General features: G+C 58.1%; 47 protein-coding genes and 2 tRNA genes (1 of these 49 only partly in view). 26 read left to right on the top strand and 23 right to left on the bottom strand.

Annotation, left to right across the window (positions count from 1 at the left end; translation table 11 throughout):
* Nucleotides 1–1,582 carry the 3' portion of a putative DNA binding domain-containing protein gene (locus U9R25_19710; GenBank protein MEA3338121.1) on the top strand. 191 nt of this gene lie to the left of the window's left edge, so only the last 1,582 of its 1,773 coding nucleotides appear in the window; its start codon lies off the left edge, out of view; its stop codon occupies nt 1,580–1,582.
* A gap of 127 nt (nt 1,583–1,709) precedes the next feature.
* On the opposite strand, the gene U9R25_19705 is transcribed toward U9R25_19710, so the two are convergent.
* Complete coding sequence (locus U9R25_19705) at nt 1,710–2,651, bottom strand: decaprenyl-phosphate phosphoribosyltransferase (GenBank protein ID MEA3338120.1); 942 nt, start codon at nt 2,649–2,651, stop codon at nt 1,710–1,712.
* 97 nt (nt 2,652–2,748) lie between these two features.
* Here U9R25_19705 and U9R25_19700 point away from each other — a divergent pair, with 97 nt between their 5' ends.
* Nucleotides 2,749–3,570 (top strand): TlyA family RNA methyltransferase, encoded by an 822-nt coding sequence (locus U9R25_19700; GenBank protein ID MEA3338119.1) that lies wholly within the window; start codon nt 2,749–2,751, stop codon nt 3,568–3,570.
* Nucleotides 3,571–3,622: 52 nt separating this feature from the next.
* On the opposite strand, the gene U9R25_19695 is transcribed toward U9R25_19700, so the two are convergent.
* A complete protein-coding gene (locus U9R25_19695) occupies nt 3,623–3,889 on the bottom strand; it encodes a hypothetical protein (GenBank protein ID MEA3338118.1) in 267 nt (88 codons plus the stop codon).
* 166 nt (nt 3,890–4,055) lie between these two features.
* Nucleotides 4,056–5,591 (bottom strand): hypothetical protein, encoded by a 1,536-nt coding sequence (locus U9R25_19690; protein MEA3338117.1) that lies wholly within the window; start codon nt 5,589–5,591, stop codon nt 4,056–4,058.
* A gap of 394 nt (nt 5,592–5,985) precedes the next feature.
* Between U9R25_19690 and U9R25_19685 the strand changes: the two genes are divergently transcribed.
* From U9R25_19685 to U9R25_19665, 5 genes are all read left to right on the top strand, one after another.
* Complete coding sequence (locus U9R25_19685; protein MEA3338116.1) at nt 5,986–6,558, top strand: hypothetical protein; 573 nt, start codon at nt 5,986–5,988, stop codon at nt 6,556–6,558.
* Nucleotides 6,559–6,591: 33 nt separating this feature from the next.
* A complete protein-coding gene (ligA, locus tag U9R25_19680; GenBank protein MEA3338115.1) occupies nt 6,592–8,655 on the top strand; it encodes an NAD-dependent DNA ligase LigA in 2,064 nt (687 codons plus the stop codon).
* Nucleotides 8,656–9,110: 455 nt separating this feature from the next.
* Nucleotides 9,111–9,851: a hypothetical protein gene (locus tag U9R25_19675; GenBank protein MEA3338114.1), complete on the top strand. Its 741-nt coding sequence runs from the start codon at nt 9,111–9,113 to the stop codon at nt 9,849–9,851.
* A 73-nt stretch (nt 9,852–9,924) separates the two neighbouring features.
* Complete coding sequence (locus tag U9R25_19670; protein MEA3338113.1) at nt 9,925–10,584, top strand: hypothetical protein; 660 nt, start codon at nt 9,925–9,927, stop codon at nt 10,582–10,584.
* A 131-nt stretch (nt 10,585–10,715) separates the two neighbouring features.
* Nucleotides 10,716–11,381, top strand: a complete 666-nt coding sequence (locus tag U9R25_19665) for a cohesin domain-containing protein (GenBank protein ID MEA3338112.1) — start codon at nt 10,716–10,718, stop codon at nt 11,379–11,381.
* 58 nt (nt 11,382–11,439) lie between these two features.
* Here the strand turns inward: U9R25_19665 and U9R25_19660 are convergent, their stop codons facing one another.
* Entirely contained in the window at nt 11,440–12,258 is an 819-nt protein-coding gene (locus U9R25_19660) for a polyphosphate kinase 2 family protein (GenBank protein ID MEA3338111.1), read from the bottom strand.
* A gap of 174 nt (nt 12,259–12,432) precedes the next feature.
* On the opposite strand from U9R25_19660, the gene coaBC reads away from it, so the two are divergent.
* Nucleotides 12,433–13,683: a bifunctional phosphopantothenoylcysteine decarboxylase/phosphopantothenate--cysteine ligase CoaBC gene (gene coaBC, locus U9R25_19655; protein MEA3338110.1), complete on the top strand. Its 1,251-nt coding sequence runs from the start codon at nt 12,433–12,435 to the stop codon at nt 13,681–13,683.
* Nucleotides 13,684–13,770: 87 nt separating this feature from the next.
* On the opposite strand, the gene U9R25_19650 is transcribed toward coaBC, so the two are convergent.
* Nucleotides 13,771–15,084, bottom strand: a complete 1,314-nt coding sequence (locus tag U9R25_19650) for a thymidine phosphorylase (GenBank protein MEA3338109.1) — start codon at nt 15,082–15,084, stop codon at nt 13,771–13,773.
* A gap of 227 nt (nt 15,085–15,311) precedes the next feature.
* Here U9R25_19650 and U9R25_19645 point away from each other — a divergent pair, with 227 nt between their 5' ends.
* The 4 genes from U9R25_19645 (at nt 15,312) to U9R25_19630 (ending at nt 19,351) form a co-directional block, all read left to right on the top strand.
* Entirely contained in the window at nt 15,312–16,439 is a 1,128-nt protein-coding gene (locus U9R25_19645; GenBank protein ID MEA3338108.1) for a glycosyltransferase family 1 protein, read from the top strand.
* Complete coding sequence (locus tag U9R25_19640; GenBank protein MEA3338107.1) at nt 16,436–17,566, top strand: glycosyltransferase family 9 protein; 1,131 nt, start codon at nt 16,436–16,438, stop codon at nt 17,564–17,566. Before U9R25_19645 ends, U9R25_19640 begins: the two co-directional genes overlap by 4 nt.
* Nucleotides 17,567–17,570: 4 nt before the next feature.
* Nucleotides 17,571–18,305: a WecB/TagA/CpsF family glycosyltransferase gene (locus tag U9R25_19635; GenBank protein ID MEA3338106.1), complete on the top strand. Its 735-nt coding sequence runs from the start codon at nt 17,571–17,573 to the stop codon at nt 18,303–18,305.
* Between the two features lie 551 nt (nt 18,306–18,856).
* Nucleotides 18,857–19,351, top strand: coding sequence for an adenylyltransferase/cytidyltransferase family protein (locus U9R25_19630; protein ID MEA3338105.1), 495 nt, complete (start codon nt 18,857–18,859; stop codon nt 19,349–19,351).
* Nucleotides 19,352–19,559: 208 nt separating this feature from the next.
* Here U9R25_19630 and U9R25_19625 read toward each other — a convergent pair whose 3' ends face one another.
* The gene (locus U9R25_19625) at nt 19,560–20,429 is read right to left on the bottom strand and encodes a DNRLRE domain-containing protein (protein MEA3338104.1); all 870 of its coding nucleotides are present in this window, start codon (nt 20,427–20,429) and stop codon (nt 19,560–19,562) included.
* Complete coding sequence (locus U9R25_19620) at nt 20,323–20,934, bottom strand: hypothetical protein (GenBank protein ID MEA3338103.1); 612 nt, start codon at nt 20,932–20,934, stop codon at nt 20,323–20,325. The genes U9R25_19625 and U9R25_19620 overlap by 107 nt, the downstream gene beginning before the upstream one ends.
* Nucleotides 20,935–21,547: 613 nt before the next feature.
* Between U9R25_19620 and murJ the strand changes: the two genes are divergently transcribed.
* On the top strand, nt 21,548–23,176 hold the full coding sequence (gene murJ / locus U9R25_19615) for a murein biosynthesis integral membrane protein MurJ (GenBank protein ID MEA3338102.1): 1,629 nt from the start codon (nt 21,548–21,550) through the stop codon (nt 23,174–23,176).
* Between the two features lie 63 nt (nt 23,177–23,239).
* Nucleotides 23,240–23,491, top strand: coding sequence for a hypothetical protein (locus U9R25_19610; protein MEA3338101.1), 252 nt, complete (start codon nt 23,240–23,242; stop codon nt 23,489–23,491).
* 165 nt (nt 23,492–23,656) lie between these two features.
* Here the strand turns inward: U9R25_19610 and U9R25_19605 are convergent, their stop codons facing one another.
* Together U9R25_19605 and U9R25_19600 are read right to left on the bottom strand one after the other, a co-directional pair.
* Nucleotides 23,657–24,457: a hypothetical protein gene (locus tag U9R25_19605; GenBank protein MEA3338100.1), complete on the bottom strand. Its 801-nt coding sequence runs from the start codon at nt 24,455–24,457 to the stop codon at nt 23,657–23,659.
* 83 nt (nt 24,458–24,540) lie between these two features.
* A tRNA-Val gene (locus U9R25_19600) sits at nt 24,541–24,617 on the bottom strand.
* 50 nt (nt 24,618–24,667) lie between these two features.
* Between U9R25_19600 and U9R25_19595 the strand changes: the two genes are divergently transcribed.
* On the top strand, nt 24,668–25,405 hold the full coding sequence (locus tag U9R25_19595) for a hypothetical protein (GenBank protein ID MEA3338099.1): 738 nt from the start codon (nt 24,668–24,670) through the stop codon (nt 25,403–25,405).
* A 44-nt stretch (nt 25,406–25,449) separates the two neighbouring features.
* Here the strand turns inward: U9R25_19595 and U9R25_19590 are convergent, their stop codons facing one another.
* From U9R25_19590 to U9R25_19580, 3 genes are all read right to left on the bottom strand, one after another.
* On the bottom strand, nt 25,450–26,844 hold the full coding sequence (locus U9R25_19590; protein ID MEA3338098.1) for a beta-galactosidase: 1,395 nt from the start codon (nt 26,842–26,844) through the stop codon (nt 25,450–25,452).
* Nucleotides 26,845–26,875: 31 nt separating this feature from the next.
* Nucleotides 26,876–30,046 (bottom strand): SH3 domain-containing protein, encoded by a 3,171-nt coding sequence (locus tag U9R25_19585; GenBank protein MEA3338097.1) that lies wholly within the window; start codon nt 30,044–30,046, stop codon nt 26,876–26,878.
* Between the two features lie 393 nt (nt 30,047–30,439).
* Nucleotides 30,440–30,700 carry a hypothetical protein gene (locus U9R25_19580; protein MEA3338096.1) on the bottom strand — a complete coding sequence of 87 codons (261 nt, stop codon included), beginning with the start codon at nt 30,698–30,700 and terminating at the stop codon, nt 30,440–30,442.
* A gap of 584 nt (nt 30,701–31,284) precedes the next feature.
* Between U9R25_19580 and U9R25_19575 the strand changes: the two genes are divergently transcribed.
* Entirely contained in the window at nt 31,285–32,628 is a 1,344-nt protein-coding gene (locus U9R25_19575) for a hypothetical protein (GenBank protein MEA3338095.1), read from the top strand.
* Nucleotides 32,629–32,642: 14 nt separating this feature from the next.
* On the opposite strand, the gene U9R25_19570 is transcribed toward U9R25_19575, so the two are convergent.
* On the bottom strand, nt 32,643–33,053 hold the full coding sequence (locus U9R25_19570; GenBank protein ID MEA3338094.1) for a RusA family crossover junction endodeoxyribonuclease: 411 nt from the start codon (nt 33,051–33,053) through the stop codon (nt 32,643–32,645).
* A gap of 45 nt (nt 33,054–33,098) precedes the next feature.
* Between U9R25_19570 and rsmI the strand changes: the two genes are divergently transcribed.
* The 5 genes from rsmI to acpS all read left to right on the top strand — a co-directional run bounded on the left by rsmI (nt 33,099) and on the right by acpS (nt 37,533).
* On the top strand, nt 33,099–33,941 hold the full coding sequence (gene rsmI / locus U9R25_19565) for a 16S rRNA (cytidine(1402)-2'-O)-methyltransferase (protein MEA3338093.1): 843 nt from the start codon (nt 33,099–33,101) through the stop codon (nt 33,939–33,941).
* Between the two features lie 250 nt (nt 33,942–34,191).
* The gene (locus U9R25_19560; protein MEA3338092.1) at nt 34,192–34,461 is read left to right on the top strand and encodes a hypothetical protein; all 270 of its coding nucleotides are present in this window, start codon (nt 34,192–34,194) and stop codon (nt 34,459–34,461) included.
* Nucleotides 34,462–34,693: 232 nt separating this feature from the next.
* Nucleotides 34,694–35,716, top strand: a complete 1,023-nt coding sequence (locus U9R25_19555) for a lysylphosphatidylglycerol synthase transmembrane domain-containing protein (protein ID MEA3338091.1) — start codon at nt 34,694–34,696, stop codon at nt 35,714–35,716.
* Between the two features lie 31 nt (nt 35,717–35,747).
* Nucleotides 35,748–37,106, top strand: a complete 1,359-nt coding sequence (locus U9R25_19550; protein ID MEA3338090.1) for a UDP-glucose/GDP-mannose dehydrogenase family protein — start codon at nt 35,748–35,750, stop codon at nt 37,104–37,106.
* 19 nt (nt 37,107–37,125) lie between these two features.
* Nucleotides 37,126–37,533 carry a holo-ACP synthase gene (acpS, locus tag U9R25_19545; protein ID MEA3338089.1) on the top strand — a complete coding sequence of 136 codons (408 nt, stop codon included), beginning with the start codon at nt 37,126–37,128 and terminating at the stop codon, nt 37,531–37,533.
* On the opposite strand, the gene U9R25_19540 is transcribed toward acpS, so the two are convergent.
* The 8 genes from U9R25_19540 to U9R25_19505 all read right to left on the bottom strand — a co-directional run bounded on the left by U9R25_19540 (nt 37,520) and on the right by U9R25_19505 (nt 51,879).
* Nucleotides 37,520–43,636 (bottom strand): Ig-like domain-containing protein, encoded by a 6,117-nt coding sequence (locus U9R25_19540; GenBank protein MEA3338088.1) that lies wholly within the window; start codon nt 43,634–43,636, stop codon nt 37,520–37,522. The two genes, acpS and U9R25_19540, sit on opposite strands and share 14 nt — an antisense overlap.
* Before the next feature lie 8 nt (nt 43,637–43,644).
* Complete coding sequence (locus U9R25_19535; GenBank protein ID MEA3338087.1) at nt 43,645–46,173, bottom strand: transglycosylase domain-containing protein; 2,529 nt, start codon at nt 46,171–46,173, stop codon at nt 43,645–43,647.
* Nucleotides 46,174–46,410: 237 nt separating this feature from the next.
* Complete coding sequence (locus tag U9R25_19530) at nt 46,411–47,937, bottom strand: peptidase S10 (GenBank protein ID MEA3338086.1); 1,527 nt, start codon at nt 47,935–47,937, stop codon at nt 46,411–46,413.
* Nucleotides 47,934–48,341 (bottom strand): hypothetical protein, encoded by a 408-nt coding sequence (locus tag U9R25_19525; GenBank protein MEA3338085.1) that lies wholly within the window; start codon nt 48,339–48,341, stop codon nt 47,934–47,936. Before U9R25_19525 ends, U9R25_19530 begins: the two co-directional genes overlap by 4 nt.
* Entirely contained in the window at nt 48,341–49,543 is a 1,203-nt protein-coding gene (locus U9R25_19520; protein MEA3338084.1) for a CaiB/BaiF CoA-transferase family protein, read from the bottom strand. The genes U9R25_19525 and U9R25_19520 overlap by 1 nt, the downstream gene beginning before the upstream one ends.
* A gap of 4 nt (nt 49,544–49,547) precedes the next feature.
* Nucleotides 49,548–50,330: an XdhC/CoxI family protein gene (locus U9R25_19515; GenBank protein MEA3338083.1), complete on the bottom strand. Its 783-nt coding sequence runs from the start codon at nt 50,328–50,330 to the stop codon at nt 49,548–49,550.
* Between the two features lie 50 nt (nt 50,331–50,380).
* A complete protein-coding gene (locus tag U9R25_19510; GenBank protein ID MEA3338082.1) occupies nt 50,381–50,701 on the bottom strand; it encodes an XdhC family protein in 321 nt (106 codons plus the stop codon).
* A gap of 8 nt (nt 50,702–50,709) precedes the next feature.
* Complete coding sequence (locus U9R25_19505) at nt 50,710–51,879, bottom strand: GNAT family N-acetyltransferase (protein ID MEA3338081.1); 1,170 nt, start codon at nt 51,877–51,879, stop codon at nt 50,710–50,712.
* 129 nt (nt 51,880–52,008) lie between these two features.
* Here U9R25_19505 and U9R25_19500 point away from each other — a divergent pair, with 129 nt between their 5' ends.
* Entirely contained in the window at nt 52,009–52,389 is a 381-nt protein-coding gene (locus U9R25_19500) for a hypothetical protein (protein MEA3338080.1), read from the top strand.
* Nucleotides 52,390–52,626: 237 nt separating this feature from the next.
* Here U9R25_19500 and U9R25_19495 read toward each other — a convergent pair whose 3' ends face one another.
* A complete protein-coding gene (locus U9R25_19495; GenBank protein MEA3338079.1) occupies nt 52,627–52,839 on the bottom strand; it encodes a hypothetical protein in 213 nt (70 codons plus the stop codon).
* Nucleotides 52,840–53,084: 245 nt separating this feature from the next.
* Between U9R25_19495 and U9R25_19490 the strand changes: the two genes are divergently transcribed.
* The 4 genes from U9R25_19490 to U9R25_19475 all read left to right on the top strand — a co-directional run bounded on the left by U9R25_19490 (nt 53,085) and on the right by U9R25_19475 (nt 56,077).
* Nucleotides 53,085–53,180: transfer RNA gene (locus U9R25_19490), tRNA-Sec, on the top strand.
* Between the two features lie 101 nt (nt 53,181–53,281).
* Complete coding sequence (locus tag U9R25_19485) at nt 53,282–53,707, top strand: hypothetical protein (GenBank protein ID MEA3338078.1); 426 nt, start codon at nt 53,282–53,284, stop codon at nt 53,705–53,707.
* A gap of 59 nt (nt 53,708–53,766) precedes the next feature.
* The gene (locus U9R25_19480; GenBank protein ID MEA3338077.1) at nt 53,767–54,906 is read left to right on the top strand and encodes a carboxylate-amine ligase; all 1,140 of its coding nucleotides are present in this window, start codon (nt 53,767–53,769) and stop codon (nt 54,904–54,906) included.
* Between the two features lie 25 nt (nt 54,907–54,931).
* Nucleotides 54,932–56,077: a carboxylate-amine ligase gene (locus U9R25_19475; GenBank protein ID MEA3338076.1), complete on the top strand. Its 1,146-nt coding sequence runs from the start codon at nt 54,932–54,934 to the stop codon at nt 56,075–56,077.
* Here U9R25_19475 and U9R25_19470 read toward each other — a convergent pair.
* Nucleotides 56,074–57,129, bottom strand: coding sequence for a LysM peptidoglycan-binding domain-containing protein (locus U9R25_19470; GenBank protein ID MEA3338075.1), 1,056 nt, complete (start codon nt 57,127–57,129; stop codon nt 56,074–56,076). The genes U9R25_19475 and U9R25_19470 overlap by 4 nt on opposite strands.
* Between the last annotated feature and the right edge of the window lie 542 nt (nt 57,130–57,671).

Below are 57,671 nucleotides of genomic sequence, written 5' to 3'. Positions count from 1 at the left end.
GCCTCAGGAGCGACGGGCCCTGGATGAATACCGGCGCCTGGGGAACGAAGTCCTGGTGCTTCCCGGTTTCGAGTTTACCGCGACGTTTGGCTTCCACATCCTGGGAATATTCCCGCCGGAGACCTCCGTGCGGGAACTGGAGTTGATCCTGCTGACGTTGAATGTCCCGGCGGACACGCTGGGCGACGGTTCCACCCAAATTGGTGCCTCGGCCGATGTGCTGACCGCCTACCGGGTGATTCGGGAAGCAGGCGGTTTGGCGATTGCTGCCCATGCCAACTCGACTCACGGCGTCGCGATGCGTGATTTTCCTTTTGGCGGGCAGACTAAGATCGCATATACCCAGGATCCAAACCTGCACGCGTTGGAGGTGACCGATCTGGAAAGCCGCAGTACCCGGGCCACCTCAAGGTTTTTCAGTGGATCCAAGCCAGAGTATCCCAGGCGAATGCGGTGCATTCAAGGATCGGACGCCCATTGCCTTCGCCGGAATCAAAACGACAAACACCGCCTCGGAATCGGTGACCGTGTCACTGAGATCAAGATGCAAGGGCCGCCATCCTTCGCTGGGATCAAAAGCGTACTGGAATCAGACGATTTTTCGCTGACCCGGCCATACCGGCGCCGCAAGGAGGCCTTCGATCACGTGGCCGAAGCGCGTGAGCAAGGGAACAGCATCGTGCAATCCTTTCATGAAAAGATCACCCGGCAGGGGGGACGGCTGCATGCCATCATGTCCGACGTCGTGGCCTTTGCCAACACAAACGGCGGCACGGTCTACCTGGGCGCCAGCGGGCGTCCAACGGAGCCCCCCATTGGGATCGACAATGCCGAGGTCGCCGTCAAGGAACTGCGGGTCGAGTTGCAGGCCAAGGTCACCCCTCCCCTGGAGGTGGAAATCGATTCGTTGGAGACCCAGGGGCAACAGGTTGTTCGCTTGCAGGTCCCCGAGGGTGAGGCGAAACCCTACTGCCTGGACGACAGCAAAATCTATCTCAGGCAGGAAGCCGAGAGTGTCGTGGCTGTGCGGGATGAGATCGTTCAGATGGTCAAGGGAGCCTTGTTGGAACGAGGCGAGGTTGACGAATCGGGCAAGCCGGAGCCTGTTGACGGCCGGCGCCGCCGGGGCAGGCGTTCGACCTCCAAGAACGGCAAGGGTGACTCAGACCAGGCCGTGGCAGAGCGGGTCCCATCGGAGGTCGAGTCTGCGCCGGCCCTCGACGTTTCTCCCCCTTCAGTGGGCGTGCAGATCGTCAGTGTCACCGAACGGGGCGGCACCAACTATTACACGATCCGGGATCTTCGCAACGGCAGCACGGTACACAATGTGACGCTCAAGTCAGCCCGGAAGTTGTGGCGTTATGCCATTAGCCAGCTCGAGCAGAATCCCGTCGATCCGGATAAGGTTCCGTGGGCCGGCGATATCGGTGTTGCGCGGAGTGAAAAGCGTGCAGGCAAGCAGCGCTATGATCTGGTGCAACGGGTGCCCGGCAGCGATGCGCTGGTAGTGTATTACGGCGTGACCGAAGAAGGATGCGAGGGGCCCTGGCGGCAATTCCTGGTTGGGGCCGACACGGCCTGAGGACCAATTGGAGTCAAGGCTGTCAGTCTGTTGCTTGCACTGACATATCCGGTGCCAACGTCAACGGCCCCCGTCACAACATTGACGGGGGCCGTTGTTTTTTTCAATGCCTGCAGGCTGGCACGCGCTAAACGTAGAGGATTGCCACCACTGCAACCACCCAGAGGATGCCCGTCGCCAGAAGAGGCCGGTCCCGGAAAACCAGTTCATCTGGTGCGCCCCCTTTCTTCTGGACGTGAATCAGGTACAGGTAGCGAAACAGGCCATAGAGCACGATGGGAATAGTCAGCATCATCGCGTGGTTTTCCGGCAGGTTTGGGGCTGAGAAGGTGTAGAGTGAATAGGTGATCACCAGTGTTGATGTTACCAGGCTGATCAGCTGGTCGAGAAAGGGAATCGTGTATTCAGTAAGATTGGCACGGTGGGAGCCGGCGCCCTGTTCCAGCAGCATCAGCTCGTGGCGGCGTTTTCCGAAGCCCAGGAAGAGGGCACCCAGGGTGATGCAGAGATACAGCCAGGGAGAAAAACGCTCGACATCGACCACCACTACACCTCCGGCCACCCGAAGCACAAACCCGGCGGCGATGACCAGCACGTCTATGATTACCAGGTTCTTCAGGTAGAAGGAATAGGCGATGTTCATTACCAGGTAGCTGTAGAGTATCAGGCTGAAACCGCCGTCAAGCCAGAGGGAGATCGGCAGGCTTATCAACACAAAAAAAACGGCGGCTGCCATGGCTACCCGGGGCGAGAGATCGCCCGCGGCCAGTGGCCTGTTTTGTTTTTTTGGATGCTGTCTGTCCTTTTCGATATCTGCCAGGTCGTTGATGATATAAACCGTGCTTGAGATCAGGCAGAAAAGCAAAAAGGCCACGGTGGTGCGTAGCAGCAGGTCCAGTTCAAAAAGTTTTCCGTCGAACACCAGGGGAGCGAAGACCACCACGTTTTTCACCCATTGTTTGGGGCGCATGGTCTTTATCAGGGCTCGCAAAGTCGACATAATACTGTTTTCTTGGTTTTTCAGGCCAGTCATCGCCGAGCTGCTGCCAAGCTTACTTTCATTCTCCATGGGCATCGATGATACCGCAACCGGCCGCCATCGTCAATTTGCCGGGTTGACGGGATAGCTTCTTGACGATAGGCTGGCGGCGGGCTATTATGGCTGCATGAACGATTACTTTCGAAAACCCCGTGGAAAAACACGCCTTGATTCCCTCGTGGTGGCCAGGGGGTTGGCGCCGAGCAGAGAAAAAGCCCGGGCATTGATCATGGCCGGCTCGGTATTTATCGGCGATCAGCGGATGACCAAACCTGGGCGGATGGTTGCCGCTGACGCTCTGCTGGAGGTCAGGGGTTCGTTGCCCTATGTCAGCCGCGGCGGTCTTAAACTGGAGGCGGCCCTGGACAGTTTTCAACTCGATCCCGCGGGCATGCAGGCCGCCGACGTTGGAGCCTCGACCGGCGGATTCACAGATTGCCTTCTCCAGCGTGGCGCAGCCCACGTCTACGCAATCGATGTGGGCTATGGCCAGTTGGCCTGGAAACTGCGTCAGGATCCGCGCGTGACCGTCATGGAGCGAACGAATGCCCGCTATCTGCAGACCCTTCCTGATGGCAGGTTGCTCGATTTGGCCGTGGTTGATGTCTCCTTTATCGGGCTGGCACTGGTAATGCCGGCGGTTTCCCGAATCCTGCAACCGGGCGGCCAGGCGATAGTCTTGATCAAGCCTCAGTTCGAAGCGGGACGATCCATGGTGGGCAAGGGTGGTGTCGTGCGCGATCCTGCGGTTCACGAGCGGGTGCTTGAGACAACAATGCGTATGTTCGGGGAAACCGGCTGGCGGGTTGATGGACTGCTGCGCTCTCCCATTACCGGTCCCAAGGGAAACATCGAGTTTCTGTGTCTGCTGGCTAAAGGAGGCGAAGCCTCTGCCATCGACGTGTGCGCCTTGATTTCGGACGTATTGCCATCACAGAGTTCCAAGTAAAAAGCGCCATCCCATGCTGGATGGCGCTCGCTGATTTTCACTGATTGGCCCATCAAACCGGTCTGATCCCCAGGTAAACCCGGCGGCCACTGATAGTGCGAAGAATCGTATCTGGTTGTTTCCAGGGAATCAATTCGTGAAGCTCGTTCGGGGACAGCGATTCATTGTCGTTTATCAGGAAGACCCGGAATATGGCCGACGCCAGGGGAATGCGCTCGTTGATGAAATCTGCTCGGGTGGCACACTCGCGCTTGAGACATTGCAGCAGGGCATCCGCTTCTACCACTTCGCCTGTTTCAGGATTCACCCAATCAACCATCTCCGTTTCCCTGTGGGAGGAAAATCGGTCGCGGCAATCATCGCATAATTGTTCCCGGAGATACAAGCGGAAATTTCTACCGGTGGATTCCCACCAGTCGTAATCGATATGGAATTTCGTGTCTGTAGTAGGCTTGGTCCATCCAGCCATTGCTTTCCTCGGTTTTCTAGGCACGCGCCATGGCAAACTGCGTGCCGCCAGTCTCCTGGAAGCGCGGGCTGCCAACGAGAGCGGCGAACACAGGTCCTGGCGCTGTTCGGCGAATCAGATTGATGGCACTGTAGACTGTCTTGGCACTGACAGTGCCTTGCGTGCTAAGACCCATCAATTGAGGGGCCAGGTCTTCTACCAGTTCCGCGACCGACGGTCCTTGTTGGTACAGCCGGCGTCTCAATTCATCGATACCCTCCGGGTCTGCCTCGGCAACGATCATGAGATCATCGAACTCACACGAAACGGCCTGCTTCTGCAGCTGAAATGCCAGCGCGTCGCCGTCAGCCCGGGCCATGCGCACCCACTCACGCTTCATGCGCCGCGGTTTCAGGTCAATGACAACCTCGGCGGGATTGTCGGTCCGCTCCAGCAGAATGAGTGCTCCAACGGGGATCTTGTGCTCCTCGTACCACTGGCTGAGGCCACACACGTAGCGACCATCGGGCACAACCCAGCCTGGGAAACGACTGCCCCACCGGCCGTCGATGAAAGTGATCTGGCTGCGTTTTTCCTCCTTTACCGGGAAGAAGCCCCTGGTCCTATCTGTCACCGGCACGGTGCCTGAACGGCGATGGGGGTAGGTCAGCGTCAGTTCGACGCTGGGAAGTCTTGCCAATCCCACGCTGGAAGCGCCGCCCTCTGTCCACTCGTCGTCCAACTCCCATTCTAACTGCAGCAACGGAACTGTCAACAGAGATCGATCAAAGTCGGAATCCTGGAACAGCAAGCGCCGGGGAATACGGATTGCCTCCTCGGGCAACAGCCGCTCGAGATACCATTCTCTTCCTTCGGTGCCCACGTCCACGAAACGCTCGTCCTCGGAGAGTGCAAAGTCGAGGGAAAAGGCCAGCAATGCCATCGGGATTTCCCGGGGCAGGTCGAGTTCCTGCAGCAACTCGGCTGTCGTCATCGGTCGCGCCTGCACTTCGATGAGGGCCTCGGCGATATTCAGATGTCCCACATGCACATCGGCAAGTAGGTCAGCCACCGACCAGTGGCGGACCAGATTGATGAAGGGGCTGTCGGGCAGATTGAGCAGCTGCTCGTGCAGCAATGGACGAAGGCTGCGTCCGTACTGCTCTGTCAAATCTTCAGCGTCAAGCATATCTTCTGCTTGCCATCCATTCTCACTGCCGCTTTGGTTCAGCTTGTGAGGCGTCTTCAATTGTGCTGCAAACGAGCGGAGCAGATCAGAACCCTCGATCTCGACCGAAATCACGTCGAACTCGCCATGTTCCGGATTCCTGCCCGGCCGGATAGAAACCACCGTGCCCAGCGAGAATTCCAGGGCGGGGAATACGATAGTCTCGCCAACAGCATAGGTATCCTCGGGTTGATAGGGTGCGCCTCTGGAGAGCTCCCGACGGATACGTTGCTCCTCCCGTTGAAACCGCGAGGCGATCAGGGCATCGACCAGTTCTTGCTCCAATACGGGGCGGTCGCGGTCGACCAGGAGATCACGAAGAAACTCGACGTCTTCCTGTTTCAAGGCGAATTCGTTTGTCCAATATTCCGGATTCTGGCTGGGACGAAATGACACGCTTTCTACCTCTTCTGAAATGTTCCTTGAGAGTTTTATTTGAGCCACCATCGGGGTTTCTGGAGCGTGACTGAGCACCAAACACTAATTATACGTGTCAGTCTGTTGATTGCCAAATCAGCGCATGGTTAAATGGGGACCGACCCCCTCCTGCCTGGACTGTCACAACGAGGGAGGCGCGTCTCTTTTGCATTCGGCGCAAAGAAAGGTATAATTACAGTCACTTCAACGGAGAAAAATCACCTCATCATCAAACCATCGATCTCCGATGCCTGACCACGATCAAGATAGCTCGCAACACGACGCCAACGTTGAGTCTCTCTCATCTGACTCATCTGACTCAATGGAATGGCTCTATGATACGCTGGATGAAACGCCGGCCGAGGTGGGGCCCGGGCCTCGAGGCAGTTTTCCTTTTGCCACGTTTTTGCTGCTCGGCATTGGCCTCGCAGTAATCGCCGTCGCGGCCTGGTTATTGTTCGGCACACCCTCTCCCGTGTCCACTGCGCCGGAAACGACGCCATCACCCTCAGCGACTGTCCTGCTACCGACCCAGGTTCCCGCACAGTTGCCCGCTGCCACTGCCAGTGTTGAGACCACCTTGGAACTGGAAGCCCTGCCTACCTCGGAGTTCATCTTCGAAATCGGCGAGCGGGTCATTATCTCAGGCACCGGGGACCGTGGTATCAGGCTGCGTTCAGGTGCCAGCCTCAATTTCCTCACCCAGGGAATCTACTATGACAACGACGCCTTTTTTGTCATGCCGGGAAGCGATCCCAACGCCGATTACCCGGTGGAAGCGGATGGCTACGTCTGGTGGCGGATCCGCGCGATCGATGGCCTGATCGGCTGGACGGTGGAAGATTTCCTGCTTTACCGCCCCCTTGTCGAGGAAGAATCGGATTCGGGGGATTGATTCCAGGTCGTGGATGAATGGACATCACCGCCCATGGAAAACCTGGAAAACCGCGCACGACGACTGCGTGAGTTGATCAACCACCACAGCTATCTCTATAATGTGCTGGACGCTCCCGGGATCAGCGACGCCGAGTATGACGCGCTTTTCAACGAGTTGAAGAGTCTCGAAACAGAATATCCGCAATTGCGCACCACCGACTCGCCGACCCAGCGGGTCGGTGGTGTGGTTATGGAAGGATTTTCCCGGGTTCGCCACCCCGCGCCCATGCTCAGCCTGGCCAATGCCTTCGGGCCAGAGGAACTGCGGGCCTGGCATGATCGGCTGCTGCGCTTGTTGCCCGAGGAGCAGGCCGATGGCCTGGTGTACGTGGTGGAGCCGAAAGTCGATGGCCTCACCGTCGTGTTACACTACGAAGATGGCGTGTTTATCCAGGGAGCCACCCGCGGCGATGGCACTACCGGCGAGGAAATCACCGCCAATTTGCGCACCGTTCGCGACCTGCCGTTGCGAATCCCTGTGGTTGCCGGCGCAAAGCTGGCGTCTGACGACCAGCCTGTTGCCGGCGACGGTCCACCGGATCGCCTTGTGGTTCGCGGTGAAGCCTATATGAACAAGGCCGATTTTGAGCGTTTCCAGGCGGAGCAGGCTGCCAGCGGCGGCAAGACCTACGCCAACCCTCGCAATACCGCGGCCGGCGCACTGCGTAATCTCGATTCGACGGTGGCTGCCAGCCGTCCCCTCCACCTCTGGGCCTACCAGATTGTCGACCTGGCGGGATTCGATCCTGTGCCGGAAACCCAATGGGATGCCCTGGCTTTGTTGAGGAACCTGGGATTCCCGGTCAGCGACCAGAATCGGCGGTTCAGTGATTTCGAGGAATTGATCGCCTACGTCAAAAAATGGGAGACAGTGCGTCATGAACTGGCCTATGAAGTGGATGGGCTGGTGATCAAGCTGGATGACTTCGCACTGCACGATCAACTGGGCGTCGCTGGCAAGGATCCTCGCTGGGCCGTGGCCTACAAGTACCCCGCCGAAGAGGCGATCACCCGGCTCCAGGCCATCGAGGTCAACGTGGGCCGAACCGGCACCATCAATCCCTACGCGGTGCTGGAGCCAGTTCAGGTCAGTGGCGTAACCGTGCAACACGCCACCTTGCACAACATGGACTATATCCGGGACAACGACATTCGGGTTGGCGACACCGTAGTAGTGAAACGGGCTGGCGAGGTGATTCCGCAGGTGTTGCGGCCTGTGGTCGAATTGCGTTCCGGCGACGAAATCGTCTGGGAGATGCCCGACCGTTGCCCTGTCTGCGGCGGCCCGGTGGTTCAGCCGGAAGGCGAGGTGGCTTTCTACTGCACCAACTCCGCCTGCCCGGCCCAGCTGGTTCGGGGCGTCGAACACTTCGTCAGCCGCGGCGCCATGGACATCGAAGGCTTTGGCATTCGCCAGGCCGAGCTGTTCGTTGACCTCGGATATATCGAGGATCTGGCTGATGTCTACTACCTGCCCTGGCAGCAGGTCGAGGAGCTGGATGGCTATGGCGAAAGACGGGTAGCCAGGCTGCGCACTGCGGTTGAAAACTCCAAAGCGCAGTCGTTGGCGCGGCTGTTGACGGCATTGGGTATCCATGGTGTGGGTGGCACGGTAGCCGAGTCGCTGGCGGATCATTTTGGCTCGCTGGATGCACTGATGGCTGCCTCGTCCGAGGAGCTGGAAGCCATCGCCGGTATTGGGCCAAAACTTGCAGCCAGCATTGTGGGGTGGTTCGGTCAGGAAAGCAACGGACAGGTGGTCGACAAGCTGCGGGCGGCCGGTCTGCGACTGCAGGAAGCGGCGGTCGAAAACTCGCGGGCCGGGCAACCGCTGGCTGGGCAGAGCTGGGTGATCACCGGCACCCTGCCGAATCTGAGCCGGCAGGAAGCTGCTGCCTTGATAAAGAGTCGGGGTGGCAAGGTGACAGGATCGGTGAGCAGCCGCACCTCTTACCTATTGGCCGGCGAAAAGGCCGGCAGCAAGCTGGCGAAAGCGGAAAACCTCGGCGTGCCGGTGGTCGACGAAGCGACCTTGCGCGAGATGATTGGGCAGTGACCGGGCGCCAATTCAATCAACCTCCAGGATGATGGGAGCATCCTGGAGGTGAAACGCAGTGCGCATTCTTATTGCCTTGTCTACTTCTTTCCTTCTCTACTCTCTGCTTTGAAACGCTCCAATCCAGTCGAGAAAGTTCGGAAAGGTCGCGCCAAAACGGGGGATTCCCCCGTTTAATTGAGTAGAAGTGGCCGGGTGGGACGTTTTTTCGGTCCGATCTGTCGATTTTGACGTCAGGCAGACTTGACAAACCGGACCTCGGGTGTTAGTATCGCCTTTGTACCCGCCTTCGTCATCGATGGCGTTTTTGGGTCTGCTGACAAAACTCGTTTTTCACTTTACAATCATGGCTGTGCATGCTATAATGTGGAGGATTTGATTATGGGTTATGGATCCTCGAGTCCCGGTCCCTCACTGTAGCCGATATCCAATCTGATCTCACTTGGAGGCGAACGATGTTTCAAAGAAGGAATTTGCAGAAATTCGGTGTGGTAGCCGTGCTGCTGGGCGTGTTGCTGCTGGCAACCGCTGCACCGGCCATCCCGGCTCAGCCCGAGGCGGCGAACGTGACGTTGAGCACGAGCCCTGTTTGGGCAGATCATAGTTGCCCAGCAGATGTGACCGTTGCTCTGGCAGGCGATCCCGTTGACGTGGGTGGCTATGAGACCCAGGTGAACTTCGATGCTGTCCATTTTGGCTACACGAGCGGCAATATTGCCTTGACTGATTTCCTCAGCGACGGTGGCCTTCGCTCCACCAGCGGTGACGACGGTACTCCTTTCCTCGAGGCAATCGCAGCCACCAATGTGAAGTTCGGGGATTATAGCTGGGGCACCAGTGCCGGTGCAGATTCGCCTGGGAATCTTGCGACTGTCGGTTTGGATGTTGTCGCCTGCGGAAGCAGCTCTGTCAGCCTCTCCGATAGCCAGGTGGTGGATTACTTGGGTACGCCATTTGTGCTTGGCACCGAGAGCAGCACTTCATATGCAGTGTATCACCTTTATGATACGAATGGTGATAATCTGCCCTTTGTAACTTCGTCAGATGTGCTTGCCGTTGTTAGCAATATCGGCCCTTGGGGCGGCGGGTGCAGCGCTGGTTACCAGTACGATACGAATCTTGATGGTTTGCCCTTTATCACATCATCAGACGTATTGGCGGTTGTCAGCAATATCGGCCCCGTAAGCTGTCCGTAGGGCCACTTTCATAATATTCATATTCACACATCACCTGGTTTTCCTCGTGAGAGATATCCGGGAAGGAGATATCATGACACGGAAATTCTCAAAACTCGCAATAGTTGGCTATATTTTGATGTTGCTGATCTTGGCAACGGCTGTAACATCGGCAAGCCCGGATGCTGTAACCTTTAATACGATGACAGCAGAGTGTCCCGTTCCCAGTGCTACTGCCTCAGACATTGATGTAGTGATCACGGCTCAGGGAGTCGTCGGTGAGCTCGCCGGGTATGAGATCGAACTGGAATACGATTTCGCCGTGTTGACTCTCGACGGAGTCACCGCGGGTGCGGATATGACCGCAATGGGCTGCTCGTTCAATACCCAGGTTGGTTTCGAGAACTCACCCTATGCTTGGATAACCGGATCATGCACTGCGGGCGCTGGGACGTATGCTTCTGGCGACGTTGAGCTGGTGGTGGCTCACTTCAGCTACGACGGTGCGCCCGGTAGTTATCCGATCCTGTTGACGACAACTGGCGTGGGAGTCCCAACTGCCCTTTTGGATCCAACGGGTGCTGCGACCGCTGCAACGGTTGGACAATTGGTCCAATGTGAACCAACTGCCGTCGAGATGAGTGAGTTCAGCGCTTCACCCGCTGCTTCAGCCCTCTCGCTCTGGCCATTGCTGGCCGGCAGTGCAGCCATCGCCGCTGGCGGTGCCTATGCCCTGATGCGCCGCAAGCGCTAGCCTAATTCTTTCGCTTCCAATGACAGGGGCAGCCTCAACCGGGCTGCCCCTGTTTGCTATTGCTGTACTTCAAAATATCGATGACGACAATCCACCAATTGGCAATTCACAATAAGCCTGGAGCGTTTCCCATGCGTGTCGTTTCTCTCCTTCTCGCCTTGTTCCTTGTTTTCCTCGTTCTTCCCCTGACAACTGCGGCCCAGGATGGCAGCACCCTCCAGATGACCATGCCCGACCCCGATGCTCACCTGTCCGCCGGCGATTCCTTTGTGTCCGTGGTGTCTGTCCAGGAGGTGGAGGGACTCCTGGGTTTCCAATTCGATATCAATTTCGATCCCGGTCAACTGGCCGTGGAATCGGTTGAGCTCGGGCCTTTTCTCGCCAGTACCGGTCGCAGCCCCCAGCCGTTGGGCCCCGATGTGCGCGATGCCGCAGAGGGACGGGTGGTCTTTGGTGGGTTCACCCTGGGCAAAGATCAACCCGGCGCTTCGGGCGAAGGGGTCCTGGCAACGATTCTCTGGCGCGTGGTGGCGCCAGGTGAGCACGGTGTGACTCTCGATAGCATCCAGTTGGCTGGTAGCACCGGCGCCGCTCTGCCGGTATCTGATGAGGTCGAGGTCGTTCCAGAGGCGGAGGTCGTCTCTGGCGGCGCGGACTCCTCGGCGGCCGGTGATGTTGGTTCCCTGTTCCCGGGTGGGTTCCCCCGTTGGCTGCCGGTGGTGGCGGTTGTTGGTCTCGTATTGCTGGTGGGGATTCTGCTGGCGAGGGTGACGCGGCGTAGCTCCGTTGGGGCATGAATGGCTGGAGACCGACTCCGGAGTCGGCTATGACGTCCCTACTCAGCCATTCATGCCCCTATTCGATGACGACCTTGTCCAGGTCCTCTTCCGGCTCCGGATAGGCCATGTCGAGCCCTTCCAGGGTATCGATGATCACCTTGCTGATCACCAGGTTGCGGTACCATTTGCGATTGCCGGGCACGATGTACCAGGGGGCCTGGCGGGTACTGGTCTTGCTGAAGACATCCTCGTAGGCTTTCATGTACTCGGGCCATAGCTTGCGTTCCGCCAGATCGCCCACGTTGAACTTCCAGTTCTTGTTGGGCTCGTCCAGCCGGGCCTGGAGTCGTTCCTTTTGTTCATCGGGGCTGATGTTGAGATAGAACTTGAGGATCGTGGTGCCCTCGTCGGCCAGGGTTTTTTCGAAGGCGTTGATATGATCGTAGCGTTTCATCCAGACCTTTTTTGGCGCCAGTTCGTGGACCCGCACGACCAGCACATCCTCGTAATGGCTGCGATTGAAGATCACAATCTCGCCGCTGCCGGGAGTTTCCTTGTGGATGCGCCATAGATAATCGTGGGCCATTTCCTCCGCTGTCGGTACCTTGAAACTGGCAACCCGGACTCCCTGAGGATTGACGCCGGTGAAGGCGTGACGGATGGTGCCATCCTTGCCGCCGGAATCCATCGCCTGTAATACGATCAACAGCTTGTGCCGGTGTTCGGCGTAGAGAACTTCCTGAAGTTCCCGTAGCTGATCGGTCAGTGTCGGTAAAGCCGCCTTACCCTCAAGCTTTTTCCCCTCGAAGAGTGCCTTGTCGTTGGGGTCCCACTCGTCGAGATTCACCTTGGTGCCTGGCTTCACTCGATATCGATCGACGGTATCAGATTTCATAAGCTCCCTCGTTTTTCATAGATTGCGGTCTGCTGTTGGCGGGATTATAGCACGCAATGTCGCAATGTCGCAATGTCAGAGGACCAGAATATCGGAATGTCGGAATGTCATCATGTCATGATTCCGTAACTCGACATCTTGACATCAGAACGATCGTACTTGAAGGGAAAGTCCATGACCGAAGTTCAACACGTTCGAGTGGTCCGCGGCAAACGAATCCTGCTGGGCGTGACCGGCGGTATAGCGGCTTACAAGGCGGTGACCGTTGCCAGCCGGCTGTCCCAGGCCGGCGCCGTGGTCGATGTGCTGATGACCGAGGCGGCCAAGCGATTCGTTTCCCCATTGACATTCTCGGCCTTGACGGGACGGCCGGTGATGAGCAGCCTCTGGTCCAGGACCGACGGCGAGATCCGCCATATCACCATGGCCAAGGATGCCGACCTGTTTGTCATTGCCCCCGCAACCGCTAACACCATCGCCCGCCTGGCCAACGGGCTGGCCGACGGCCCGATCACCGTCGTTGCCCTTGCTACCAGGGCGTCGATTCTCCTGGCGCCGGCCATGGAAACCGGCATGTGGCACCATCCAGCTACGCAGGAAAACATGCAAAGATTGGCCACCCGGGGCGCGCATGTGGTGGGACCCATGCCTGGGCGGCTGGCCTCCGGGGCTGTGGGACTGGGCCGTATGGCAGAGCCCCCTCAGATCATCGAAATGGCCCGCAAGGTGCTCGGCAGCAGCGGGCCCCTGGCGGGCGTTCACGTGGTCATTACAGCAGGCGCCACGCAGGAGGCCCTCGATCCGGTGCGGTTTCTCACCAACCGTTCTACCGGCAAGATGGGCGTTGCCCTGGCCAGTTCTGCCCGTGACTTCGGTGCGACGGTCACTTTGATCCATGCGCCCATGCAGGTACCGGTTCCCTTCGCTGTGGGGTCGGTTCCAGTACGTACCGCTGTAGAGATGCGAGAGGCAACCTTCCGGGCGTTGCCTGATGCCGATGTTCTGATCGGGGCGGCGGCTGTTGGCGACTATCGGCCGGCGTGGCAAGCGGGCCAGAAGATCAAAAAAAGTGGCAATCTGCCGATTGAATTGTTGCGCAATCCCGATATCCTGGCAGAGGTTGGAGATCAACGCGACAAAAACGGGCATCCCCAGATACTGATTGGTTTTGCTGCTGAGACAGAGGATTTTCTGGAAAACGCCCGGGCCAAACTGAGGGCCAAGAATCTCGACCTGATTGTGGCAAATGATGTTTCGGCCACCCATAGCGGCTTTGGTGTCGATACCAACCAGGTTACCCTGCTCGACAGGTGGGGAGACGTGTTTCCCTGGCCCCTGCTCTCCAAGACGGAAGTAGCCGATCGCCTCATGGTCTGGATTTCCCGCCAGATCCACGGACAGGGCGTGGGCGATCTGGGAGACTGACTTCCTTTGACCGCCGACCGCTGACTGCTGACGGCCCTATCGCCGCGTCGCCGAAGAAAAGCAGCGAAGAAAAAACTGGACAGTTCCTTAACGGATTATTTCGTGGATCAACTCGATCGGTTCGGTCGGTTCTGAGGCAATCTTCGTGGCTGCGCTGATACGTTGCCTGGCGTCGGCCAGCTTCTTTTCGTCGTTGGCGTGGATCCAGGCGATCGGCTCTTCAGATTCGATTCTATCGGCTACCTTCACTTCCAGGACAACGCCCACGGCAGGATCGATTGCATCTGTTTTCAGGGCTCGCCCGCCGCCCAGGTTTACGGCAGCGATGCCCACTTCATCGGCTCGAATCTCTTGGATCCAGCCGCCCGCGGGCGCAAGTACCGGTTCGATAATACGAGCTATTGGCAGCTGGTCGGGCTGGTCTACCTGCTTCAGGTCGCCGCCCTGGGCCGCCACGAACTGCCGGAACTTCTGCCAGGCCTGTCCATTGGCCAGCTGGCTCAGCGCCAGCTGCCGGCCTTCCGATGGGTCAGCCACTTTGCCGCCCAGGTGCAGCATCTCGCCAGCCAGAGTCGTTGCCAGAAGCACCAGGTCCCTGGGCCCGGCGCCCCGAAGCGTCTGGATTGCCTCCCTTAGCTCCAGTGCATTGCCCACTGCCCAGCCCAGTGGCTGATTCATGTCGCTGATCACTGCCGACATGGCCCGCTGCGATTCCTTCCCGATTTCCACCATGAGGCTTGCCAGGTGGGACGCGTTCTCCAGGTCCTGCATGAAGGCTCCGTAGCCCACCTTCACGTCGAGTACGATGGCATCGGCGCCGGCAGCCAGCTTTTTGGACATGATGGAGGACGCCATCAGTGGCAGTACAGGCACCGTGCCGGTTACATCCCGCAAGGCGTACAGCTTTCCGTCGGCTGGCGCAAGCTCAGCAGTTTGGCCGCCGATTACCAGTCCGATCTCTTGAAGCTGACGAGTGAATTGCTCAGCTGGTACCTGGATGTCCATGCCATCGATGCTCTCCAGCTTATCCAGCGTGCCACCGGAGAAACCCAGCCCTCGTCCACTGAGCTTGCCGACGGGAAGACCCAGGCTGGCAACGATGGGCGCCACGACCAGTGTCGTTTTATCGCCAACGCCGCCGGTTGAATGTTTGTCCACCACGATGGTGTCAGGAGGAAACGCATCCTGTGGCGTCAGCTGATGCCCCGAGTGAAGCATGGCCAGGGTCAGGGCTGTTGCTTCATCGTCGTCCATTCCCTGGAAATAGATGGCCATGGCCAGGGCGGCGGCCTGGTAGTCCGGAATGGTTTCATCGGAGTAGCCCGAGATAAAGAACTCGATCTCTGCTGGAGTCAGGGCGTGTCCATCTCTCTTTTTTACGATGATGTCGACTGCGTTCATGTCAAGTCCTTCGCAACAAGCATAAGGTGCAACGCACTTGTTCAATCCGAATCGGCTCGGTTCTGTGGACCAAGTGCGTCGCACCTGGAGTAGCACGATTCTACCATATTTACGTGCCGAGCGTGAAACGGCATATTCCCGTGTCGATACGCAAGAAAATCGTTGTTCCAAATCGACCAACTTGCCCTTTGACCCTCGTTTTCCCGCGTGCTATAATGTTCCCTGCCATGCTGATAGGCATCGACGCCAGCAGAGCCTTGCGGGCTCGCCGTACAGGCACTGAAAACTATTCGTTACAACTGATCCGCCATTTACTTGCCCTGGAGTCGGATCACCGTTTTCGACTCTATTGCGACCAACAGCCCTCTCCGGACTTGTTCGGCATCGCCGGGAACACCCGGCTATCCAACAATGCTGAATTGTGTGTCATTCCCTTTGCGCGCCTGTGGACCCATCTTCGCTTGAGCGCCGAGGTCATGCGAAACCCTCCTGATGTGCTGTTCGTGCCATCCCACGTGCTGCCATTGATCCATCCGCGGCCCAGTGTCGTTACTGTGCACGACCTGGGCTACCACTATTTCCCTGAAGCCCATCGGGCGCGGGATCGTTGGTATCTGGATCTCGGCACGCGTTTCAACGCGCGTAGCGCTGATCGGGTCATTGCAGACTCTCGAGCAACCCGGGCCGATCTGCTCGGTCTTTTCGACCTGGACGCTGAGAAGGTCCCGGTCGTTTACCTGGGGCGGGACCAAAATCTCAAACCGGAGACGAACTCTGAACGCCTCCAGGATGTCAAAGGGCGTCTTGGCCTGCGGGATCCCTACGTGCTCACCGTGGGAACGCTGCAGCCGCGCAAGAATCTGGCACGGCTCGTCGATGCTTTTTCGCGGGTGCAGGCCAGGGTGGACGCTGCTCAACTGGTCCTGGCGGGGCGCGTCGGGTGGTTATCGGATCCGATCTTTGAGCAGGTCAAGAGATTCGGTCTCGAAGATCACGTGCTCTTTCCTGGCTATGTGGAGGACAGTGACCTGGCTGCACTGCTCAGCGGGGCAGCCGCGTTTGCCTTTCCTTCCCTCTACGAGGGCTTTGGTTTTCCCGTGTTGGAGGCTCAGGCCTGTGGCACGCCGGTGTTGGCATCCAATACGTCATCCCTTCCTGAAGTTGCGGGTGACGGGGCCTTGTTTGTGGATCCGTTGGATGTGGAGGCGATTGCCGATGGATTGTATCGGTTGCTAAGCGATCAGGCGTTGCGGAACCGGTTGCGCGCCGAGGGATTCGCCAATATCCAGCGCTTTTCCTGGCAACGCTGTGCCCGGGAAACTCTGGCGGTCCTGGAGAAGGTGGGTGCAGCATGAGAGTCCAGGGCGATGGCGCAGAGGGTGTGGATTCAGCGGTGAAAAGCGAATTTGGCCTCGCTGCCGGCGAACGCGTGCTGGTGGTGAAGCTGGCCGACATTGGAGACCTATTGACGGCAACGCCAGCTCTTCGGGCCTTGCGGGAGACCTTTTCATCTGCTGAAATCGACCTTCTGACCACGCCATCAGCGGCTGCTGTGGTACCCAGCAGGCTGGTGGACCGGGTGTATCGCATGCCGCGCACCCTCGTCCAGGGGCCGTCTGGCCTCTCTCATTTTTCCGCACTGGCAACAACGATTCGCAGCCGCGGGTATGCTGCGGTCTTATTTCTTCATCACATGACACTTAAGAGTGGAGCGCTGAAATACCGGTTGATAGCCGGGATGTCGCAGGCGCCGCTGAGCGTGGGCCTCGACAATGGAAACGGTGCATGGCTCAGCCATCGGGCGCGGGATGAGGGATTCGGCGCCTATCACGAGGTCGAATACTGGCTCAAGGTGGTAGGGCTGTTGGGCGCCACCACCGAAAACCTGGAACTGGAAGCGCAAGTTACTTCTTCCGACCGCGCCTGGGCGAACGATCTGTTGAGCGATCTGGGAAACCGGCCGCTTGTTACCATCCATCCAGGCTCTGGCGGTTACGCAATGGCTCGTCGATGGGAGCCTGAAAAGTGGGCAGTGGTTGGCGATGCACTTGCCGAGTGTTATGGTACGCAGGTTGTTCTGGTTGGCACCGCGGCCGATGGCGCAGAGCGGGTCAGTGAAACCATGCTCCAGCCCGTCCTCGATTTGACCGGCGGTACCACGTTGCCGCAGCTGGCCGCTCTCCTTGAGCGATCTACTCTGTTTTTAGGAGCAGATTCGGGTGTCATGCACCTGGCGGCCGCTGCCAGGGTGCCGATTGTTGCCCTGTTTGGCCCGTCCAATCACCTGGCCTGGGCGCCCTGGGTGCCGGGCGGGCGTGTTGGCATCGTTCGTGCCCAGCCCTTCTGTTCCCCGTGCAGCTATGTCGAACACAGCGTGGGCCTGCGCGACGGCTGCTGGCACCGCTCCTGCATGGCAGATCTGCAGCCGGAACGCGTCCTGGCAGAAGTGGCACAACTGGGCGTGTTGGGGCAAACGGGGTAGACTCATGGGTGCAGAGACTGTCGAGATCCTGGGGCTGCCGGTTCAGGTGGTCACCTATGGAGAAACACTCGACATAATTCGTGAATGGATCGGATCCGGAGAACCACACCAGCTGGCGACCGCCAACCCCGAGTTTATGATAATGGCCCAGGAAGATGCCGAGTTTCGCCAGGCTCTCAAGTCTGCTGATCTCGTGGTCGCGGACGGTGCCGGGTTGCTGTGGGCGGCGCGGGTTATGGGCCAGCCATTGCCTGAGCGGGTGACAGGGTCTGATCTGTTGCCGCTGATTGCCCGGCAGGCAGCGGCTGAAGGATGGACGATATTCCTACTGGGTGCTGCTCCCGGGACTGCACGCCAAACTGCCGAGGTTTTGCAAGCCGAACACTCGGAACTTCGTGTAGTCAATGACTATTCGGGTTCACCTTCCGATGAAGAAAGTGACGGAATCATCGAACTTGTACGCCAGGCACGGCCAGATATTCTGCTCGTGGCCTACGGGGCACCAGCCCAGGAGAAGTGGATTGCCCGCTATTTGCATGAACTGGCCGTGCCTGTTGTGATCGGAGTAGGGGGGGCCTTCGACCACATCGCTGGCGTCCAGAGACGCGCACCGGTTTGGGTGCAAAATCTGCATCTGGAATGGTTATTTCGTTTAGTCACCCAGCCATGGCGTTGGCGTCGCCAGCTTGCCTTGCCCAAATTCGCCTGGGCTGTGCTGCGATCCCGTTGGCAGAGCTGATGTTCAGTTCATCCAGATATTGTAGTTCGTCATTGCGACGCTACGGCAACACGCCACGCCAGCAGACGATGCGGCCTAGCACGCCAGCACGCCACGCCAGCAGGCGTACCGTGAGGTAGCAGGCGGTGCGTGAGCTAGGCGTACCGTGACGCTAGCAAGCGGTGCGAGACGTCAGCAGACGGTGCGTGAGCTAGCTAGGTAAGGCCACCGAGAGGTGAGAGCTAGCTAGTGATCCATCCCACGGCGGTCGCGGGATGCGCCAGTATTACAAACTCACGCATCCGTCACTCCCGCGCAAGCGGGAGTCCATTGACATCGCGTGCCACAATTGGTCGTCCTAGCGTGAGTTCGAGCGAGAGCCAGGAGTTCACGCTCTGATGCCCCGCCTTCGCGGGCCCCTCCGGGGTGCACGCGAGGATGACACACGGCTGGTTCGGAAATCACAAGTTTCTAAGCAGGCCCAGCCCCAAAATTCTGTGTTCTCAGCCCTTCCAGTGGGCCGAAGTGATCTCAGAACACTCAAGATGAAGAACGGGAAGGAAAGGCCCTCCATGGAACCTCAGGGACTGATACTTGATTACGATGACGCAGCCCGGCTGTCAGGACAGCTAAAACAGGTGGGTGCCACGGTGGTGTTGACCAACGGCTGCTTCGACCTTATTCATCGGGGGCATGTCGACTACCTGCGGCAAGCCCGGGCCCTGGGCGATTTCCTCTTCGTCGGTTTGAACGACGATGCCATGGTGCGGCAGCTGAAAGGGCCCGGACGTCCCATTCTGGATGAGACAGACAGAGCATTCATGCTGGCAGAGTTGCGATCGGTCGACGCGGTCGTCCTGTTCCACGAACCCACAGCCGAGAGACTCGTGCAGCTCATTAAGCCCGATATCTATGCAAAAGGTGGGGATTGGGGTCCAGGACAAAAGACACCGCCCGAGGTCATCGTTGTGGAGCAGCAGGGTGGCCGCGTGGTCTACCTGCCCTACGTCAGTGGGCGCTCAACCTCAGAAATCCTTGAGCAGGTGCGGCGGGGCGTCGGTGATTAATGCCGGAGCCGCGCCAGCCCACAGGTCTAAAGTGCCGCGGGGGAAACGGAGACGCGGGGAGGGGCGACACGGGGACGCGGGGATGGGGGACGCGGGGACACGGGGATGGGGGACGCGGGGATGGGGGACACGGGGACGCGGGGATGGGGGACGCGAAGACGCGAAGAGACCTTACAGGGACAAGGTCATTGTCGTGGTGGCATCTTTCCTACTTAACGCTCTGATGCTGGCGCCTTGGACCATCGCTGTCGAATCTGGAAGCGTTGAGTCGTTTCATAATGCTGGTGCTTTGCGCATTGCTCGCATCTGGGGCGGTAGAGCACATGAGTTGCGTGTTTGCCGCGCTGCTATAGGTCACAACCAGTTCCGGTGGATTATTACCCTCGCGAGTGTAGAATGCACGCCAGGAGGACTCAGCCCCTGACGCCTCTTCCCCGCGCAGCACGATGCCTTCATTGGGATAGGTGCCATTCACCCAGTCTTGAACCAGGCTTTTTACGTCGAGTTCATACCAGCGCCAGTTTCCATCGGCCACCACGTCTACGCTGCCATAACTGTTGCCAAAGCCAGGCTTGTTGTTCCAGGTGACCGACATCTCCTGCCAGTTGCCCTGAGCCTGAAAGGCTGTGATCGTGTCCACCCAATCAGGAAATTCCCAGTGGCCCTTGTAGTAGATACGCAACGTGCCATTCTGGATATCAGCCCTGTTGGGAAAACTACTCAGGTCGAACTTGACAAGGCCGCGTGCGATCTCTCCGTTTGGGTTCGAGTAGTCGTCATAACCCACCCATATGTCGATAACCTCGCCGAAGTTCAAGAAAGGATAACCCTCCAGGATTGTCGCATCTGAGACGGAGGTTAGTGTGACCGTTTGCTGGGTGGGCGTGGTGGGAAAGTTGGCGGACCAGGTCTCGCCCGTCATGTAAATGCTGCCCGCGCTGTCCACGGCGATGCTGGAGCCACTGTCGCTATTACTGCCGCCCAGGAAGGTGCTGAAAAGCAGGTCCGAGGGATCGTCGGCAGGCGTTCGCCAGTGGTGCGAAGCAAGTGCCCCCGGCGTTGCGGTCCAGCTGGCCACTTGTCCACTGTCCGGTCTCGCCTTCGATGCGGTAGATGAAATCGGCCTGCGGTAAGGCCAGTGCTACTGTTCCCGTCGGGAAGGCCAATAGCAGATCGCCCTGCTCCACACCGGTTACCGCTGCGCCTTCCACCTGCAGGCGCACACTCCCACCCCCACCCCGGCCCTCCCCCTGGGAGGAGGAGGGAGTAGGGGTCTTCGCAATCAACTGCCAATCCCATTGGCCCTTCCCGCTGCTCAATTCCAGATCGATGCCCGGATACAGGTCCACGTAGCGCACCCCGCCCCAAACCGGCACGTCAGGCTGCCACTTATCGGGGTCATTGCCGAAGAAGTAGCTGACCACCGTGTCCAGCGGGTCGAGTGTCTCGATGCGTGCGTTGGGATTGGAGCCGGGGAAGGAGAGCTTGATATTGACGGCGCTGGCGGAGGACGCGGCGACGCGGGGATGGGACGAAAATCCCCGCGTCGCTCCCTCGCCGTGTCCCCGTGTCCTCTGCCTCAAAAAGTGTGATCCAAATCGCATCATCCGACAACCACCTGGTGCCGGCCGGCCCGCCCCAGGCCTGGAAGCGCGGAGCCTGTCCTGAGCCTGACGAGGGATCCCACTGGCCGGCGTTTTGGATGAACATGACCCCATTGCCAGGGCTGCGGCCCTGAAGCTGCGTGTTGGGTCGTCTGGTACAGCAGATACTGGTTGGCCGGAAGCCTGATGTGGCTCTTGCGCCAGTGCTATCCACGATTGTGGTGCGCTTCCGCCGAGACTGGCCGCGGTCAACACAATCACCATGATCAACACAGTTACAACTGAGATTGTCCGGTTTGACATGTTTTCACCCCTTATTCTTCTGTTGCCCAAAGCGTCAGTTCGGTTTTGCCGGGACTCCCCTGCACGGCCTCATGTGTTATCAAGGTGTATTGGTTACTTCTCAGGCCCAGCGTTAGGATCACGAAGCCGCGAAGTCGGACGAAGACAAGAGCTTGAGAATATCATAACATGTGATCATAACATGTGAGATGAAGGGAGTCAATGGTCTATATTTGGACTTTCCGACCGTTTGTGCTGTCATTTGCCTGCAAACAGCGCACTGCGTTACAATGCCAGGGACTCCTTTATCATGTCTCACACACCTCTCTCCCAAAACGTTTCGCCAGGTCCGGGTACACCTCCGGAAGAAAACCCTTCCCTGGCGCGCTCCGCAACGATTATCTCCATCGGAAACATAGTCAGCCGTTTTCTGGGGGTCTTTCGGGAAACTACGATTGCCTATTTTTATGGCGCCACGGGGTTGGTGAGCGCCTTTCAGGCCGCGAGCACCATTCCTACCATGCTATTCGATCTGTTGATCGGCGGCATGCTCAGCGCAGCTCTCGTGCCAGTATTCAGTGACTATGCTCGTCCCGAGCGGCGTCGCGAACTTGGTACGGTTGTGGGGAGCGTGGTCGGAGTAATGGGCTTGCTGACCGCCATTGTCGTGCTGCTGATAGAGATCTTCGCTGAGCCTGTTGCACGACTTGTGGCTGGCGGTTTTCCCGATTATCTGCTCGATGTTACTGTTGACCTCCTTAAGATCATGGCACCGGCCTTATGGTTTTTCGCTCTGGCCGGCGTCGTCACCGGGGCTCTGTTTGCCCTCAAACGATTTACCTTTCCTGCTTTTAGCGCGGCGATCTTCAATCTTGGTATTATCGTTGCCGCCCTCACGTTGCACGACCGATTGGGTATCAATGCCCTTGCTGTTGGCGTGTTGCTCGGCAGTATACTGCAACTGGCCATCATGCTGCCTGATCTTTGGCGCGCGCAGCTTGGCTTGCGTATTGGGTTGCGCCATCCCGCCTTGCGCCGCATTTTTATCCTTTATTTGCCGATCCTGTTTGGGTTGCTCGTCAGCCAGGTGCAGGTGATCATCGATCGCCGCCTGGCCTCGGGAACGGGCGAACAGAGCCTGGCCTGGATGCGTGATGCCACCACCCTTTTTCAGCTTCCCCATGGCCTGATAGCTGTTGCGATTAGCCTGGCAGCGCTTCCCTCGCTGTCGAGATTCTTCGCCGCTGGTGACGAAGACTCCTTCCGCCAAACCCTGGGTGTCGGGTTTCGAACCATTTTGCTTTTTATCGTGCCTGCTACCGTGGGCCTGTGGGTATTGGCGTTTCCAATTGTGCAGCTTGTGTTCGAGCGTGGCGCCTTTACACCGGCTGATTCCGAACAAGTGGCGACAGCCCTCAATTTTTACCTGTTGGGGCTCATACCGGCATCGCTGGACTGGTTGCTCAATTACACTTTTTATGCAAGAAACGATACCCTGACACCGGCCCTGGTGGGGGTGGCATCGGTGGGTGTTTATCTGGTGGCGGCCTTTTTCTTGCTCGAGCCCCTGGGGTATCTGGGGCTCGTCCTGGCTGACTCCGCAAAACACACCGGTCATTTTCTGATCATGTTCCTGCTTTTGCGGCGCCAGCTGGGCAGCCTGAGCTTCCTCCGCGGGGGATCAACCGTACTAAGGACCATCGCCGCGTCCGGGGTGATGGCCCTGGTTTTGTGGCCATTGGTGTCGCTGCTGGCCAATTGGCTTCCCGATAATTTGATTGGTGCTCTGCTCCTGGTCGCCATACCGACGGCTGTCGGTATGGCGATTTACGGACTGATTGTGTTACGGGTTGGATTGGATGAGGCGGAGCTGCTGCGGGATCGTCTCATTGGCCGTGTGCGGCGCTTCAGGGGATTCGACAGATCCGACGATCTGTAAATTGACGACAGGAACGGGCTGGCGTATAATAGCCGTACACACAATCGCAGAGGAAAAGCACTTATGGCAAAAAAAGTTCGCAAACGTCGATCGCAAAAAGGCAAGACCAATGCCCAGGCCGCGGCTGCTCCGGCCAGCACTACACTGGCAGCCCCGGCAACAGGGACAACGGCACCTGCCGGCACCGGCGGGTCGTCAGGCCAGGTTGATCTTGCCGCCGAGTACCACTACGTGGCTGTGGATTTGCGGCGCCTGTTCATTGTTGCGGGGGTGATGTTGATTATTTTGATAGCCCTGAACTTCATCATTCAATAACAGCATTTCCGTAACTCACTTTCACGCGAAGAGAACCGGCGAATCCCCCGATTTGCCGGTTTTTGAATTGATTGATTTCTGAGGAATTCGCGCCAGCGTGGGTGTTAACAGCGGGGCAGAACCCGGGTGTTTAGTAACCCACGATTGTCCGGCTACCAGCCGGATCTACACACCTTCATGGTCATTTATGCCCGGCTGTACCAGGGAAACGAAGCGGGGTTCCAGCATCAGGACGACGCTGGCATGCAGAGCCCACGCCAGCCAGAAATTGGCAGTGATCAGGTAGAGGACGCTGGTGGCCACCAGCAAAACGGCCCGCAACACACGTCTTTCGGCAAGGCCCGGAGTGCGAAGGTCCCTCCAGAAGAGGGGGCTGAGAATACCCTCAGTTACGACCAGGGCTGCGGCTGTCCAGGTGCCCCAGGCGATCAGGTTATCTACAGTGCCGGCTGGGGCGCTGCCGATGAGCGCTGCGCGGTAAAAGGCCCAGTGCCACTGTAGCGCCCCAGCTTCCAGGATCAACCGGATGGCACGCACTGTGGAGTCCGAGGTGGAGCTGATTTGCCTGGGCGTGGTGTGGCTCCGTCGATAGGATAGACCCGCTATCAACAAGATTCCTCCACCGAAAAGGGCAAACGCCACCCCGGACGCGAAGTCGATTCCCCAACTGACCTGTGTCAAACCCATGAGGCGAGGGGAGAGGAGGCCCATGAGCAAAGTGGCATACGCCGGGAGAATCAACCAGGCCAGCCGGAAAAGCCAGGAGAAGGTTTCGCCCGTCTGCGAAGCCAGAAAGCTCCGCAGAGCAGATGACCATTGCCATCGTCGGCGCGTGGCCAGCCAAACCAGCCATGCCCCTGCGATTCCAACGACGATTGACCCGATCACCCAGGGAACCAGGGAGTCCTGCCAGGTCAGCTGTAGGGGAGACCAGATATTGGGTCGATGGGTGGCGGGCGGACTCATGAACTTGTTTGTGGGCCAACAGCAGGTATAATCGGGGGGTGGACAAAAGTGAAACCGGCTCCCAGTGGATGCCGGTTCCCAATTGGTGGGCGAGAAGGGACTCGAACCCCTGACTTCTGCGATGTGAACGCAGCGCTCTAGCCAACTGAGCTACTCGCCCCGGACAGGGCTTGATTATAGCATCGAAGGGTTATGCAGGCAAGTTGAATTATGCGACAACGACGGTATTATGGCCTGGCGTTTTTTCTCGTGTTAGCAGCAGCTGTACTTGGCGCTACGATGGCGCGTAGATTGGTGCCCGCCGTCCAGGTGCCGAGACTGGACGCTGTGGCAACGGCGGGTGATATGCTGAGGGATCTCGATATCGACGCGTTTCTTCCCCGGTTCCCGGCTCCGGAAAGGCCTTCGTCGGCACCAGATCCCGTCACCGAGGAGAAACAAGCAGTCGTGCCGCCAGGCGAACCTGTTTTTACGGCCATCCCCTCCGATCAGGCGCCACTTGATGTCGCCCAGGGGAATGAACCTGAAAGAACGATTGCTTCGGAGCCTGCCACCGTAACGCCCGCTCCGCCGACGCCCACGCTGGAAGCGCCAGAACTATCGGCAGTGGCCTTTCCCTTTACGAAAGACGGGCTAGTGCACCATAGTTCGGAAAACTGTTCGGGTGCCTCGATCAAGGGCACCGTGCGCGCTCTGGATGGTGCTCCTCTCAGTGGTGTTCGTCTCTGGCGCTACGACCAGTGGGGAAATGAACAGGTCGTCGAAACCAAGGCGGGCGAACTCGACCGGGGCCAGTATGATTTTCCCCTGGGCGATACGCCCAACGTGCACTATATTCAAATCGTCGACGGCGCGGGAGCCATCATCAGCCCCGTGGTTGAGGTTCATCACAGGGATGGCGTTGAAGCAGACGCCGCCTGTCATGTGGTCGACTGGCGGCGTCAATAGGCGACCACGGACCGCCGACCGCTGACCGCCGTCTTCTGACCGGGCTAAGGCGCGTATTGGCAGCGGGGCCGTCCCAGTTGTTCGTTGAAATAGAGGCAGAGCTCGACGTACGCGTGGCGGAAGTGCAGCTGGTCGACTGGACTCGGATCCATGATGGCCCACCAATACTGCTCGTCGTTCTCGGTCCACTCAAGATCCGGCATATTGATCAGGCTCATAAGGCCGATCCAGGGCTGCCAGTTGTTTTTCGCCCATTCGTAGGCTCGTCGCAGGTAGTCAGCCTTTTTCTTCTCGCGGATTCCCGCGCCGCGACCATGCCAGTAGTAAGGGCTGTCCGGCCTGGGATCGGTGGTCCAGCCGAATTCCAGTACGACCACCCGCTTGTCAGCATCTCCGAATTGGACCATGATGTTCCGGATATCCTCGATGTGGCGGAAGGAGAAGAAGCGCTCGCCGCCATAATCCGGTTTATTGGCAGCAGTCTCGTCTGGCGATACTTCCGGGGGGGCGGCGAATCCCGCGCCGTGGACGCCGAGCATATCGAAATAGCCATCAGAATTGCCGCCCATAGCCTGGTATAGCTGCGTGTAAAAGTCGGTATCAGGCATGGCGGTATCGCAACATGTCCCGGTTGGGGCCATGCCTGCGGTGATGACGTTCACATCAGGGTCGATCGATTTTACGGTGCTGTAGGCCAGCTGCAGTAAGCGGGCGTATTCAGCAGGATTGGGTGGCCTGCCGCCCCATTCCCGGGCCAAATTTGGTTCATTCCATATCTGGATAGCGTCGATTCTTCCCTTGTAGCGGGATGTGAGCGCTGCCAGGAAGTCAAGAAAATGCTGCGTATTGCCCGGGGGTGGTCCGGCCCAGGATGGTTCACGATCGACCCGCACCAGCAACTTCAGGCCATGTTGCTCAACCTGGTTGACGATCCTGTCGGGGATGCTCCAATCGTACTGCCCTTTGCCACGGCCTTCGATATCCGCCCAGGCGAACCACTGCTTAACCCAGGTGAATCCCGCGTTCTCCATGAGGGTCAGGTCTCTATCTGCCACATCATCGCGCCACCAGAGAAAAGCCTGGGCGCCGAAGTCGGGGGAAGCCATACTGGTCAGATTGCCTGTTGGAGGCCGAGGTGGTGGCGGCAGCGGCGTGTCGGTTGGCGCTGCTGCCGCTGTAGGACTATCGACCGGTTCAGGTGTATTCTCCACCGGTAGCGGCGTGTCGGTGGGTAGTGGCACAGGCGTGTCTGTCGGAATCTCAGGCACAGGTGTAACGGTCGGTGGCACCATCGTCGGTGTATCGGTGGGAACCGTTGTCGCCACTACCTGGGGTGTAGCCGTCTTTGTCGGTGTAGGAGCTAAGGTGGGCTCGGCAGCGCCACACGCAGTGGCCAGCAGCGTTATCACAACCAGAAGAAAAACGATTTGTTTTGGCATGGGTCTATCGTTCCGTGTCGATTTATCGATACTACTTCGGCATGGCCTGCAGCGCGCTATAGGCCGGCAACGCTCCCCAGCCAGGATCGACGATGCCCCACTGCGCTTTTTCGGTGCCGTTGGCTACCACGCGGAAGTTGAGGTTCCAGAGGAAGGCAGGGCCGACGAAACCCCAGTTTTTCATCATCTGATAGGCTCGCACAGTCCATTCGGCCTGTTCCTGGTAAGAGTTGTCGTTGGCATAGGCGTAACGGTCGTCAAAGGCACCGCCGGCGGCCCAGCCGAACTCGGTGGGCCAGATTCGTTTGGCGCCATCGCCATATTTCACCATGATGTTTCGATAGCCTTCCATGGTACTTCGGAAGCTCCAGGAATGATGGGGGGCGTCACAGGGTCCATTGAAGCTGTTGCCGGTGCGCTGGATTGTCGCACAGGCTTCGTTGCTGCCTATATCTGGCGGCACATTGTAGCCGCTGGGGTGGGCACCGATCGCATCAGAAAAGTTCTTCAACCCGTTCTGGTACATGCCCTCCAGGTAAGCGAAGTCATCCATGGCCCAGGGTGCCGGCGCACCAGTCGGGGTCGGCGCCCCACTGACGACGATCATCGAGGGGCAGGCCTGTTTGATGGCATTGTAGGAGGGCTTCAGCAACCGCATGTAGGCAGCCGGGTCAATGTTCATATTGCCCCATTCATAATGCAGGTTCTGTTCATTCCATACCTCAAGGGCCTTGACCGAGCTACCGCAATATTTGCCGGCAAGGGCGCCCAGGAAATTGGCAAAGGTATTTGGGTCCTCCGGCGGGCCACCGACGCTGAGATCGGCCCCACCACCGCGTGCCCACCTGGGTGCATTGACGACGCTCAGCAGCAGGCTGACGCCGGAAGCTCCCGCGGCGTTGACAATCGGGTCAAGCGCGCCCCAGGCGTAGTTTCCTGGATCGGGCTCGAACCGTTTCCATTCGACCTGCTGTTTTGCCCAGTTAAAGCCCATACCAGTGGTCATGTTCATGACTTGAGATGCCTGAGAATTGTCGACCATGTGTGCCTGAATACCGTAGCCAAAAAAGCCAGTACTTGCCCGGCTCGGGGCTGGCGATGGGCCGCCACCACCTGAAGAGGAGGCTACCTTGGGCGGCTCAGGAATATCCGTGGCGACCGCTACCTGATCGATGGGCCCTCTGGTGTTTACCAGGCGTGCCACAATCCATGCGGGATCACCGTTCGATTGCGCGACCTGCCACCAGCTGGCGTCTTCGTTTTTCCCGGTCACTTCCAGTGTTTCTCCTGCCTTGACCTGGCCGACGACCTTATATGCCGTACTGGGTCCATCCCGCAGGTTGACGGTCTGCTGCGCTACGATGGAGGCGAACTTCGCTGGTTCAGGTGTGGGCGAGGCAGCTGGCGTGGGCGTCGGGAGGGGCGTAGCGGTGGCTTCAGGGGTCGCCGTCGCCATCACCAACTCAAAGGATTTACCTGCGGCTACAAGGCGTCCGCCGTCGGCAATACTGGCATTGACCTGGACCTGGCCCTCGGCTGCCGGGGGCACGAAGGTCAAGCCAGCGGCATCCAGGGGGCGTTCCTGGGAATAGACCTGGCCTGTGGGATCGGTAATCGACCAGACGACACTGTAGTTGCTCGATCGTTCCGGCATTTCGCCGGCCAGGAACTCCCTCACAACGCTCCAAACATCAGGGTCGTAGCCCTCCTCGAAAAGATGCTCGAGAACAACACCTTTCAGGTTGTAGTCCCCGACCAGTTCAAGTTTTTTGGCAATGCTGGCTGCGTTCTCGATCCAAACGGTGCGCATGTGTCCCGAGTCGTCCCGATAGGAATAGGTAAACATGCCGTTTTGATCGTCATAGCTCAATCCGCCGATGACGCGGTCGTTGAAAAGGGTGAGATCGACCGGTTCGCCCGGTACAAGAACTGGCTTGGTGGAACGGCCTTCGCCCAGCAGCGGGGTCAATGCCTCATCATAGCCCATCGGCAATAAATAGGCGCCGGCCTGTTCCACGCTGCGGGCCGGCAATACGAGTTCGATTTTATGGCGCGGTACCTCACCGACTGCCCAGTCGAGCAGCTGTTCGGCCTGGTCACCGGGTGCGTAGGCTTCTGGGTCGATCGGTGCTGGAATCCTGAAGCTATCGACCACTTCGCCAAGTGCACGCCAGTCGTAACCGCCGGTTTGCCACTGGTTTTCCGCAATCTGGCGTGGCGGCTCCACTCGCAAGGTCAACGTTTTTCCATTTTCGTGTAGTAAATCAGCGAGCCGGCCGATAAACCCCGTGAATTCACCGCTCAATGTTGGATCGAGGCCGCGGTAATCGATTTCGATGCCGGGGTAGTTGCCACTGGCAAGCAATCCCTCTATCGATTCCTCTTGATTGAATTGCAGCTCGGGGCTGAGCAGTAGATTGTCGAGCAGATCGGTCCGAACCACGCCGTCATCTGCCCAATTTCGTACGGTGGGCACGACGCCATAGGAGCCGGTCACTGTGGCCTCGGCCGATAAGTCTCCCCGGACTGTGCCATCCCCCTCCAGGAAGAGCCCGTAGGGATTGATATCGGTCAACGCGTCCCTCCCCTTGTCCGGCAGCGCCTTGCCTGCCGGCAGGACTGACGAAGCCCGCGGCGGATTGGCCTCGGTTTGCATCACCATGAACGATGACGGAACGAAGTTGAGCTCAGCAAGGATCTTATCGTCATCCTGCCAGGGAATCACGTGGCTGGGGATGAACTGCCACTGCGAATCCGCCCATGAATAGAGATCAAGGGTTTCATAGGGCAGGCTGTCATTGGGCACACCGACTGTCAACACCGATGCCAGCGGGGCAGTTCCCTTCGATTCGAGCGAGTAGAGCGGGCTCTTTGGAATGAGATTGCCTGGAAGTTGTTCCGCGGCCAGCCGGGCTTCTTCGCCTGCCTCGCCTGCAAGAAACTTCAACCTGTCGATGCTCGTGAGTTTCGTTCTGAAGTCTTGAGCCACGCCGTAGGCGGGAAATGCAACGTGCGTGCCATCGGAATTCGAAACCTCGCTGTCCGTGTTGGCAGAGATCGATTCCATACCGGCAGATGCGATTCTCGACGGAAGCGATACCGGGGGCAATACCATCGCCAAAATCAAGAGAACTATCAGGCCTGTGATAATCAATGCTGGAAGGGTGCGGTTTTCTTTGTTGCCTGCAGAGGCTGTGCCCATTGTTTTGAACTCCTTATTGCCTGAAAACTGAATGGGTCTGAGACCGGTTGCAATGATGGCAGTCGTTCAGGCAAACGCAAAGGTAAGCCCGGACCGGTTGCCGAAAGCTGGCATCGAGCCCGGGCACTTGCTCATATTTTGTCTGTATCAACGCGTGGTTCCACCGAAAATCCAGTCCAGGAAGTCCGTCCTTGGCTGCGAACCTGGCTTTTGGCTGCAATCTCCACCTCGCCAGCTTCCGGTCATCGAAACGCTTTTTTGGGCGACCGTCAAGCCGGAGACCTCTGCGCGCGCCATGCGCGTCAAGTGTCGACACATGGGCGCTATTCTAGCACATGCCATTTGATTCGGCAAAGGTGAACTCGCGGCTAACCGTGCCATGTTTACTGCTCATTAACGGTTCGCCCATTTCTCTATCACGGTAAGGATCAGCCAGAGCAGAACCATTAGTCCCACGCCGGCTATCAGGCAGGCCATCCCTGTGATGAGCGCGCCGCCGCCGTAGACCAGAAAGATCAATCCTCCGCCGACGATCAACAGGAAGGCGATGACCGCGAGGAAAAGATTGCGATCATCGCGCTGTCGCATGGAGCGATAGTTGGTTGGTTTTCGGCCTCCACCAGGAGGAGCCTTTTCGAAATCGTTTTGCTCCATAGTCTCTCTCGATGGCTTTCAGAAGACGGCAGGCCGCGGTCTGTCGTCGTTTACAGGCGGTCCTCGGTCAGCGGTCAGTGGTCGGGAAGGCATCGGAAGAACTGCGTAACGTCAGATGATAACATGCATTGCTCTTCCTGGGTAGTCCCACTCCCTCTTTTTAGCAGCTGAAGTTTCGCAGGTAACAATGTGCTGGGAAGACAGCTTCCAGAAGACACGGAGACACGGGGACGCGGGGAGGGGCGACACGGGGACACGGAGAGGGGGGACGCCGCCAGCACGCTACGCCAGCAGGCGTGCCGAGAGGCAGCAAGCGGTGCGTGAGCTAGGCATACCGTGAGGTAGGGACACGGAGAGGGGCGGCACGGCGACATGGTGACATTGTGACATGGCGACACGGCGACTTTGCGACACGGCGACGCGGCCTTCAGAATACCGCGGACGACGGACGGCAGTCGGCGGTCGGCAAGGTATCGATCCAACTGCACCCGGCGATGTTGGACAGGCCAAAGCCAGCATGGTATACTCACGATTTGTTGGCGGGCAGACGTTGACGGCATATGCCGGTTTTCAATTGAGGAAATATGCAGGGTTCAGTCACAAGCAATGCCCAATCTGAGGGCGATGCCGGTCGGCGGACGAGAAACTGGCCCATATTCATCCTGATTGGGCTTCTGATCTTTGCCCTGGTCGTGGGATTGGTTTCGATTGCTGCCTTTTTTGTCCTTCGTGATCAACAGGCGGAGGGCTGGACTTGGCAAGATCCCACTACGGCAGTTGATTCGACGCGTGTGCGGCCGGATATCGCTGTCTTGACGTTGCTCGACGAGGCCCCCGGGACGCTCATCTGGGAGGCTCTGGAGGCCGGCGAACCGGATACGGCCTACGCGATCCTGGCCTACAGCTCTGTGTTGTCCGATGCAGAACGGGCTGGCGATCTTCAGGCGTTGGCCAAAGAGTTTGAAACGGCCGGGGCTCTTGATCTTGTGGCATTGGCCTATCAACAAATGCACACGCTGGCAGCCCTCAGTCCTGCATTGCCCGACATCACACGGGCAGAGGCCTCTTTGGCAGCGGCTGAAGGTTTCCTTGGCCTGGATATGGCGGAAACTGCTCGGCCCAGTCTTGACCAAGCCGAGACGCTGGCCCGCTACAGTCCATTGTTGGCGCCCGTGCAGCGCCAGGAGATCGCCCGCAGGCTACTCAGGTTGTACGAGGAAGCCGGCTTTGAGCGAGAGGCACAGTATATTGGCGATCTAATCCGGCAGCCCGTTGGCCTACCCGATGCGCGGCTTGTGCAGGGCCCTTTCCTGCCCTCGTTCCGGCAAACGGTGCCTGAACCTCGCCACCTGTTGGACACCATCAACGAACGTCACCAGCTTGTCTACCGGTTTCTGCAGGCATGGGACAGTGGGGATTCTGGCCAGATAGAAGGGGCCAGAGCGGCTCTCGCCCGGGCGCTGATTGCCGAGGATGGATTGCGCCAGGCTCTGTACGATGAAAACCTGGAGGCTTCGCTTTTGCTTTCGCAGAAAGCAGGGGTCGTGCTGGGGTATCTGAACTGGCTGGCCTTGAAGTCCATGATCGCCAATGGCGCTCTTGGTATTTCGCTCGTGCCAGAGTGGGAATCTCAGAGCGAAACGATTGCGGCCCGCCAAGGGGAGGTTTACGGTTTTCTGAATGTCCTATATCGAGACCAGGTTGCCATTCTGCCCAGTTCCAGCGAGTCTGCTTTTGCCCGCGTCGAAATAGCGCGGCTACAGAATCTTGTTGGACGGCTTGGGCTGGATCCTGGTTACAACGTGGAGGGCATGGCGCTCAGCATGGAGGACGTGCAGCGGACTATCAGTGACCAATTAGCGCTGCTGATTATCGATGAACCGTGGGGGTCAGGGATTATTTTCCGTCTGGCGGAGTCATTTGAATAGTCCAGTTGCGGGACCTACTGGCGGCCGTCGAACGACCAGCACTCCAGGGCTTCCAACTCTACCTCAATGCGGGGATTCTCCCGGTCAGTTCGTTTAACCAGGTGGATGTCGACCACCCGTCGATCGTCGGTGCCGATTCCGTCGCAAATCGCATCCTGAGCGATCTTCAATCCGCCGTCAAGATCCCTTCGCAATGGCGTTTCGAAATAAAAGTCTATGAAGAGAGCGACAAAACCGCGCTTGGCTGTCACGATAAGTTCTTCGGGGATTTTGCCCTTGAGTCGTAGGCTGTTGATATGCGAGACGACATGATTTTTGTAACGCCGGGATCGCCGGCTGAGGACGCGGCGGCCATTGACGGTCGCATATTGTTGGTTGATGCTCGGCGGCAGGGGCAATCTCAAACGAACCCGAAGAGTTGACATAGTGTTATTGTAGCACGCCTGTTCTGATTCTGCAAGTGAGGCTGAATGGCAACCCTGTTTTTGGTTGGTACGCCGATTGGCAACCTGGAGGATATCACCCTTCGGGCACAGCGCGTTCTCTCCGAGGTGGCGGTCATCGCTGCCGAGGATACGCGGGTGACGCGCCACTTGCTCGATCGCTATGGCATCGGGACATCCATGGTGACCTTCACCGATGCCTACGATTCGAGAAAACAGAGTCGATTGGCGCGGGTTATTGAGGTTCTGGATCGGGGGGAGGATGTAGCGCTGGTATCCGATGCGGGGATGCCGGGTATTTCCGACCCGGGATACCAGTTGGTGGCCGGAGTGCTGAAGAAAGGGCACGATGTTCAGGTGGTGCCAGGGCCATCGGCCATCACCTCGGCGCTGGTCATTTCAGGACTGCCCGCAGATCGATTTCTCTTCGTCGGTTTTTTGCCCCGCAGGGCGGCGGCGAGGCGGGCGCTGTTTGCACAGGTAGCCGACGAACCAGGCACTGTGGTGGCTTTTGAGTCCCCCCACCGACTGGTGGCCGCCCTGGAGGATCTGCTGGCCGTACTCGGAAATCGTTCCGTCGCCGTTGGCCGGGAACTCACAAAGAGGTTCGAGGAGATGTGGCGAGGGCAGGCGGCCGATGCGGCTGTTTACTTCACAGAACACCCACCGCGCGGTGAGATTACCTTGCTGCTCGGCGGAACGGGTCAGGTCAGGGATCAGGAGGTCTGGAACTCGGCTCAGGTCAGGAGTGCGGTAGAGATGTTGACCTCAGAAGGACTGGCGCCATCAGCCGTAGCGCGAATCGTGGCCAGATTGAGTGGGTGGAAGCGCAACGACGTTTATGAATTTCGTAGGGGTTTCGGTGGATAAATCGATTGACAAAGCGGGCCCGAATGGGTATACTGAGTACAAGTTGGCGAGGGGACTGGATCCAGTCCTTGCTGACAAAGGAGACCGAACTTTATGCCCAGAGCTTGGATGCCACTCGTAAAGAAAGGGCCTACGAAAGGACACTGAAGCGTTACGCGCGCTGGGGTGTCCTCTGTTTTTTGTCAGAGGCAAGTAGGGACTCTCCTGCCATTATCGTTTGGATCCATAGCCTACCAAAATGGAGGACCGCATGGACACTGGATTGGTCAGTCGTATTATCAAGGCACGCCAGTATGCACAGGAGCGGGACAGAGTTGAGTTCAACCGTTTTGAGGCCACCTTTGAAGGGGAACATAACACTTACCGGGTAACTTACGAAGAGGAAGGGCGTTGGCACTGTACCTGTGAGGAGGCCGTACGCATGGGCGTGTGCAGCCATATTATGGCGCTGGAGCGGATCCTTGGCGATTCGGTAATGCCGGCTCAGAATATCAAACCAGCACCGGCACCAGCTAGCTGACCTATTCGAGATACAATTTCACTGGACGGGCCGAGCATTGACTTGCTTGGTCCGTCTTTCTATTTTGGGCAGAACGCGAAAAGATGTATTATACTACCTCATCTTTGCATCATACAATGCAGGTTAGCATAGGGATGGCGCTTGAAGTCGTGCGCCACCCACCTTATTGTGGTAAACGGGTTGGCGAGGGCGGCGCCCCTTGTACATCCCTGGATATGCTGCGACATCCCGCATGAAAAAATATTTACGGTTGTTCTTTGGTCTCGGAATAAGCGCAGTCTTCGTGTATCTCGCACTCAGAGGGCTGAATCTTCAAGCTGCATTCGAGTGGCTTAAGAAAGCCAACTATTACTGGCTGATTCCGGGAGTCCTGATCTATTTTGTGGGTGTATGGGGGCGCACCTGGCGCTGGCACTATATGCTCCGTCCGATCAAGGAAGTCCCGATGTGGCGTCTCTTTTCGATCGTTTGTATCGGGTATATGGGCAACAACATTTTCCCGGTGCGTGCCGGCGAGGTTCTGCGGTCCTATGTCTTGAAGCGCACCGATGATATCCCCATGAGCGCCAGTATTGCGACCATCGTTGTGGAGCGCGTCTTCGATGGACTGGTCATGCTGTTGTTCGTATTTATCGCTCTGCCCTTTGTGCCCATTCCTGATGATTTCCGCATTTTTGTGGTCGGGGCTAGCGCCGCGTTCTTGATTGCCCTGGCTCTCTTCTTTTTCTTTGCCACGCAACCTGAGCTTACTCAGGGGGTCTATGAGAATACGGTTCGCCGGCTCATCCCTCCCAGGTTGCGGGATCAGGCTGATGCGTTTCTGGGCCGGTTTCTTGAGGGTTTGCTCTTTTTCAGGAGCGGGCGCGATGTCATCATGGTCTTTGTCACCTCGGTTTTCATCTGGCTGGCGGAGACAGTAAAATACTGGTTCGTCATGCAGGGCTTTGCCCATCTGGGCGGTGGATTTCCGGTGCCCTTCTTCGTGTTGATGCTGATGAATGGCATCGTGAATCTGGCCACGACCATCCCTTCGGCGCCAGGTTATGTGGGCACTTTCGATGCGCCGGGCATTGCGGTTTTAACGGCCTACGGGGTAAATAAGGAACTGGCCTTTGGCTACACCGTTGTGTTGCATGTCGCCCTTTGGTTTCCCATCACGATCCTGGGACTCTGGTATTTCCGCCGCAGGCAGCTTGCCTGGTCCGATGTGGAGACTGCCCAGGTGGAACGGACTTCCAGCCTGAGTTCTGGCTAGATTAAGCTGCTATGGAGGTTTTTCATCGTTTATGAAAAAAATCTGCGTCGTTGGCACCGGTTACGTTGGCCTTGTCACCGGGACTTGTTTTGCTGACCTGGGCAATTCGGTTGTTTGTGTGGATATCAATGAGGAAAAGATCGCACAACTGCATCAGGGAATCATGCCGATCTTCGAACCAGGCCTGGAGGAGGTGGTCGAGCGCAATGTGCGCGCGGGCAGGTTGACCTTCTCGACCTCTTATTCCGAGGGACTGGCAGCTGCAGAGTTCGCCTTCATTGCAGTCGGGACGCCCAGTGGGGTCGATGGGGAGGCCGATCTGCGCTACGTTCGCATGGCCGCAGAGGAGATCGCCCGCACCATGTCAGCGCCGTTGATCATCATCAACAAAAGCACGGTGCCGGTCGGTACAGGCGACTGGGTTGCCGATATCATCACAAAAAACCAGCCGGCCCCTATCGATTTTGCTGTGGTTTCCAATCCTGAGTTCCTTCGTGAGGGCGCGGCTATCAACGATTTCCTCAACCCGGACCGGGTCGTCCTTGGCTCCCTCGACAAGGAAGCTGCGGAAAAGGTCGCACAACTGCACCTGGCACTGCGGGCGCCCATCGTCGTGACCGACCTGCGCACTGCCGAGATGATCAAGTATGCATCCAATGCCTTCCTGGCAACGCGGATTTCCTTCATCAATGAGATTGCATCCATTTGCGAAGAGATGGGAGCAGATGTCAAAGAAGTGGCCGTGGGAATGGGCTACGATAGACGCATCGGACCTTATTTTCTCGATGCGGGACTGGGCTATGGCGGGTCCTGTTTCCCCAAGGATGTATTGGCGCTGGAGCATATGGCTTTGATCCACGGTGCCCACCCGTCGCTTTTGCGGGCGGTCATGGAGATCAATCGGGACCAGCGTCGCAAGGCAATTCACCGATTGCGCCTGGAACTGGGCGGATTGCAGGACCGGGTGATTGGCTTGCTTGGTCTGGCATTCAAACCCAATACCGACGATATGCGCGAGGCGCCCGCTGTAGAGATTGCCCACCTTCTCTGGAACGAAGGCGCTCAGGTAAAGGCGTACGATCCCGTGGCAATGGGGGTCGCCGCCCGCGATCTTGCCGATCTGCAGCTGGCTGAGGATCCCTATGATCTGGCGGAGGGTTGCGATGCCATCATCGTCTGCACCGAGTGGAACGAATTCAGGCATCTGGACATGAAGCGTGTTTTCCGTGCCATGGCAAAGCCTGTGATCTTCGATGGACGCAATATCTATGACCCGGAACGGATGGTGGGGTTAGGATTCCGCTATCATGCCATTGGCCGGTCCAGCAATACCCTCAATGGTGAAAACACGCGCGTCACTATGACGCCCGCCGTTCCCAGCAAGACTTGATCGGTATCACGTTACAACCATGTTTTCAATCGGAGTCGACATTGTCGAGGTCAATCGCATTGAGCGGGCCGTTTCGCGCTGGGGCGAGCGCTTTTTGAAGCGCGTATTCACCGCAGGCGAGATCGACTACTGCGCGGAGCGTTCTCAGTCGCTGGCTGCGCGCTGGGCCGCCAAGGAAGCTGTCAGCAAGGCATTGGGGACTGGTTGGGCGCCCCAGGAAGCCCACGATGGCGGTTGGATCGACTGGACAGAGATCGAGGTATGCCGGCAACCGTCAGGTGAACCTGGCATTCGACTCCACGGCAAAGCATTGTCCCGGGCGCAGGCACTTGGCCTTACACAGTGGCGACTGAGCCTTTCGCACTCCAATGACTTCGCAGTGGCCATGGTTCTGGGGTGGGCTGAACCGAACCTTAATCACCGATGACGGTGAACGACGAACCGCCGCTGCGGCCCCAAACCTCCGGAAAGTACATCTCCTGTGCTGTCGCGGGAAGCACATGGAAGTCCCCCGGCAGGCTTGCCCTCATCTGGTAGGAGTACTGGTAGGTGCCGGCCGGCAAAGCGGTCGCAAAAAGTACCACCTTTTCATCCCTTATTTCGTTGTGGGTGGGCGTCCACCACCAGAATCCCGGATACGCTTGCTCCTGCTTTGACCCGAATCGCGGGCCCTGATAGGTCTGGCTGGTAGTTGCCAGGCTGGTGTCGATGGCTTCCGTCCCGGCAGGCAAGGGGCTCTCTACTACCAGGTAATTCAGATCGTTGGGGGCGATGATGGTCAACGTGACCTGCAGAATATCTCCGGCCGCCGCTTCGCTGACCTGCCTGTCGCCGGCCTCGCCGGTGACAGGATCGACGGCAACGACCTCCCGCGCCAGCACGATTCCCCGATCGCGCGCTTCCAGGTCTGCGGCCGGCAGATAGGTGTTCAGGTGGCTTGTGTAATAGAGTTGACCCTCTCCCGATTGGCCGGCCGTAGCAAAACGGGAGATCGTCAGCGCGTTAGCCTGATTCAGGAACAGGTCCTGCATCGCTACCCGTAGTTCGACGGGGGTATCCAGGTTCTCCTGGGTTGCCGTACCGTCGGCCAACTCATCACCGTTTATCGCGACCAGATAGCTGTAGTCGGCCTCCAGCTCGCCAGTGGCGACCATCCAGTCGGTCAGGGCAATAATGGCCCACACGTTTTCCTGGGTGGTTTGCCAGCGATCGCTTTTCCGGGCGGACATCAGCCATCGTACCACATTGGGTGCCAACGCGTGGTCCGATTGAAGCCTGGACAGCGCTGACAATACCATGGAGGTGCTGCGGGTATCGGTGCTCATGGTTTGGCCATGGTGTGCTTCTTCTTCCCAGTGGGCGCCGGTGGCCGAAAGGATGGCTGCGCCGGTCAGATCCTCCAGCAGGGTGTCGATGCGGGCTCTGGCAGCCAATTCTCCTTTCTGTTCCAGCAGGCCGAAATCCAGCGCCAGCAGGGCCCGTCCATAATGAGCCAGCCGTTCCCGTACCTCGAACAGCCCGACGGAGCGTGCCATGTCCCCGTGCCCCGCCTCGGCAAGCACGTAAAGCGAAAACGCCTGTTGATTGAGGCGCCAGCCTTCCAGGTCATCGACCGGTTCGAGGCTGCGATCCAGTGCGTCCAGCCCTCGGTCGAGCGCATCCTGGTCCACATGGAAGCCTGCTTTACCGGCCTCGACAAGTCCATAGACAACGTAGCTCGTGACGAACGCCTGGCTCTCTTCCCCACCCCACCAGCCCCATCCGCCGTCAGGGTTTTGGCGTTGCAGCAGCTTCTGGAGAGCAATTGAAATCTGGCTCTGAAGGTTGTCTGCCAGTTCAGGATCGTCGAGTTGCAGGTCCGTCAAGGACCGGTAGGCTACCAGATTGGGCAGGAACTTACTCACGATCTGCTCGTTGCACTCATAGGGGAAGAGCTCAAGCCATTCCAGGCTGCCGATCATACCCGCTGCCAACGACGGCTCCAGGACAATACGCAAGTCACCTTGCTCCGGGTCGATATTCGGCGGAAGCACGATCACCTCCAGTCGTTCTTCGCCGAGGGCAACCGTACCTGCGGTTCCCACCGTTTCTGGAGAACTGTAGCGATAGACTGGAATGGTGACCTCGACGCCATCCCGCAGTGGTAGGGCGTCAGATAAATGGGTCAATTCCCAGGCCGTAAAACGGATCAGCGTCTCCCCCGCTGAGGCGCCCTCGGAGGATGATATCGCCTTCACGGGCCAGGAGACCCTCACTTGTCCGAATGGTTCGATGGCGGCCGGTTTTGCCAGTTCGCCATCTATCTCAAGGCCGCTGGCTTCGATTTCCACCACCACGTCGATCAGCGCGTCGGTGTTATTATGGACGATTGCTCCGATTTCAGCGCGGTCGCCTGCGACGAAGAACCGAGGAACGACGGGGCGAACCAGCAACGGCAGGGTCGTGATGATCTCGGCCTTGGCCTGCCCGACCTTTGTGTCATTTGAAAGACCGCGGCTGTCTAGCTGCCAGGTTGTCAGGTTGTCAGGCAGGGTAATAGAGACGGTTGCCTTTCCGTCGGCGCCGGTGACGATCGCCGGCTCCCAGAACGCTGTGTCCTGAAACTCGCTGCGAACATCGAACATCGATTCATCCGCGCTGCCACCGCCGCCCCCCTTGGCGCCTTCCCGCAACTGCAGGTTGAGCCGATCCAGGTTATAGACCAACGTGCTGGCGGTCTGAACGCCGAGGCCACGCTGGCGATAGAACGCTTCAACCATCGTTGGTTCGTCGGCGCGGGAGAGGCTAAGGACAGCCTTATCCACCAGAGCCATCGAGAACTCACTTTGCACCGGTTGCCCGTCGTGGTCGCTCACTTCCAGGGTGAAAGTGACCGGGTCTCCAGGTTTCAGCTCCACCTGACTGGCAGTCAGATTAACCTGGAGTTCCCGGGTGGATGTATCTACCGGGAGCTCAACATATCCCAACTTGAAGCTGCCCAGGTCGTTGCCCTCAGTGCCTTGACCTTTGATGACCACGACCGATACGTAGACATTGGGCACATAGCTGGCCTCGATGGGAATCTGCAGGGTTTCGCTGTTGCCCGTCAGCGTGATTCTTTCGACGTCGATGATACTGCCGCGTTCAATTGTCACCAACGCCTCGACGTTACCCTGGTAGGGGTGGGGAACCAATACTTCGGCTATCTCACCGACCTGATAGATCGGACTGTTCGCGATGAGATCGATTCGATCGTTGTTTTCGACCTGCCAACTCACGTATACCGCTGGCTCGTCGCTGATCCACTGGAAAGCTGCGGCGCGCGCCCGGTTGCCCTGTTCGTCCACAGCGTCGACACTGATCTTGTACTGGCCGCCTGCTTCCGGCGTCCATGCAAAAACAGCCTCGCCATCTTCGCCAGCGGAGAGGGTCTCGGTGATGAGCGGCGTCTCTTCAACTCGGGTCACCCAGTAGAACCTGCCATCTTCAGCTTTCTCCTGTACGGTTTTCCAGTCGGCTTTGCTGACCAGGATGCTCAAAGGCTGACCAGGAACCGGCTGGCTCTGCCAGTCGACCGTGATCAGATCGATGGCACTGCTCTTACCAACGCGGCCAACATAGTCCCGGGGTGCAATACCGGGGTAAACCAATGCCTTGTGAATGGTTACACCCGCATTGGCAGACACTTCCTGATCGCTGGCGTCAACCACACGTACGTCGATGCTGAAGCGTTGGCTCTGGGGCTTGTCGGCAATTTCAGCCACGAATTCGAAGGAGAATCGTCCCTGCCTGTCGGTTTCGCCAACGCCGCTGGTAATTGGCCCTCCATGCTTCTGGTGCTCTCGAGGATCCCAGCCTCTGTAATCGCTGAAGCTGTACCACGTGCCCCCGGAATCTCCGGTGAAGTTGAAATAGGAATCGCTGCTAAACACCGACCAGACGACTCGTGCATTGGGCACCGGGCTTCCGAAAAAGTAGCGCGCCTCTGCATCTACTGCCACGCTTTCGCCCTGCAGGTATTCGTCTTGGTCGGTGAACAGTTCGATCTCGAACTCCGGCTTGCGGTACTCGGCCACCTGGAAGTTGTGCGAAAAACTGGGTTTTCTGCCGGACGCGGGGCCCGCATCGAGAAGCCTGGCCTCCAGTCGATAGGAGCCGAGGCCCGCTTCCTCGTCCAGGGCGAATTCACCATGAAGCGTGCCAAATAGATTGGTTTCCTCGACGCCTTTGAACACCTGGTTGCCCTGCCCATCCTGGATCGTGATTTCCAGCTCAGTTCCGGTGTCTGGCCGAAAATAGGTGGTATCCTGATCTTTGCGGATCGCCCCTTTCCAGAAGACCGTCTGCCCAGGCCGGTAGATGGGTCGATCGGTGTAGAAATAACCCTGCCATTCGGGCGGCGGGAATTCACTTCTCAGGTCGAAATCCCAGGGACTCAGTCCTTGTTGCCAATCTGTGCTGACAACGCCGTAGGGCCGGGGACTGAAGGATCCTGTCGGTGCTTCGGTTCCCGCAAACACTGTCAGTGGCTGCCAGGGTTGCAGCAGTTTCACGGGCCCACGGAACACACCGTCGGAATCGCTGTTTCCCGCAATGCCGGAAGGGCCGGTCACACGAACGGGAAGGTCTGGCACCGGCAGGCCACTCTTCAGATCGGTAACCCAGACCAACACCTCGTCGGCGGTCTTCTTGACGATCAGGTTGAGCGGCGACACAACCAGCAGATGCCGGGAAACCTCCTGTCCGGGGGTGCTGGGACCGGTTCGGTAGCGAACCTCCGGCGCTCGCATCTCCAACCAGTAGATGCCTGCATCCAGAGGGCCACCATCCTCTGCCAGGGGAAACTTTTCCAGCATGTTGGCATTGACCTCGGGGGCCACTTCCGCCGACCACTGGCGTATCAGTGCATCCGGTTCGGGCTGATACTGGTGCCGGCTTTCCCACTGATCCGGTCCCAGAAGTTGACGGGTGTCGGCCTCGCTTACGCTGAAAAGATCGAAATCCAGGCGGCTGACGTTGCGGAAGCTCGCAGCGATCAGGGTGTTGGTATAGGCATCATAGGTGCCGATCTCGTTGGGCACGGTTAAATGGGCGAAAGGCTTGCGATTGCCTGTGCTGAAGCGAATCTCGACATCCTCATCCAGCGTGTTGCCGAAAACATCGGCAATTTCCTGGTCGAGGATGATCTCATAGGGCGTTTGTGGCAACATGGGCCAGCGGATTATCCAGCGATTCTCATAGCGCGAGAAATAGCTGAATACACTGGTGGGCTCGGGCAGAATGGTGATCGTCTTGCCGTTAAGCGTATCGTCATCGACTACACCCTGGAAGCCGATCTTGAGATCTCGTTCCGGCGAAACGGACTCCTGGCCATCGGCCGGATCGCTGTCGACAACGGCGATGACTGGCGCAGTTTCAAAGCGGGCCTGAAAGTCTTCCCGCAGCGATCCGCCCCCGGCGGACCGGGCGCCGTCGTTTATCTGCGCCACGTAGGCAGTGTCGTAAGCCAGCGGGGAATGGGGCTTGAAATGCATCACCCGGTCATTTGCCGACCAACTATTGCTCCCGTCGATCAGCATATCGTCGAGCGTATTGCGCAGGCTGAAGGCAGCCTCGCTGGTCAGGTTATCCATCGGCTGGCTGAAGGTCACGCTGATCGCGGTCGTCGGGAAGACTTGCTGCCCCGCAGGTAGCAAATCGATCACAATGGGACTTGCTGTGTGGAAATCGATGACCGTGTCCTCGACCAGCAATCCCCCGGTTGTATCCTGCAATCCGGCCGAAACGGTGACCACGTAATCGGTTGCACCAGCCAGGGGTGTCTCGGGCTGGAAGGTGTAGATGCTGGTCGTAAGCCACTGACCCTCGCCAATCACCGCTGGTTCGAAAGTCAATGGTTGGGGCAGGGAATCGGCCTGGTCGAGTCCGGTCAACGGCACGACGGGGCGATTAAAGACGACGGTGATCGGCGTGTCTATCGACACGTTTTGACTGCCGGCTGCGGGCTGTGAGCTGGTCACCTCCAGAAAGCCGGCGGTGTTGAAGCGCAATTGCACCGGGGACGCCAGCAGCTTGCCGTTCACTGCCGTGGCCGATTTATTAACTGATAGTTGGAAGGACTGCCCCCGGTCGAAAGACTCCTTTGGTGTAAAAACCAGATCGGTACCCCGGACTCGGGCGGTGCCTGCGACTTCCGGTTCGATGGAGAACGCGTCTACGGTGCTCTGCGCGTCCATTGTTTGGTCGAATCGGATCACGATTGGCGCGTCGAGGGGATGCTCCTGGCCCATTTCTGGCGTCGTGCCAATGACTGTTGGAGGCAGGTCCTGGACTGGGCCGCCGGTTGCTCGGCCCTCGTTCGTTGGTTCCGGCTGGGTGTCAGATGATGGCAATTGATCGTTTTCTGGTGACCCGACTCGAGGCGCGGTGGCAGGTTCTGTCGCCCCTCCTGTTCCTGATTCTGGCGGCGGGGTGGCGCAAGCTGAGATCGCCAGCGAGAAGAGCAGCACCAGAATTACAACAAGGATGGGGAATGCGGTTTTTCGTTCCATGATATCTCCTACTGCACATCAATCCACAGGGCTTTCGCCGTGACCTGATCGCCACCTGCCAGCTCGGCAACCGCCGAGATCATGTGCGGGCCTGGACTGAGCTGCCACCAGACCTCGAAGGGCACGTGCAATGCCTTGCCGACCGGATTGCCGTCCACCAAAAACATGACCTGATCGGGAGTCTCCAGTCCGGGATGGGCGGCAATCCTCACTTGCTGGAGTTCATCGGGCAGAGACTCTGAAAGCCGGAATCTGCGATCGGGATCGGGACTCGTCAGCACCAACTGGTCCGATTCCGTTGCCCCGCTTCCTGGGACCGGCACGTTGAACTGGTGGGTGTCGTCAAGGTTGCCAGCCAATCCGGCGTTGTCGGCGTGGGCCCTGGCCCATTCCTGCAGTTCAGGACTGTAGACCCGGATCGTGCCCTGCTCCAGACAATTGTCAGGTGTGTCGGGACCTGCCCGGCCACCGCTGCAGCTGTCCAACAGAACCGGACGATATACTGTATCGAATTCAACCGGTTCGGTGCCTGCGATAAACAGCTCGGAGTGGCGCCTGCTGCAATGCTCGGTGGGTAATAATCCTGAGTCGGCGCACACCTCCATGCGCACCAGTCCTGGTGGCTGTTGGAAGTCACGAACGGGCAGGTTGTGATGGCTCATCTCCATGATATCGTGCCAGATAGGGCCTGCACCGCTCACGCCGCTGACGCCGTGCATCGGTGTATTGTCGGCGTTGCCCACCCAAACCCCTGTCACCAGATCCGGGGTATAGCCCACCGTCCAGTTGTCACGCCAATCGGTGGTGGTGCCAGTTTTTACCGCAGCCGGTCTGGTGAGTCTCAGGATGCTGTTTCGGCCGAAGGCCTGGGCGCGGGCATTGTTGTCGCTCAGAATATCGGTGATGAGATAGGCGATTCGTTGGTCAAGTACCCGCTTCTCAGGGAGTGGTGCGGTTCTGCCGGGCGGTCGCGGCTCGGCGATCTCAAACAGCATATTGCCATCGGCGTCCTCGATTCGGTCGATGGCATAGGGCTCGACGGCCAGGCCGCCATTGGCGAAGGCGCCATAGGCCCCGCTTAGTTCCACCAGGCTGACCTCGCTGCCGCCCAGGGTCAGTGCCAGTCCGTAGCGCTGGCCGGGGCGAAAGCTTGTGATACCCTGGCGCTGTGCCTGTCTGATCAAAGCGTCTACACCAATGCGATCCAACACCTTGACCGCAGGCAAGTTAAAGGAACTGGCCAGGGCGGTGCGTATACCGACCGGACCGTGCCAGGTGCGATCGTAGTTTTGGGGTACGTAGGGTTCTCCCTCGGCGGTAGAAAATACCGTTCTCACATCGGCAATAACGCTGGCTGCCGTCAGCGGCTGCTCCCCGGAGTCGGCGGCGCGTTGCGGGTCCAGGGCAACGGCATAGGTGATCGGCTTGATGGCCGAGCCAGGTTGCCGCAGGGCCACAGCGCCGTTGACTGCGCCATCGATTGTGGGATCGAAGTAGTCTGGACTGCCTATCATGGTGCGGATGGCGCCCGAATGGGGATCCAATATCACAACGGCTGCGTTTTGCACGCGCCGGTCGGGCGGAGCTTCCCTGTCTGCGGCCAGTTGGTCCAATCTTCTGGTCACGATCCGCTCCGACTGCTGTTGCCAATCCAGATCCAGGGTTGTGTGAACCCGAAGGCCGCCGCGGCTGATCCTGTCGAAGCCCAGAAGCCCCGCTGCCTGGCTTTCGACGTAACTGGCAAAGTGGGGCGCCTGAATCGTGAAGGGATTGGGAGCAAAATGCAGGGTTTCCGCCAGGGCAAGTTCCGCTTCTTCGCGGGAGACCAGGTCGTTGAGAATCATCTGGCCCAACACCGTCGACTGGCGCAGGCGCGCCGCTTCCAGATGGTGCAGCGGATTGTAGCCCGGCGGATTCTGGGGCAGCCCAGCTAGCAGGCTGCACTCAGCCAGGTCCAACTCGCGGGCCGACTTGCCGAAGTAGGCCTGGGCTGCGGCCTCCAGGCCATGGGCGAAGTTGCCATAGTAAACCTGGTTGTGGTAGTAGGCGAGGATGTCCTGTTTGCTGAAGCGTTGTTCGATGCGCAACGCCAGCCATGCTTCTCGCAGCTTGCGCCGGAAAGACTGTTCATAGCGTTCCTCCGTGGTCATCAGGGTATTGCGCGCCAACTGCTGGGTCAGGGTTGAGGCCCCTGAAACGATCCCTCCGTTGCGCCAATTCAGCCAGGCTGCCCGTCCAATGGCGAGGAGGTCGACTCCTGGATGCAGAAAAAAGCGACTGTCCTCGACTGCCACGGTGGCGTGCCAGCAGGCTTCCGGCATCTCGTCAAATGACAGGGGAGTCTGTTTGCCCTCTTTGCCAATGGATTCGTAGATCAATTGGCCGTTGCGATCGAAAATGAGGGTGCTGGCCGTGACCGCACGGAGATTATCAGCCGTGGGCGCGGGCAGATCCCCAACGAGCCAGTAGCCCGCAAGGATGAGGCAGGTGAGAGCGATCAGCGTGGCTGCGATCAGTAGCCAGGGTCGTTTGAACATAACGAATCGGTCGCGAGCTGAACGAAAGATGCTGCACGACTCAGCCATTACACGTTTGTCAGGGGCACGGTGTTCACGCCAGAGAAACCGCGGTCGCTGATGTCATTGTCAGTATACAACGGTTCCTGCGACAAGTCACGCGCCAGCACGCTGTCCGGCAGGGCAATCGCATCTGGCAGCCGTCATCCCCGCCTACGCGGGAGTGACGGTTTTTGGCGGTGTCACTCCCGGCAAGTATCAGTCTTCCTGCTGCGGCGCAGGAATTGCGTCTTCAACGAAACTCGCCAGTTCCTCTTTCATCTTGACGAGGGAGCGTTTTCGCACATACATCATGTGCCCCGCCTCGTAATAGCTCATGTTGACGTTATCCCGCAAACTTTCGTCCAGCCCCAGGTGATTGAAGGTGTACTCGGTGGCGAAATAGGGGGTGGCAAGATCGTAGTATCCGTTGGTTACATGAACCTTCAAACTGGGATTTGCCGTCATAGCCTTGCGCAGGGTTTCCGCCACGTATACGAACTTGCCCTCGAACTCCTTGTAGCTCCAGGTCTGGTAGAGACGCGCCAGTATCTCGTAGGGAAGATCGCTTTCGTACTGGAGTTCATCGCGCACGTAGTCGTTAAAGGTAGCAGTGTACGGGCCTGATGTGGCGCTCATGCTGGGATCCACCTCGAAGTGTTCGCCGGCTGCATCGCGATCGATTCCTGTGTACCGACTGTCAATCCGCCCCACAGTTCGTCGTTGATCCCGAAGAAGTTCCTTGGTGAAACGTTGGATGTCAATGCGAAGATCGGTGCGATCGACATAATCCTCGCTCAGACCGGTGTAGCGGGCCAGAGTTTGCACCACCTCCTGCCTCTCGTCGCGGCTAAGCGCATCTCCTTTCAGCAGAGCCAGCGCATAGGATGTCATAGCGTAGGTTTCTACCTGATTCAGCAGCGATTGCAATTCCAGTTGCTGCAAGTCGTCGGGCAGTCGTTTGTGATACCAGGCGGTTGCTGCATAGACGGGCAGATAGAGCAGAAAGGGCATGTCGTTGCCAGGGGTAAAACGAATCGTCTGAAAATCCAACACGCTGGATACCAGCATGATGCCGTTCAGGTACATGCCGTGGCGTTCCTGCAGATACCCGGAGAGGCCGGCGGCACGGGTCGTTCCGTAGCTCTCGCCGGCAAGAAACTTGGGCGAACTCCAGCGTTTGTAGCGAGTGGTATACAGCCGGATGAAATCACCCACCGACTCGATGTCCCGGGTGAAATTGTGAAACTGTTTGGCCTCTTCACCGGGTACAGGGCGGCTGAAGCCGGTGCTGATCGGGTCGATGAAGACCAGATCGGTCACATCCAACACCGAGCACTCGTTTTCGACCAGCCGGTAGGGGGGTGGCAGGGGCCAGCCCTCATCGTCCATCAGGACACGCTTGGGACCGAGGACACCCAGATGTAACCAGACGGAGGAAGAGCCGGGCCCGCCATTGAAGGAGAAGGTGATGGGACGTTTCTCCTTGGCGTCCACGTCATCGCGTGTGTAGGCGACGAAGAAGAGGGATGCCTTGGGCTGTTCGCCATCCGCCTCATTCCTTTTGTCGTCGTTATCTTTTTTATCCGTTTCCTCTCTTAGCACAATCGTGCCGGTGGTCACGGTGTAGGGAATGGGTGTCCCATCAATTGTGATTTCGTGCCGGGTTGTAACCAGGTTGTCCTCGGGTAGCTTATCCTGGGTCTTGTTTCCGCCATCGTTGTTCTTGCCGGTTTTGTCAGTCATGATTCCTCGGTATTCGGCCCGCCATCCCAGGGCCGGAACTCATTAATGGAAAGGTCAAGTAGTATTACCCCGAGGGGCGCAAGTTCACGATTGGCGGCAACCAGGGAGGCTGAGGCCAATTCCTCTCGAAAGGCATCCAGGTTATCGACCGTGATCTCCAGTGCAGTCATAATGGCATCCAGGGCATCCAGGATGGTGGAGCGAATTAGTTCGTATTGATCGGCCTCGCTGCCTGCGGCCGCCAACCGGTCGGGGTTCCGTATCTGAGGTAGCGCGTTGCCGCGGGCGAACAGTGCGCCCACCTGACAGGGCAGTGCTTCGTTCGTTTCCCACTCGACATAATCAATGCCGGAGTGGTCTGATGCCTGACTCCCCGGTCCGACGTTCCGCGGGTAGCCAGGCATCAGACCACTCCGGCCTGGTGAAGCCGTTCGATTTCACCAGGCGAATAGTCCAGTGCGGTCAAAACCTGGTCTGTGTGCTCGCCCAGGAGGGGCGGAGGCAGTCGGTAGGTGATGGGTGTATCGGAGAACCTGGCCGGAAAAGCCAGGGATTTCGCCAGGTCGACCACCGGGTGGTTTAGCTCGACGATCATGCGCCGCGCTGCTATCTGGGGGTCAGCCAGGATCTCTTCCACTGTATTGATCGGCCCGCCGGGAATGCCAGCCTCCTGAAGTTCAGCCAACCAGTGGTCAGCTGGTTTTTTGCCCATGATTTCTTCAAGAAGGGGAAGCAGGGTGGGTCGGTTTTCGTTGCGGGCGCTGTTGGTAGCGTAGCGAGGATCGTTCATCAGGGTGTCCTCCGCGCCAATGACTTTACAGTAGGCCTGCCACAGCCGGTCGCTGCCAACCCCAACAATGATCCATCGGCCATCGGCCGTCTTGAAGGGTTGGTAGGGGGTGATCGATGGATGCAGGTTGCCCAGTTTCGCTGGCTGTTCTCCGGTGGCGAAGTAGCTGCCGGCCACGTAGCTGAGCCAGGTGAGTTGTGTCTCCAGCAGGCTGGTGTCGATCGCCTGGCCCTTCCCTGTTCGCTCGCGGGCATACAGGGCGCCCAGGACGCTGATCAACCCAAATAGGCCGGCGGTGATGTCGGCGATGGCGACCGGAAAGCGCAATGGTGGCTGGTCCGCTTCGCCTGTCAGGTCCATGGTTCCCGACATGGCTTGCGCGACGACGTCGTAGCCGCTGCGGTCGGCATAGGGCCCTGTGCGCCCGAATCCGGTGATACTTAGATGGATTAACCGGGGATTGCGGGCCAGGCACGTCTCTGCCGAAAGACCATACTTCTCCAACGATGCCTGTCGGGGAAGATTGTTGACAAACACGTCGGCTTCGTCGATCAATCGGTGGAGGATGCGCAACCCCTCCGGTTTGCGATAGTTGAGTGTCAGGCTGCGCTTGTTACGATTGATGGAAAGAAAATAGGCGCTTTCACCGTCGATGAAAGGGGGGCCGTAGTCGCGGCTCATGTCACCGCTGCCAGGTCGTTCAACCTTGATGACATCGGCGCCCATGTCGCCCAGGTACATGGTGCAGGTGGGGCCGGCCAGAGCCTGGGTCAGATCGACCACCTTGATTCCCGTCAGGATGTCGTTTGATTGCATGGGATTACTTTCGTTCATCGGAGATTGAAGGTGCCGGGCCACTGCGACGCACATTGATGATCTCTGCCATGATGCAGATAGCGATCTCGGCCGGCGTGCGTGCGCCGATATCGAGCCCAATGGGGGCATGGACCCGGTCAAAGGCCTCGGGCGGAATGCCCATCTCGGTTGATAACAGATCGAAGACGGTACGTACCCGGCGCCTGCTGCCGATCATGCCGATGTAGGCCAGCGGCTGGTCCAGGATTTCAAGCAGGCAGTCGATATCGTGTTGGTGGCCTCGTGTGACCAAAACAACAAAAGTGTCGAGGTCCAATCGCCCGGCCGCGGCCCATTTTCGCATAGTCGCCTGGAGGGGTAACGTCAGAACGGTGTCAGCTTGGGGAAAGCGCTGGCGGTTGGCGAATTGAGGCCGGTCGTCCAGCACAGTCACAGTGAAATCGCACAGGGTTCCCAATCGGGCCAGTGGCATGGCAATGTGGCCGGCGCCGACGATAACGAGGTCAGGAGGGCGTTGCTGGACCTCCACGAAGACCTTCACCTGACCAGTCTCGCTGTCGTAGACCAGAACCTGATGATTTCTTCCCTCTAGAACCGTCCGGGCCTCTTCCAGAACCCTGGCTTCCAGGCCACCAAGTCCAAGCTCACCCAGGGGATTCTGATCGAGCCAGACCAGGGCCTTGTTCCCGATCGGTCCATCATCAGATGCAGCTATGACCGTCGCCACAGCAACGGGACGACGGTCTTCAAGGGACGAAATCAGGGCATCCAGGAATTTTTCTGTCATTGGTGTATTCCACAGGGGTTTCTTCTTCGGTAGATCACGGAAAAGAGCCCTCAGGTTTCCGGACTCCATCGTTCGATGAATACGTTCATGATTCCACCGCAGACGCCGAGGCTCTGCATGGCCGGGTCATCGGTCAGGTCGACATGGACGGTCGCGGGTTGGCCGGTTTGGATCACATCCAGGGCCGCCCTGATGGCGTCAGCTTCTCCGCAGCCGCCGCCGACGGTGCCTACGTGGGCGCCCAGGGGATGAATGATCATCTTGGCGCCCACTTCTCTGGGGACACTACCGCGCACTTCTGTGATCGTGGCCACAGCAACCGTTTCTCCGGCCGTCAGGAAATCCTGAAGTTTGTGGTAAAAAGAATCCATATCGCCGGTTATCCCCTGTACTCGCTGCGCAGGATGCTGAAAAGTCGCATGTCCTCGAACCTGCCATTCTTGAAGATGCGCTGTCTGAGTACTCCTTCACATTGCATCCCCGTCTTTTCCATGACCCGGCCCGATGCCATGTTTCGCGTCATGTGTCTTGCCTGGATCCGGTTGAGATTCAATCCGCTGAAACCGTAAGCAATGAGGGCCTGGGCCGCCTCGGTGGCGAATCCCCGATTCCAGTAGGGCAAACCGATCCAGTAACCCAGTTCGGCAAAACGATCCCCGCGGTTGAGGCCAAGCAGGCTAATCGTGCCGACCAGGTCACCGCCGTCCCTCAGCGTGACCGCGAACACGATACCCTGATCGCCGGCAAACAGGTCCTCGTGCGTGCTGATCCAGGACTCCGCCATGCCATCCTCGTACGGGTGGGGAATGTTTTGGGTTGTGGCAGCTACCGCCGGATTGCCGGCAAGATGTTGTACTTGGGGACCGTCCAATATGGAGAAAGGCCTGAGTACGAGGCGTTCTGTGGTAAGAGTGGGTTGAGTGGACATAAGTGCTCCATTGGATTTCGTCTGGGCTGCCAGGGCTTTTTGGTATTGTTGGGGCGTATCCAGGTCCTGGAGCACCACCGGCGTGTCGACAACCAGGTAATGGATGTTTTCTGTGTATTCCTCGATCAGAGTTCGAAGTGTGGCTCCGGCGGGCAGTTTCAGCACATTTTGCCACAGCCATCGAGGCAGGACAATGGGATGCCCGCGCCGCATTTGATAGCTTGGCACGACGATGTGGCGTTGTCCTGTGCCAAGGAAGGTGTCAAGGATCCCGGCAATAACCGAGGGCCCTACCTGCGGCTGGTCAGCCAGAGCGAGAAGCGCTCCGGTACAGGTTTCTGGCAGGGCTTGCAAAGCGATCTGCAGCGAGGACAATAGCTCCTTCTGCTGGTAGGCTGGATTGAACACACAGCGCACCGGGTGATCCTTCAATACTGCCTCGATCTCCTGGTGGCGGTGTCCTGTGACAACCACCGATAGTTTCGGCGTTGCGCCAGCTTGCAATGCTGCTGTCACAACCGCCTCGATAACCGTGCGATCACCCCATGGCAGCAGAGGTTTGGGCACGTCGCCGCCCATGCGTGTGGAAAGGCCAGCAGCCGGGATGATTGCGGGTATCATGAAGAGATTATATCACGTTCGCGGCATGCTACAAGTTGACCTTGGAGTCAACTGGCCGGCGTCATGCTGACTCTTTAACAGCGAAGAACGTGCCTGCGCATCGGCAAACGCAGGGGGCAGGTGGGGGCATTGCGCGCCGCATACGCCACAGAAACTGTCTTCTGGAGCCAGGTCACTTCCTCAGTTGGTGCATTTCATGATGATCGGTCTTTACTGGCGACAGCGGTCCAGATTGTTATTGGCCCTGTCCATCTGAGCCTTATCCGCTGGCGCCTTGCTAATATCATAACGGTTCCGGTAGTTCTGGCCAGGCTCCAGGTAGAGCGCAACGCACTGCTCTGTAGTCCAGCCCGTGTCGAGCAGCTTGTTCTCCACCTGCTCCCACTCCTTGGCGTTCTGCTTGGCAAACCACAGCTTGTCAACGGAGTTCTTGCTTTTGATCTGAAAGGCGGCCGTTACGTTGGACTTATCGCCCTGGAATGGACTCTGGCTGGGCTGGTGGTGCAGTAGCGGCCAAATTGGTTAGTCATGACGTTGGGTTGTTCATACACCAGGCAGGCGCAGGAGTTGGTGTACCAGTCGACCTGAAGGTCGACCCTGCCATCCCGATCGAACGGCGTTTCTGCCGCCGCAAGCTCAGCGCATTCAGGTACAGGTGGACGTTGGCAGGAAGGTGGTCGGAGAACAAGGTAGCGGCACCTGATGAACAGTGATCTGCCTCCATTCTACACCAGTTTGAGGATTTTGTCACCACCAAACCAGGCGCTTTTCCAGCGCCAAACAACCACCTGTAGCTACCGGCGGAAGATCGTCCGAGACGATTTCCACCGGCAGGTGGTTGCGTTTTTGGCCACCAACCGGATCAGACATCAGCTCATACCATCCGGCTGTTGAGTCGACAGAAAAGTACAGGGGCGACATAGAATCGTCGCCAGGATAGTTGTTGCGAATAATTTCCATGCCCGTTTCATCAGTTATCCTCCTCGGTTTCTATCAGCAATGAGATTCTGGGGCAAGAGGAGCACCACAGCCAGAAGCGCATTTTGGAAAACGTCAAGGCCCCTCTCTCATCGCGAGATAGGAATCCCGCAAGATCAGTTTAGCACATTGGTGCCTGCAAACTGTCCACAAAATCGATCTCGCCGACCTTGTCAAAAGGTCATTTGACCGAACGGTGCAAATCGTGTATTATCGGCAACAATCCTGGGGGTGGATGTGTCCCGGTGGGCGCCCCGGTCTTCAAAATCGGTGGTGGGTACCGCGGAGGTAGCCACGGTGGGTTCGACTCCCATCCACTCCCGCTCGCTTCTCAGGGAGTCGACATCACAATCTGCAGTCAAACGATGTCGTCTTCTGACCCTGAGCTGAGTCTTCGCTGCGAAACGAATCACTTCTTGTTGCTATGGTCAATCAACCTATCGGATTGCTGTCCGAGGAAGACCCGCCTCGTTTTTTGCGCGCTCAGGCGTTGCCTTACCCTGAGCTAAAACGGGTCTGGGCCCGCATCGAGTTGACGCAATTCAACGATTCTCCGACGCTTGAGCTAACGATTCTCGACGAGGCCGGGTATGAGCAAGCCTCCATGGTGATGGTCGATGTCCAACATACTTATATCTCCCTCACCATGCATTTGAAGAATCCATTACCCGGTTCGTCCTACAGATTGATTCTGCGACTGCTTCGCGATAACTCCCTGCTGGATGAAAGAGTCGTGCCGTTCGATCTCGTGTTTGTTGAAAAGGATCGGGCCAGGGAGGAGGCCGAGGGCCTGCTGTGGAGCGATCGAGGCATCGAGAGTCAGCCAATTGATGGTGGTTCAAACGGATGATTGTTTTCTGACGACCCCTTTTCAAACAGCTGCGAAACTCCGCTTGCGCGGAGGTGCCCATGTCAAATGTGCCCACACTGAACATCGGAATCGAAGAAGAATATCAGGTCATCGATCCCGAGACGCGCAATCTGCGCTCCTTTATCACTCGTTCTGTGGATCGAGAGCAGCCGGTCGTGCGCCAATTCGACCAGGATCGGCCGCTGGAGTCGGCGCTTTCGGCGAGTATGATCGACATGGCAACGCCGGTCTGCGTCGATGTCGTCGAGGCTCGCGCTGCTCTGACGCGGCAGCGTAGGCTGGTCTGCGATGCGGCTAAAGAACAGGGCTTACAGATCGCTGCGGCCGGTACCCATCCCTTTGCCTCCTGGCAAAACCCATTGTTGCCGAGACATGGACGCTTTCATGGCCTGGTCGAGGATTTGCAGGTTGTCGCCCAGCGCATGCTGATCTTTGGCATGCATGTTCACATCGGGGTTGAGGATCGGGATCTGGCCATTGATTGCCTCAACGTTGTTCGTTACATGTTGCCGCATCTGTTGATCCTGTCGACGAGCTCGCCATTCTGGCATGGCCGCAATACGGGCCTGAAGTCCTACCGGGCGATTCTGTGGGACAACCTTCCCCGCAGCGGCATTCCTCATCAATTTGCATCGTATACCGAGTACAAGCAGTACGTTGATCTTCTTCTCCGGACCAATTGTATTAGCGGGGAGCATCAGATCTGGTGGGACGCGCGCCCACACTGCCTGTATCCAACCCTGGAGTTTCGCCTATTCGATATGTGTCCCAGCCTGGATGACGCGTTGGGTATCGTCGCGATGGTACAGGCATTGATTGCCTGGCTCGTCGATCTGAAGAGCAAAAACATCAGCTTTCGGCGCTATCCCCGAAGCTTGATCCATGAGAACAAGTGGCGGGCCGAACGTTATGGATTGGATGGCATGTTGATCGACTTTGGCCAGGAGGATCAGGTGCCCGCCCGTCAATTGCTCAGGGAAATGCTGCGGCTGATCGATCCCTACGTTGATAAGCTGAACAGCCGGCAGGAGATCAATCACGTCTATAGCATGATCGAGCACGGCACCAGTGCAGATCGACAACTGGCCCTGTACGAGGCGCACGGCGGCGATGAGAACAGCCAAGAGGCGTTGCGGGCCGTGGTTGACGCCCTTGTTCAGGAGACAATGATCGAATAGTCTGTTCCGGAGGAAGAGTAGGGTAATGAAAGCACCATCGCTCACCATTGGTATTGAGGAAGAATATCAGATCATCGATCCGGAGACGCGTGAACTTCGCTCCTATATCACGCAATTCATGGAATCGGAGCAGGGTGCTGTGGAGATTGTCAAGGGTAAGCTCAAGACAGGAGAACTCAAGCCCGAGCTTCACGCTTCCATGGTTGAGCTGGGAACCCCGGTGTGCAGCGATGTTTTTGAACTGAAGGAAGCACTTGTTGCCCAACGAACTCACATCGCCCAGCTGGCGGAGGGCCGCGGTCTTCGAATCGCGGCTGCTTCCACCCATCCGTTCTCTCACTGGATGGGCCAGGAAATCGCCCCTTTTGAACGCTATTCCACTGTGGTCGAGAACATGCGCATGCTCGCTCAACGCATGCTGATCTTCGGTATGCATGTCCATATCGGCGTCGAAGACCGGGATTTCGCTATCGACTGCATGAACATGGTGCGCTACATGTTGCCTCATATCCTGGTGCTGACAACCAGCTCTCCCTTCTGGGCTGGTAAGAACACCGGCATGAAGTCCTACCGGTCGGTCATATTCGAGGACATTCCGCGCACCGGATTGCCTGAGAGCTTTCAATCGTGGGCGGACTTTGAACGCTTCGTCCAGCGCCTGGTCAACACGGGATGCATCCCCGATGGGTCCAAGATTTGGTGGGACGTTCGCCCCCATTACAGCTTTCCTACGGTAGAATTCCGGGTTCCCGATATCTGCACGACCCTTGATGACGCGATCGCCGTCGCTGCCTTGTTACAGGCCATTGTCTCGTGGCTCTGGACTCTTCGCAAGCGCAACATGACCTTTCGCATGTACCGCCGGGACTTGATTGCCGAAAACAAGTGGCGGGCTCTGCGCTACGGACTGGACGGCAAGATGATCGATTTCGGCAAGGCGGAGGAGATAGATGCTCGCCAATTGGTCCGCGAATTGTTGATTCTTATCGATGATGAAGTGGAACGGCTTGGCAGTCGGCGGGAGATTGACGGAATCTATCGCATTTTGGAGCACGGCACCAGCGCCGACCGTCAATTGAGCATCTACCAGCAGCGTGGAGGGGAGGAAAATCACGACGAGGCTATGCGCTCCGTTGTCGATTTTCTGGTCGGGGAAACCGCGAACTTCTAATAACCTATGGTAATCGGCATGCCGATGTAGGCCATGTCCCAGAGAGCCTTGGATTCGTGGGTTCCAAGTAGTACGCAGCCGTAGGTAACCGGTGTTCCCAGGGCGTTTTCCCAGATGGGGGCGCCGCCGGGTGCGTATGGGAGCCCATGGATTCCATTCTCTGTGCCTCCGGCCCAGTAGATACCCAACCAGTAGGGCATGTAGAAACCCCAGCGCGATCCCCAGGCATCCCGGATTTTGCTCTGTACGTGGAAGGTGCCGGTTTTTGTGCCGACTCCCGGACGACCTGTGGAGCAGGGCCAATCGTAGAGGAGCTCCTGACCCGAGTAGACCTGGCATCGCTGCTGGCTGATGCTGACGTTCATGCTGAGGTCGGCGTGTGTCGTCGTCGGGATGGGTGCTGAGGCTGGCGGTTCGGGGATCTGGAGCCGTTGGCCTGGCGTGATGACCGATGGATTGTTCAGCCGGTTGGCCGATATGATAACAGCCACTGAGGTGCCGTAGTTGGCAGCAATTGCCGAGAGGGTTTCGCCCGATTTGACGACGTGGTTTCGGGTCCTTACTTCAGGGGTGGCTGCAGGCGTCGGCAATGTTTCAGCAGCATCTGGCGCGGAGCCGCCTGGGATCATCAATCGTTGGCCTATCCGGATATGGGAAGGGTTGACGATACCGTTGGCCTGGCCGATGGTGGACAAACTGATCCCGTAGCGATAGGCAATTGCCGAGAGATTCTCGCCACGCTGTACGACGTGGGTTTCCCCCGAAGCATTTGGGTCAGAGGAGGCAGTCACACCGGAAGCAGGTGTACCAGGTATTGTCAGCCGTTGGCCGGTTCTCAGGTAAGCCGGGTCGGTGACCCCGTTGGCATCCATAATCGCCTGGTAGCTGACACCGTGGTAGCGCGCGATCTCCCACAGGGTGTCGCCCGGTTGCACCACATAGGTTGTTTCCTGGAGGTCGGGACTGGCCAGAACTGGCTCGACACCTATGCAGGAAAACATCACAAGCAGGACACCGATGGCCGATATGAAGATTTTTCGCAGGATTGTCACTGTAACCACTCCCGAGGTTTTGTTTGTTTTCGCCCGGCAGCCGCACTATACTTCAACGGCCACAACCTGTCAAGCCCGTTTTTTCACGGGTAGGAAAACCCGGCCAGGGAGCAGCGCATGTTTGCCGGAGAAGAGGCCAAATGTGCTTCGTGTAGTCAAAATACTACAACCTGACTCTCACAACAACTCTTCTGCCCAAACAACCACCCTCGATCGCGCGCCGAAAGGCGCTACCTTCGACAAAGCGTGCTCGGAAGTAGCGTTAGCATCGTTTTATGGCAGCGTAGAATCGACAGGGAAGGGATTTTGCGGTAAAATCAGGCGCTTAGGGGGCGAATGCCCAGACAAGTAATAACAAGTAGAAAGGAAAAAGCTATGACTATTTTAACACCAAAAGGTTATTCCTCGGCGCGACAGCCGAGCAGTGAAAAGCCGAGCAGTGAAAAGCCGGACGAGCAAGTGATCCAGCCGGAACCGGGTGAGGTCGTTGAACAACCGGCACAGGATCCTGGTGCGCCGCAGATCGAATTGGCATTTCCGCC

It is taken from the genome of Chloroflexota bacterium (genome assembly GCA_034717495.1).
Taxonomy (GTDB): domain Bacteria; phylum Chloroflexota; class Anaerolineae; order JAAEKA01; family JAAEKA01; genus JAYELL01.
The sequence above is the reverse complement of the archived record's forward strand: the minus strand, read 5'-3'. Positions and strand labels throughout refer to the sequence as shown.

Excerpts from the sequence above, each read along its gene's own strand:
- U9R25_19670 (MEA3338113.1), top strand. The coding sequence starts at position 9,925 with ATGACACGGAAATTCTCAAAACTCGCAATAGTTGGCTATATTTTGATG.
- U9R25_19560 (MEA3338092.1), top strand. The coding sequence starts at position 34,192 with ATGGACACTGGATTGGTCAGTCGTATTATCAAGGCACGCCAGTATGCA.
- U9R25_19475 (MEA3338076.1), top strand. The coding sequence starts at position 54,932 with ATGAAAGCACCATCGCTCACCATTGGTATTGAGGAAGAATATCAGATC.
- U9R25_19640 (MEA3338107.1), top strand. The coding sequence starts at position 16,436 with ATGAGAGTCCAGGGCGATGGCGCAGAGGGTGTGGATTCAGCGGTGAAA.
- rsmI (MEA3338093.1), top strand. The coding sequence starts at position 33,099 with ATGGCAACCCTGTTTTTGGTTGGTACGCCGATTGGCAACCTGGAGGAT.
- U9R25_19540 (MEA3338088.1), bottom strand. The coding sequence starts at position 43,636 with ATGGAACGAAAAACCGCATTCCCCATCCTTGTTGTAATTCTGGTGCTG.
- U9R25_19575 (MEA3338095.1), top strand. The coding sequence starts at position 31,285 with ATGCAGGGTTCAGTCACAAGCAATGCCCAATCTGAGGGCGATGCCGGT.
- coaBC (MEA3338110.1), top strand. The coding sequence starts at position 12,433 with ATGACCGAAGTTCAACACGTTCGAGTGGTCCGCGGCAAACGAATCCTG.
- U9R25_19630 (MEA3338105.1), top strand. The coding sequence starts at position 18,857 with ATGGAACCTCAGGGACTGATACTTGATTACGATGACGCAGCCCGGCTG.
- U9R25_19530 (MEA3338086.1), bottom strand. The coding sequence starts at position 47,937 with ATGACTGACAAAACCGGCAAGAACAACGATGGCGGAAACAAGACCCAG.
- U9R25_19580 (MEA3338096.1), bottom strand. The coding sequence starts at position 30,700 with ATGGAGCAAAACGATTTCGAAAAGGCTCCTCCTGGTGGAGGCCGAAAA.
- U9R25_19665 (MEA3338112.1), top strand. The coding sequence starts at position 10,716 with ATGCGTGTCGTTTCTCTCCTTCTCGCCTTGTTCCTTGTTTTCCTCGTT.
- U9R25_19480 (MEA3338077.1), top strand. The coding sequence starts at position 53,767 with ATGTCAAATGTGCCCACACTGAACATCGGAATCGAAGAAGAATATCAG.
- U9R25_19550 (MEA3338090.1), top strand. The coding sequence starts at position 35,748 with ATGAAAAAAATCTGCGTCGTTGGCACCGGTTACGTTGGCCTTGTCACC.
- U9R25_19595 (MEA3338099.1), top strand. The coding sequence starts at position 24,668 with ATGCGACAACGACGGTATTATGGCCTGGCGTTTTTTCTCGTGTTAGCA.
- U9R25_19685 (MEA3338116.1), top strand. The coding sequence starts at position 5,986 with ATGGAATGGCTCTATGATACGCTGGATGAAACGCCGGCCGAGGTGGGG.
- U9R25_19505 (MEA3338081.1), bottom strand. The coding sequence starts at position 51,879 with ATGATACCCGCAATCATCCCGGCTGCTGGCCTTTCCACACGCATGGGC.
- U9R25_19515 (MEA3338083.1), bottom strand. The coding sequence starts at position 50,330 with ATGACAGAAAAATTCCTGGATGCCCTGATTTCGTCCCTTGAAGACCGT.
- U9R25_19610 (MEA3338101.1), top strand. The coding sequence starts at position 23,240 with ATGGCAAAAAAAGTTCGCAAACGTCGATCGCAAAAAGGCAAGACCAAT.
- U9R25_19675 (MEA3338114.1), top strand. The coding sequence starts at position 9,111 with ATGTTTCAAAGAAGGAATTTGCAGAAATTCGGTGTGGTAGCCGTGCTG.
- U9R25_19535 (MEA3338087.1), bottom strand. The coding sequence starts at position 46,173 with ATGTTCAAACGACCCTGGCTACTGATCGCAGCCACGCTGATCGCTCTC.
- U9R25_19555 (MEA3338091.1), top strand. The coding sequence starts at position 34,694 with ATGAAAAAATATTTACGGTTGTTCTTTGGTCTCGGAATAAGCGCAGTC.
- U9R25_19650 (MEA3338109.1), bottom strand. The coding sequence starts at position 15,084 with ATGAACGCAGTCGACATCATCGTAAAAAAGAGAGATGGACACGCCCTG.
- U9R25_19495 (MEA3338079.1), bottom strand. The coding sequence starts at position 52,839 with ATGGAAATTATTCGCAACAACTATCCTGGCGACGATTCTATGTCGCCC.
- U9R25_19525 (MEA3338085.1), bottom strand. The coding sequence starts at position 48,341 with ATGCCTGGCTACCCGCGGAACGTCGGACCGGGGAGTCAGGCATCAGAC.
- U9R25_19635 (MEA3338106.1), top strand. The coding sequence starts at position 17,571 with ATGGGTGCAGAGACTGTCGAGATCCTGGGGCTGCCGGTTCAGGTGGTC.
- U9R25_19570 (MEA3338094.1), bottom strand. The coding sequence starts at position 33,053 with ATGTCAACTCTTCGGGTTCGTTTGAGATTGCCCCTGCCGCCGAGCATC.
- ligA (MEA3338115.1), top strand. The coding sequence starts at position 6,592 with ATGGAAAACCTGGAAAACCGCGCACGACGACTGCGTGAGTTGATCAAC.
- U9R25_19605 (MEA3338100.1), bottom strand. The coding sequence starts at position 24,457 with ATGAGTCCGCCCGCCACCCATCGACCCAATATCTGGTCTCCCCTACAG.
- U9R25_19485 (MEA3338078.1), top strand. The coding sequence starts at position 53,282 with ATGGTCAATCAACCTATCGGATTGCTGTCCGAGGAAGACCCGCCTCGT.
- U9R25_19700 (MEA3338119.1), top strand. The coding sequence starts at position 2,749 with ATGAACGATTACTTTCGAAAACCCCGTGGAAAAACACGCCTTGATTCC.
- U9R25_19660 (MEA3338111.1), bottom strand. The coding sequence starts at position 12,258 with ATGAAATCTGATACCGTCGATCGATATCGAGTGAAGCCAGGCACCAAG.
- murJ (MEA3338102.1), top strand. The coding sequence starts at position 21,548 with ATGTCTCACACACCTCTCTCCCAAAACGTTTCGCCAGGTCCGGGTACA.
- U9R25_19705 (MEA3338120.1), bottom strand. The coding sequence starts at position 2,651 with ATGGAGAATGAAAGTAAGCTTGGCAGCAGCTCGGCGATGACTGGCCTG.
- U9R25_19590 (MEA3338098.1), bottom strand. The coding sequence starts at position 26,844 with ATGCCAAAACAAATCGTTTTTCTTCTGGTTGTGATAACGCTGCTGGCC.
- U9R25_19585 (MEA3338097.1), bottom strand. The coding sequence starts at position 30,046 with ATGGGCACAGCCTCTGCAGGCAACAAAGAAAACCGCACCCTTCCAGCA.
- U9R25_19510 (MEA3338082.1), bottom strand. The coding sequence starts at position 50,701 with ATGGATTCTTTTTACCACAAACTTCAGGATTTCCTGACGGCCGGAGAA.
- U9R25_19520 (MEA3338084.1), bottom strand. The coding sequence starts at position 49,543 with ATGCAATCAAACGACATCCTGACGGGAATCAAGGTGGTCGATCTGACC.
- U9R25_19645 (MEA3338108.1), top strand. The coding sequence starts at position 15,312 with ATGCTGATAGGCATCGACGCCAGCAGAGCCTTGCGGGCTCGCCGTACA.
- acpS (MEA3338089.1), top strand. The coding sequence starts at position 37,126 with ATGTTTTCAATCGGAGTCGACATTGTCGAGGTCAATCGCATTGAGCGG.
- U9R25_19695 (MEA3338118.1), bottom strand. The coding sequence starts at position 3,889 with ATGGTTGATTGGGTGAATCCTGAAACAGGCGAAGTGGTAGAAGCGGAT.